This window comes from Flavobacterium psychrophilum DSM 3660 = ATCC 49418 (genome assembly GCF_002217405.1).
Classification (GTDB): Bacteria; Bacteroidota; Bacteroidia; order Flavobacteriales; family Flavobacteriaceae; genus Flavobacterium; species Flavobacterium psychrophilum.
Genome location: NZ_MUHE01000005.1, coordinates 178,229 through 222,651, shown reverse-complemented (window position 1 = coordinate 222,651; position 44,423 = coordinate 178,229). Strand labels below are relative to the sequence as shown.

37 protein-coding genes and 1 pseudogene are annotated in these 44,423 nt (G+C 32.4%); 16 read left to right on the top strand and 22 right to left on the bottom strand.

Translation table 11 applies throughout. The features are described 5' to 3' along the window. Window positions 1-354: 354 nt before the first annotated feature. From B0A57_RS01565 to B0A57_RS01545, 5 genes are all read right to left on the bottom strand, one after another. Entirely contained in the window at window positions 355-3,075 is a 2,721-nt protein-coding gene (locus B0A57_RS01565) for a DNA gyrase/topoisomerase IV subunit A (RefSeq protein WP_011962810.1), read from the bottom strand. A 16-nt stretch (window positions 3,076-3,091) separates the two neighbouring features. Beyond that, on the bottom strand, window positions 3,092-3,331 hold the full coding sequence (locus B0A57_RS12440; RefSeq protein ID WP_162472654.1) for a nucleotidyltransferase family protein: 240 nt from the start codon (window positions 3,329-3,331) through the stop codon (window positions 3,092-3,094). A 147-nt stretch (window positions 3,332-3,478) separates the two neighbouring features. After that, entirely contained in the window at window positions 3,479-4,135 is a 657-nt protein-coding gene (locus B0A57_RS01555) for a hypothetical protein (protein WP_038466352.1), read from the bottom strand. An 86-nt stretch (window positions 4,136-4,221) separates the two neighbouring features. Beyond that, window positions 4,222-4,632: a nucleotidyltransferase substrate binding protein gene (locus B0A57_RS01550; RefSeq protein ID WP_011962808.1), complete on the bottom strand. Its 411-nt coding sequence runs from the start codon at window positions 4,630-4,632 to the stop codon at window positions 4,222-4,224. A gap of 12 nt (window positions 4,633-4,644) precedes the next feature. Beyond that, complete coding sequence (locus B0A57_RS01545) at window positions 4,645-6,501, bottom strand: DNA topoisomerase IV subunit B (RefSeq protein WP_011962807.1); 1,857 nt, start codon at window positions 6,499-6,501, stop codon at window positions 4,645-4,647. Between the two features lie 216 nt (window positions 6,502-6,717). On the opposite strand from B0A57_RS01545, the gene B0A57_RS01540 reads away from it, so the two are divergent. Next, a complete protein-coding gene (locus B0A57_RS01540; RefSeq protein ID WP_038466349.1) occupies window positions 6,718-9,246 on the top strand; it encodes a TonB-dependent receptor in 2,529 nt (842 codons plus the stop codon). Between the two features lie 317 nt (window positions 9,247-9,563). Here the strand turns inward: B0A57_RS01540 and ychF are convergent, their stop codons facing one another. From ychF to B0A57_RS01525, 3 genes are all read right to left on the bottom strand, one after another. Beyond that, window positions 9,564-10,658 carry a redox-regulated ATPase YchF gene (gene ychF / locus B0A57_RS01535; RefSeq protein WP_011962805.1) on the bottom strand — a complete coding sequence of 365 codons (1,095 nt, stop codon included), beginning with the start codon at window positions 10,656-10,658 and terminating at the stop codon, window positions 9,564-9,566. A gap of 225 nt (window positions 10,659-10,883) precedes the next feature. Beyond that, window positions 10,884-12,044 carry a hypothetical protein gene (locus B0A57_RS01530; protein WP_034097906.1) on the bottom strand — a complete coding sequence of 387 codons (1,161 nt, stop codon included), beginning with the start codon at window positions 12,042-12,044 and terminating at the stop codon, window positions 10,884-10,886. 104 nt (window positions 12,045-12,148) lie between these two features. After that, window positions 12,149-12,499: a 4Fe-4S dicluster domain-containing protein gene (locus B0A57_RS01525; RefSeq protein WP_011962803.1), complete on the bottom strand. Its 351-nt coding sequence runs from the start codon at window positions 12,497-12,499 to the stop codon at window positions 12,149-12,151. A gap of 101 nt (window positions 12,500-12,600) precedes the next feature. Here B0A57_RS01525 and B0A57_RS01520 point away from each other — a divergent pair, with 101 nt between their 5' ends. The 6 genes from B0A57_RS01520 (at window position 12,601) to B0A57_RS01495 (ending at window position 17,668) form a co-directional block, all read left to right on the top strand. After that, complete coding sequence (locus tag B0A57_RS01520; protein WP_038466345.1) at window positions 12,601-13,659, top strand: acyl-CoA reductase; 1,059 nt, start codon at window positions 12,601-12,603, stop codon at window positions 13,657-13,659. Between the two features lie 142 nt (window positions 13,660-13,801). Further along, window positions 13,802-14,872 (top strand): 3-phosphoserine/phosphohydroxythreonine transaminase, encoded by a 1,071-nt coding sequence (gene serC / locus B0A57_RS01515; RefSeq protein WP_038467144.1) that lies wholly within the window; start codon window positions 13,802-13,804, stop codon window positions 14,870-14,872. Window positions 14,873-14,924: 52 nt separating this feature from the next. Continuing rightward, entirely contained in the window at window positions 14,925-15,884 is a 960-nt protein-coding gene (locus tag B0A57_RS01510) for a D-2-hydroxyacid dehydrogenase (RefSeq protein WP_011962800.1), read from the top strand. Window positions 15,885-15,932: 48 nt separating this feature from the next. Continuing rightward, window positions 15,933-16,583, top strand: a complete 651-nt coding sequence (locus B0A57_RS01505) for a DUF937 domain-containing protein (RefSeq protein ID WP_038466342.1) — start codon at window positions 15,933-15,935, stop codon at window positions 16,581-16,583. Between the two features lie 323 nt (window positions 16,584-16,906). After that, the gene (locus B0A57_RS01500; protein WP_011962798.1) at window positions 16,907-17,332 is read left to right on the top strand and encodes a DUF6146 family protein; all 426 of its coding nucleotides are present in this window, start codon (window positions 16,907-16,909) and stop codon (window positions 17,330-17,332) included. Between the two features lie 30 nt (window positions 17,333-17,362). Continuing rightward, window positions 17,363-17,668, top strand: a complete 306-nt coding sequence (locus B0A57_RS01495; protein ID WP_011962797.1) for a DUF6787 family protein — start codon at window positions 17,363-17,365, stop codon at window positions 17,666-17,668. Between the two features lie 29 nt (window positions 17,669-17,697). On the opposite strand, the gene B0A57_RS01490 is transcribed toward B0A57_RS01495, so the two are convergent. From B0A57_RS01490 to msrA, 3 genes are read right to left on the bottom strand one after another with little or no spacing between them, the layout of a single operon-like run. Next, window positions 17,698-18,009: a hypothetical protein gene (locus B0A57_RS01490; protein WP_011962796.1), complete on the bottom strand. Its 312-nt coding sequence runs from the start codon at window positions 18,007-18,009 to the stop codon at window positions 17,698-17,700. 47 nt (window positions 18,010-18,056) lie between these two features. Continuing rightward, window positions 18,057-18,728, bottom strand: a complete 672-nt coding sequence (gene folE / locus B0A57_RS01485) for a GTP cyclohydrolase I FolE (protein WP_074460295.1) — start codon at window positions 18,726-18,728, stop codon at window positions 18,057-18,059. A gap of 2 nt (window positions 18,729-18,730) precedes the next feature. Next, window positions 18,731-19,369: a peptide-methionine (S)-S-oxide reductase MsrA gene (gene msrA / locus B0A57_RS01480; protein ID WP_011962794.1), complete on the bottom strand. Its 639-nt coding sequence runs from the start codon at window positions 19,367-19,369 to the stop codon at window positions 18,731-18,733. A 110-nt stretch (window positions 19,370-19,479) separates the two neighbouring features. On the opposite strand from msrA, the gene B0A57_RS01475 reads away from it, so the two are divergent. From B0A57_RS01475 to mnmE, 3 genes are all read left to right on the top strand, one after another. Beyond that, entirely contained in the window at window positions 19,480-20,142 is a 663-nt protein-coding gene (locus tag B0A57_RS01475; RefSeq protein WP_011962793.1) for an ABC transporter ATP-binding protein, read from the top strand. Between the two features lie 139 nt (window positions 20,143-20,281). Beyond that, on the top strand, window positions 20,282-21,046 hold the full coding sequence (locus tag B0A57_RS01470; RefSeq protein ID WP_034097936.1) for a TIGR02757 family protein: 765 nt from the start codon (window positions 20,282-20,284) through the stop codon (window positions 21,044-21,046). Between the two features lie 330 nt (window positions 21,047-21,376). Then, window positions 21,377-22,765 carry a tRNA uridine-5-carboxymethylaminomethyl(34) synthesis GTPase MnmE gene (gene mnmE, locus B0A57_RS01465; RefSeq protein ID WP_038466339.1) on the top strand — a complete coding sequence of 463 codons (1,389 nt, stop codon included), beginning with the start codon at window positions 21,377-21,379 and terminating at the stop codon, window positions 22,763-22,765. A 255-nt stretch (window positions 22,766-23,020) separates the two neighbouring features. On the opposite strand, the gene B0A57_RS01460 is transcribed toward mnmE, so the two are convergent. Next, a complete protein-coding gene (locus B0A57_RS01460; protein WP_011962785.1) occupies window positions 23,021-23,671 on the bottom strand; it encodes an HAD family hydrolase in 651 nt (216 codons plus the stop codon). 294 nt (window positions 23,672-23,965) lie between these two features. Here B0A57_RS01460 and B0A57_RS01455 point away from each other — a divergent pair, with 294 nt between their 5' ends. Genes B0A57_RS01455 through B0A57_RS01445 form a run of 3 tightly spaced genes read left to right on the top strand, consistent with a single transcriptional unit; the run spans window position 23,966 to window position 25,388 of the window. Then, window positions 23,966-24,508, top strand: coding sequence for an RNA polymerase sigma factor (locus B0A57_RS01455; protein ID WP_011962784.1), 543 nt, complete (start codon window positions 23,966-23,968; stop codon window positions 24,506-24,508). 30 nt (window positions 24,509-24,538) lie between these two features. Further along, on the top strand, window positions 24,539-24,919 hold the full coding sequence (locus B0A57_RS01450) for a hypothetical protein (RefSeq protein WP_011962783.1): 381 nt from the start codon (window positions 24,539-24,541) through the stop codon (window positions 24,917-24,919). Between the two features lie 10 nt (window positions 24,920-24,929). After that, window positions 24,930-25,388, top strand: coding sequence for a hypothetical protein (locus B0A57_RS01445; RefSeq protein WP_011962782.1), 459 nt, complete (start codon window positions 24,930-24,932; stop codon window positions 25,386-25,388). A 152-nt stretch (window positions 25,389-25,540) separates the two neighbouring features. Here B0A57_RS01445 and B0A57_RS01440 read toward each other — a convergent pair whose 3' ends face one another. Then, window positions 25,541-26,593 carry a WD40/YVTN/BNR-like repeat-containing protein gene (locus B0A57_RS01440; RefSeq protein WP_038467141.1) on the bottom strand — a complete coding sequence of 351 codons (1,053 nt, stop codon included), beginning with the start codon at window positions 26,591-26,593 and terminating at the stop codon, window positions 25,541-25,543. 122 nt (window positions 26,594-26,715) lie between these two features. Here B0A57_RS01440 and B0A57_RS01435 point away from each other — a divergent pair, with 122 nt between their 5' ends. Together B0A57_RS01435 and B0A57_RS01430 are read left to right on the top strand one after the other, a co-directional pair. Further along, window positions 26,716-28,680, top strand: coding sequence for a KUP/HAK/KT family potassium transporter (locus B0A57_RS01435; protein ID WP_034097887.1), 1,965 nt, complete (start codon window positions 26,716-26,718; stop codon window positions 28,678-28,680). A 10-nt stretch (window positions 28,681-28,690) separates the two neighbouring features. Further along, a complete protein-coding gene (locus B0A57_RS01430) occupies window positions 28,691-29,554 on the top strand; it encodes a bestrophin family protein (protein WP_011962779.1) in 864 nt (287 codons plus the stop codon). Window positions 29,555-30,013: 459 nt separating this feature from the next. Here the strand turns inward: B0A57_RS01430 and B0A57_RS12010 are convergent. Together B0A57_RS12010 and B0A57_RS01425 are read right to left on the bottom strand one after the other, a co-directional pair. After that, window positions 30,014-30,121 (bottom strand): annotated as a pseudogene (locus B0A57_RS12010) (IS1595 family transposase); the annotation flags it as partial. Window positions 30,122-30,491: 370 nt separating this feature from the next. Further along, window positions 30,492-32,684, bottom strand: coding sequence for an autotransporter outer membrane beta-barrel domain-containing protein (locus B0A57_RS01425; RefSeq protein ID WP_080731693.1), 2,193 nt, complete (start codon window positions 32,682-32,684; stop codon window positions 30,492-30,494). A 292-nt stretch (window positions 32,685-32,976) separates the two neighbouring features. Here B0A57_RS01425 and B0A57_RS01420 point away from each other — a divergent pair, with 292 nt between their 5' ends. Continuing rightward, complete coding sequence (locus B0A57_RS01420) at window positions 32,977-34,863, top strand: T9SS sorting signal type C domain-containing protein (RefSeq protein WP_034097883.1); 1,887 nt, start codon at window positions 32,977-32,979, stop codon at window positions 34,861-34,863. 603 nt (window positions 34,864-35,466) lie between these two features. Here B0A57_RS01420 and trxB read toward each other — a convergent pair. The 7 genes from trxB to B0A57_RS01385 form a co-directional block, all read right to left on the bottom strand. After that, window positions 35,467-36,414 carry a thioredoxin-disulfide reductase gene (trxB, locus tag B0A57_RS01415; RefSeq protein WP_034097881.1) on the bottom strand — a complete coding sequence of 316 codons (948 nt, stop codon included), beginning with the start codon at window positions 36,412-36,414 and terminating at the stop codon, window positions 35,467-35,469. A 102-nt stretch (window positions 36,415-36,516) separates the two neighbouring features. Continuing rightward, complete coding sequence (dnaB, locus tag B0A57_RS01410) at window positions 36,517-38,064, bottom strand: replicative DNA helicase (RefSeq protein ID WP_011962775.1); 1,548 nt, start codon at window positions 38,062-38,064, stop codon at window positions 36,517-36,519. A 153-nt stretch (window positions 38,065-38,217) separates the two neighbouring features. Beyond that, window positions 38,218-39,171 carry an acetyl-CoA carboxylase carboxyltransferase subunit alpha gene (locus B0A57_RS01405; protein ID WP_011962774.1) on the bottom strand — a complete coding sequence of 318 codons (954 nt, stop codon included), beginning with the start codon at window positions 39,169-39,171 and terminating at the stop codon, window positions 38,218-38,220. A gap of 195 nt (window positions 39,172-39,366) precedes the next feature. Then, window positions 39,367-40,245 carry a DMT family transporter gene (locus B0A57_RS01400; RefSeq protein ID WP_011962773.1) on the bottom strand — a complete coding sequence of 293 codons (879 nt, stop codon included), beginning with the start codon at window positions 40,243-40,245 and terminating at the stop codon, window positions 39,367-39,369. Next, window positions 40,232-41,317 (bottom strand): LptF/LptG family permease, encoded by a 1,086-nt coding sequence (locus tag B0A57_RS01395; RefSeq protein WP_034097879.1) that lies wholly within the window; start codon window positions 41,315-41,317, stop codon window positions 40,232-40,234. The genes B0A57_RS01400 and B0A57_RS01395 overlap by 14 nt, the downstream gene beginning before the upstream one ends. Window positions 41,318-41,390: 73 nt before the next feature. Further along, the gene (tgt, locus tag B0A57_RS01390; RefSeq protein ID WP_011962771.1) at window positions 41,391-42,521 is read right to left on the bottom strand and encodes a tRNA guanosine(34) transglycosylase Tgt; all 1,131 of its coding nucleotides are present in this window, start codon (window positions 42,519-42,521) and stop codon (window positions 41,391-41,393) included. 233 nt (window positions 42,522-42,754) lie between these two features. Beyond that, the gene (locus tag B0A57_RS01385) at window positions 42,755-44,113 is read right to left on the bottom strand and encodes a S41 family peptidase (RefSeq protein ID WP_034097877.1); all 1,359 of its coding nucleotides are present in this window, start codon (window positions 44,111-44,113) and stop codon (window positions 42,755-42,757) included. Window positions 44,114-44,423 lie beyond the last annotated feature (310 nt).

The window sequence follows — 44,423 nt, the reverse complement described above, 5'->3', positions numbered from 1 at the left end:
CAACATCCTCAATAAATATTTCAGTATTTTTAAAGCTAAATTGGTATAAATTTACAGCAAAGCCCATTTCAAACTAGGGTATTAAACCTTATAAAACTTGAGCATCCTTTAGTAAAATTTAGTAGGGATATTGTCAAAAAAAAAGTTTTGAGTTTAAAGCGAAAAACTTAGGCATACTTGCAAACTTCGTTCCTGCTATTCGTTACAATCTAACAAAAAAAACAACTATTATCATAGTTGTTTTTTTTTGTTAGGATTTCCACTACTATCAGGGCTAAAAAGTAAATTTAATTTTGTGTTTGCAACAAAAAAACATAAAAAAAGCATCCCTTCCTTTTTCTACTTTAAGATTCATTACTCTAAACTCAACGTTATTTGTCCGTCGTCATCTAATTCAGTATGTATAATTTCATCAACAAGCACCTCTAATTCTTCAGCCACAGGCACAACAGGCTCATCATAAGGCAAAGATTCTAAAAGATTTACCTGCTTTAACTTATCGGTTGTTAGTTGATTACCTATTGCTTTTATCCCTTTTACAGCAATAAATTGCTCTAAATCTATCGTTTGATTTTCTTTCTGAACCCCTTTTACTTTTGCAAATATAATTTCGGCAACAGGACGCCAATCTGTAGATACTATTTCTAATTGAGAGTTAGCGTGTTCGGTAATAAAAATTTCTTCTTTATTTTCGTTTTCAACCAAGAAACGTTTTACATAATAGCGTTCTTTTTCGCCATCATAATAAATTGCTGAAACAGGTTTTTTAGGATGCCACTTTTCGAGCACCACCATATCTTGTTCAAAATGAGTAGTCAATTCAGGAATAATTGTTTTCAGTTTCCCTGATTGATTAATGATAAGCAAACGGTCATTTGGTCTAAACTCTCCTAGCAACTCTCCTCTTCCATCTACATTCAAACGTTGTACTGTATCATCAAACCAAACTTTTCTAGGACGCAAAGTTGAAATTCCTTTTTCCTTTAATTCAATTTTCTTAATTGGATATTTAGATACCGTATTTCCTTTACTTACACGACCTTTTATGGCAATATCGGCAAAATCTACATCCCATTTTAGCTTCTTAATACTACCTACTTGTCGCAACAAAATTGTAATAACCTCAGCTTCACCATTAGGATTATGGGAAAAATATAATACCTGAGAACCGGCCGTTCCGTTTGTTAAATTGTAAGCTTTATCACGGGTTACGCCAGAAACGTTGAAACGTTTTATAAAAGAAGAACCGTTTTTACCATCACGATAAATCATGTTATAAATGGTGCGTTTGTCATTCTTATCGAAAACTGCAATATGAATAATATCTTTACCCACGAACTTTTTATCATCTACTTTAGAAATCATTAATCTTCCGTCACGAAGAAAAACAATAACATCATCTATATCAGAACAATCGGCTACATATTCGTCTTTCTTTAATCCAGTTCCGAAGAAACCTTCTTCTTTATTTACGTATAATTTAGTGTTTCTTAAGACTACTTTTGTGGCTTCAATGGTATCAAAACTTCTTAATTCGGTTTGGCGTTCACGACCTTTTCCGTATTTCTCTTTTAGTCGAGTAAAATATGCAATGGCAAAATCGATTAAATTTTCTAAATCGTGTTTAACTTGCTCAATATCTCCTTCTAAACTTTCTATTTTGTCTTGGGCTTTGTTGCTATCAAATTTAGAAATACGCATAATTCGTATGTCTAACAATCGCAGAATATCCTCTTCAGTAACTGCACGTTTCAAATGCTTGATATGAGGTTTCAATCCATCATCTACCGCTTTTATTACATTTTCTCGGGTGGTTTTATCTTCGATGTCACGATAAATTTTATTTTCGATAAAAATTCGTTCTAACGAAAGGAAATGCCATTGCTCTTCGAGTTCGCTTAACTGAATTTCGAGTTCACTTTTTAATAATTGAACAGTTCTGTGGGTCGAAATCTTTAACATGGCAGACACGCCAATAAAAAGAGGTTTATTATCTTCAATAACACAACCCAAAGGGGCAACAGAAGTTTCGCAGGCCGTGAAGGCATATAAAGCATCTATCGATTTGTCTGGAGAAACACCAGGGAAAAGATGAATTAATATTTCAACTTCTGCTGCCGTGTTGTCTTCTATTTTTTTAATTTTTATTTTTCCTTTTTCATTGGCTTTCAAAATACTATCTATTAATGTTGATGTATTTGTAGAAAACGGAATTTGTGTAATAACTAATGTTTGCTTGTCTAATTGCGAAATTTTAGCACGCACTCGTACACGTCCGCCACGCAAACCATCGTTATAATTAGAAACATCGGCAATACCAGCTGTTTGAAAATCTGGGTATATAGTAAATGGTTTTCCTTTTAGGATTTTTATCGAAGCATCGATAAGCTCATTAAAATTGTGAGGCAATACTTTTGTAGATAAACCAACGGCAATACCTTCGGCTCCTGAAGCCAATAATAATGGGAATTTTACGGGTAAATTGTTTGGTTCTGCACGACGACCATCGTAGGACATTCCCCAATCGGTAATTTTAGGAGAATACAAAACCTCTAAAGCAAATTTGCTTAAACGTGCTTCAATATAACGAGAAGCCGCAGCACTATCTCCAGTTAAAATATTTCCCCAGTTTCCTTGACAATCTATAAGTAATTCTCGTTGCCCAATTTGCACCATGGCATCGCCAATACTGGCATCTCCGTGAGGGTGATACTGCATCGTATGCCCGACTACATTGGCTACTTTATTGTAACGACCATCGTCTAACTCTTTTAGTGAGTGCATGATACGACGTTGTACAGGTTTAAAACCATCTTCAATGGCAGGAACGGCACGTTCGAGAATTACATACGAAGCATAGTCTAAAAACCAATCTTTGTACATTCCTGTCACTTTGGTAATGGTATCTTCTGGATTTTCTTCGTTTTCGTAAAAATGCTGCCCTTCAAATGATTTCGAATCCACTTCAATAATTTCATCAGCATCAATTTCTTCTTGATTTTCATCAATAGAATAATCCTCAGATTGATTATCGTCTTCTAAATTTGGGTTTATGTTATCTTCTTCGTCTTTCATTTATGCTGAATTTATTTCAGTATTTTCTTTTATAAAGAGTTTTACCAACTCGTTTTATATGTTCAATTAAGCTTTCTGATTTTAAATTATTATAAATTGATATATCAAATTTATAAGGTATGTAACTGTCATCTAAATTATGCCAAAGCTTACTAAAATCTTCTTTTGATATCTCGCCTAATAGTGTAATATCAATATCTGAACCTTCTTTATAATTTCCTTTTGCTCTAGAACCATAAATAATAACTTCATTTATAGATTGACAGCTATCGTTCTCGCGCTACAGCGGGTTTGGGACTAAATTAAGCCCTATTTTCGGATTTGCCAAATCATCCCAAATACAAAACCAACTTTCCATTAAGCCAATTGCCCAAATCCGTTGTAGCGTGTGTTACCAGAAGGCTTATATCCATGGTAATATGAACTCCTTTATTTTTATAAATTTGTCATAATTTTTCTTTGCGTTTTTCCAAAAATCAGAATGCTCAATTTCTTGTTTTATTAAATTAAACAACTCTTTTGAATTCTCTTTATTTTCTTCTTTAACTTCACTCAAACTATTAACAGCTTTTTGAATAATATCTCTAATTTCTAAAAAACCATCTTCGATCTTATTTTCCGTAAGTTTTGTTACAAAGAAATCTTTTACTACAAAGTCTTCAACTTGAAAAAATAGAATTGCAGGAGTTGATAAAATCTCATCTTCTATTAATATTTTTGCCAAATCTTTCGGCATAATAGAAGGAGGTGCATTTATAGGTTCAACTCCAAATTCAAATAACATTTTATTCGACTGCGTAGTCTCATTAATAGATTTATCAACATAATTGTCCATCATGAAAAATACGGTTATAGTTTTTCCAGATATCTCATGAAGTGAATTTATATAATCATAATCTCTTAAAATCTTATTAACATGAGGATTATGTAAATCTGCAATAATAAAAGCAAAAGCTAATGCTCTTTTTTCTGTTTTATGTTTAGAACAAACTTCTAAAATATAATCTCGAAGTTTTTCTGAATTTCCATTATGATTATCAGGATATATTATTGGATGCATAGTTGTTTTTTCTACGTTTTTTTACTGCTTTCTGGTAACAATTATATTTAAAATTTCCTTGTAACTTTTGGGATAAATACCAAACATTATAAATAAGTTTTCATTTTTTCTTCAAACCCAATAAAAACAGGAAAATAATCATTTAAAATTATTTCTAAAATGGCTAAAACTTCTGTTTGGTCATAAATATGGGAAGTAATATTCCTACTTTTTATCATTTCTAGCCATATTTCTCCGTTTAGAATAAGACCAACATTAAATGCTTCTTTTACAGCATTTTTGCTTCCAAACAAATCTGTTTTACCTTGTTCTTCTAGAAAATCTTTCATTACTTTCCAAGAAAGCTCCTGAGAAACCTCAAAGGCTTGTATAACGCCTTGAAGTTCTAATTCTGTAAATGCTCTTTCGCTTTTTAACTGTTTTGCATTTTTTAACTGCTTAAAAGCATTTACAAAATGTTGAAACCTTTGTTTCCAGCGTATGTCTTGGTTTTCCATCAACTTAAATATTTAATTTGCTTCGACCACATCTAGTTCGACCTTCAAATTATTGATAATAAATGTTTGTCTATCGGGTGTGTTTTTACCCATATAGAACTCCAATAATTTTTCTATTGATGTCGATTTGTCTAACATAACGGGATCTAAACGAATGGTTTCGCCAATAAAATTCTTAAATTCGTCGGGCGAAATTTCTCCTAATCCTTTAAATCGAGTAATCTCTGGTTTTGGTTTTAGTTTTTCGATGGCATCTCTTTTCTCTTGCTCGGAATAACAATAAATGGTTTCTTTCTTGTTGCGTACCCGAAATAATGGTGTTTGCAGGATATATAAATGTCCTTCTTTTATCATTTCTGGGAAAAATTGCAAGAAAAAAGTAATTAATAACAAACGAATGTGCATACCATCGACATCGGCATCGGTTGCAATTACAATGTTGTTGTAACGCAAATCTTCCATACTTTCTTCGATATTTAAAGCCGCTTGTAATAAATTAAATTCTTCGTTTTCGTACACGATTTTCTTCGACATTCCGTAGGAATTTAGAGGCTTACCACGCAAGCTAAACACGGCTTGGGTATTTACATCACGAGATTTTGTGATAGAACCCGAAGCCGAATCTCCCTCGGTAATAAAAAGTGTACTTTCTAAACTTCTAGCGTTTTTAGCATCTGTTAGATGAACTCTGCAATCTCGCAATTTTTTATTGTGTAGGTTAGATTTTTTGGCCCTGTCTTTGGCTAATTTTCTAATGCCTGAAAGTTCTTTACGTTCTCTTTCGGCTTGCAAAATTTTACGCAAAAGTAAATCGGCTGTTTCAGGATTTTTGTGTAAAAAGTTATCTAACTTGGTTTTAATAAAATCATTTACGAATGTTCTCACCGAAGGCAAATCAGGTCCCATATCTGTAGATCCCAATTTGGTCTTGGTTTGACTTTCGAAAACGGGTTCTTCGACACGAACTACAATGGCAGAAACTATCGATTTTCGAATATCTGAGGCTTCGAATGGTTTGTTATAAAACTCTTTGATTGTTTTTACAATAGACTCTCTAAAAGCGCCTAAATGTGTACCTCCTTGTGTGGTGTTTTGCCCGTTTACAAAGGAGTAATACTCTTCTGAATATTGTGTTTTACTATGGGTTATGGCTATCTCTATATCATCACCTAGAAGATGAATGATGGGATAAACCATATCTTCTTCGGCAATATTTTCTTCTAATAAATCTTTTAGTCCATTATTCGAAAAAAACTTTTCACCATTGTAAATTATTGTTAATCCAGTGTTTAGGTAACAATAGTTTTTGAGCATTTTGATAATATACTCGTTACGGTATTTGTAGTTTTTAAAAATGGCTTCATCGGCAATAAAGGAAACTTTTGTGCCTTTACGTTTTGTGCTTTCAATAATATCTTCTTCGAGTGTAAGATTTCCTGCAGAAAATTCGGCCGCTTTTTGTTGGTTATCACGAACAGATTCTACACGAAAATAATGAGAAAGTGCATTTACTGCTTTGGTACCAACCCCATTTAGTCCTACTGATTTTTTAAAGGCTTTCGAGTCGTACTTTCCTCCCGTATTCATTTTAGAAACTACATCGATAACTTTTCCCAATGGGATACCACGCCCGTAATCACGAACGGTAACCATTTTATCTTTCATAGTAACTTCGATGGTTTTTCCGGCTCCCATTACAAACTCATCGATACAGTTATCGAGAACTTCCTTGAGAAGAATATATATACCATCATCAGGAGAAGAACCATCGCCTAGTTTACCAATGTACATTCCGGGACGCAAACGAATGTGTTCTTTCCAGTCGAGTGAACGTATATTGTCCTCATTATATTGATCTTGCTCTTGCATAAAGAAATCTTGGAATTTTTGCTAATATAAGATTTCTATCTAAAAAAAGAAATAGCTTACTAATAAAGTTATCAAAAGAATCGATATTATTTATATTGAAATAAAATTATCATAATAAATAAATTATTAATAATAATTATCTGATAATATAATTGCATTATACTTTTTTTAACATAATAATTTTATAAATTAGCAAAAACCTTAACAAATAAAATCATGAAAAAACATTTTTTACTTAGCTTGCTTTTCATAGGATTCTCCTTTTTAGGATATTCGCAGAAAACTATTTCGGGTCTAATTATCGATTCGAACGGACAGCCCTTAACAGGTGTAAATATTCTTGAAAAAGGAACCAATAACGGAGCTTTGACTGATTATAGTGGGAAATTTTCAATTACTATAAAAAGTAATGAATCTAAACTGATTTTGAGCTATTTGGGATTTAAAAAATCTGAAATTAAAGCTTCCGAAAACGCAACAATAACACTCGAAGAAGAAGGCGTTGGCTTACAGGAAGTAAATATTCAAGCTGTGGGCTCTAGAAATACTAAGAGAACTGTTATAGATTCTCCTGTTGCTATAGACATTATTAACATGGCAGATGTAATTACAAAAACGGGACAAATTGAAATAAATGCACTACTGCAATACCTTGCGCCTTCCTTTAATGCAAGTAAACAATCTGGATCTGACGGAGCAGATCATATAGACCCTGCTACTTTGAGAGGATTAGGACCTGACCAAACTTTAGTGCTAATTAACGGGAAAAGACGACACCAATCTTCGCTTCTGAATCTTTTTGGATCTAGAGGCCGTGGAAACACAGGTACTGATATGAATGCAATTCCTGCAGCAGCTATTAAAAGAATTGAAATTTTACGTGATGGCGCTTCTGCTCAATATGGCTCTGATGCTATTGCTGGAGTAATAAATATTGTATTAAAAGACAATGTCGAAGAATTTACAGGAAATATTTCCTATGGAGCTTATACCGCTAAAACACCTTATGCAGACAAAATTACCTCTAGCGGAATAGACGGAAATACAGTGCAGGTTAGTGGAAATTATGGTTTCAAATTAGGTGAAAAAGGTTTTCTTAATGCAACATTAGATTTTGCAAATAAGAAAAATACAAACAGACCCGCAAATGAAAATACTTACGCTATTTATAGAAGACAATTTGGCGATGGAGAAGCAAAAAATGGTAGTATTTTTCTGAACGGATCATATAGTATTACAAACAAAACTAGTATTTATTTATTTGGAGGATCTAGCTACAGAGATTCCGATGCTTATGCTTTTACACGAACTTTTGACAGTTCAAGAAATATTCCTGCTATTTATCCTAATGGTTTCGATCCAATTATTGGAACAAAAATCATAGATCATTCAGTATCTGGAGGTCTAAAAACAAAATTAGGCAATTGGGATTTAGATTTTAATAATACTTTCGGTACAAACAATTTCAAATACGACATTCACAATACCTTAAACGCATCATTAGGCGTTGCTTCTCCAACTGCCTTTGATGCTGGTGGTCATAGCCTTTCGCAAAATACAACTGGAATACATTTTTCTAGAAATTTTGATAAAATAAGAAATGGTTTCAATGTGGCACTTGGTACAGAATATAGAATCGAAAACTTTAAGATTACCGCTGGTGAAGAAGCGTCTTATAAAACATATAACCTTTCAAGCCCTGGAGCATCACAAGGTTTTCCTGGCTACAGTCCTGAAAATACAGTTAACAAATCGAGAAATAATTTTGCTGCCTATATAGATACTGAATTAGATTATACCGAAAATATTAATCTTGCCATTGCCATTCGCTACGAGAAATACAATGATTTTGGAAGCACATTTAATGCAAAAATTGCTCAAAGATTTAAAATATCTCCATCATCAGCCTTTCGCTACTCTATGAGTACAGGTTTTAGAGCGCCATCATTGGCTCAAAAATATTATAATTTAAAATTTACGGATTATGTAAGTGGTGTAGGTTCAGAAACATTATTATCTTCAAACGATAGCCCGATAACAAAAGCTTTCGGAATTAAGCAATTAAAAGAAGAAAAAGCCTTTAACGCAAGTTTGGGTTATACTTTCAAAAAAGGTAAAATCACTGCTACGGTAGATGGTTATTTTGTAAATATTGAAGATCGTGTTGTTTTAACTGGAAAATTTAACGGAAGCGGATTGGGTTTAAACATAGATAAAGTTCAATTTTTTGCAAATGCTTTAAGCACACAAACAACAGGTGTAGATTTTGTGCTTTCGTATGATGAAAAAATTAATAATCATAGCATTAGCACCTCTTTTGTAGGTAATATTAATAAAATGACAATAGGTAATGTAGCAAGTGGTAGCTTAGATTCTGAAACATTTTTCGGAAAAAGAGAAAAATATTTCTTACTAGCTTCTGCACCAGAAAGCAAATTAGGAATAAATCTGAATTATAATTACAATAAAAAATTCTTTACAAATTTAAGGTTCACAAGATTTGGACAAGTTGAATTAATAGACTGGCTAGATACGGTAGATCATTATGGTGCAAAAATTGTTTCAGATGCTTCGATAAATTATCAGTTTACCAAAAACTTCAATATAACCGTTGGTGCAAACAACTTTCTAAATGTTTACCCAGATATTCAAGATACAGAAACAGAAACTGGAGGTAATTTCGATTCGGTTCAAATGGGTTCTAATGGTGCTTTTGGATTTCTAAGATTGGGGGTTAAGTTTTAACACTACTCAAAACAGTATATTTAAGTCCCGATTTCTCGGGACTTTTTTTTGTGTTGCCTTTCTTGCTTGGTTTTGTTTGTAATAACAAAATCTGGCTTAATGCTATTTACAGCATTTTGGGCTAGGCATTGAAGTAGCAATATTTTCTGAGGCTTTTACTGCCTCAAAAAGATTACTCCACTATGTTTTTATTTTTATAGGAGTATATTAAACTTCGTTTGCAACGGAAAGCCCGAACCCTTGTAGTAAAACCAAATAATGAGATTTAAAAAAGCTGTTTATTCTAGAATTAAGCGAAAAATCTCTATTTCCCGCAACTATACGTTAAAACGGAAATGCATCACATCGCCATCTTTTACGATATATTCTTTTCCTTCTACTTTAAACTTTCCTGCTTCTTTGGCCTTGGCTTCGGTTCCGTAATGAACATAATCTTCGTAAGAGATTACTTCGGCACGAATAAATCCTTTTTCAAAATCAGTATGAATAACTCCGGCAGCTTGTGGCGCAGTAGCTCCTACGTTAATTGTCCAAGCACGTACTTCTTTTACACCTGCGGTAAAATAAGTTTGTTGGTTTAATAATTTGTAAGCAGCACGAATAAGCACTGATGCTCCTGGTTCTGACAATCCCATGTCTTCTAAGAAAACTTGGCGTTCTTCGTAAGTTTCTAATTCAGTAATATCAGCTTCTGTTCCTACGGCTAATACGATAACTTCGGCGTTTTCGTCTTTCACTAATTCACGAACTTGGTCTACATACTTGTTGCCTGTTACTGCGGCACCTTCGTCAACATTACAAACATACAACACTGGCTTTGAAGTAATTAACTGAAAACCTTCAAATAACTCTTCTTCTTCGTAACCTTTTGGTTCGACTGTTCTTGCTGATTTTGCTTGTAGTAATGTTTCTCTAATTCGGTTTAACAAAGACTCTTCTGTTTGCGCTTCTTTATTTCCTGTTTTTGCGGCACGTTTTACTTTTTCTAAACGTTTTTCTACAGTTTCTAAGTCTTTTAATTGCAGTTCGATATCGATAGTTTCTTTGTCTCGAATTGGGTTTACATTCCCATCTACGTGAATAATATTATCGTTATCGAAACAACGTAAAACATGAATAATAGCGTTACATTCTCTTATGTTTCCTAGGAATTGATTTCCCAAACCTTCGCCTTTACTTGCTCCCTTTACTAGCCCTGCGATATCAACAATATCAACAGTTGCCATTTGTACTCGTTCTGGTTTTACCAATTCTTCGAGTTTTTCGATTCTTGGATCAGGAACGTTTACTACACCAATATTTGGTTCGATAGTACAAAACGGAAAGTTAGCACTTTGTGCTTTTGCGTTTGATAAACAATTAAATAAAGTCGATTTTCCTACGTTTGGTAATCCTACAATTCCTGCTTTCATTATGCTTTTGTTTTATAAAGTGTGCAAATATAGGTTAAAAGTTACAAAGGGTCAAAGTTTCAAAGTTCAAAAAAATTACAGCTTTGTTTAAATTTTGTTTTTTTTTTAATCTACTGATTATAAATATTAATACATATTTTTTAACCTAACTAAAAGGAAACCCTTTAAATTTGTAGCAAAAGGAATTGAAAAGCAATATACTAGTTGGTTAATGGTCTAAATTTATTACAAATGTGATAATCTTTCAATAATATCTTTTTCTTCTTTTGTAGGTAAAAATCCCGATTCGAAATCCCAATAATCAGTAAAAAAGGAAGTTTTTTTATTAATTAGAGATTGCTCTTTAAAAACATTTTCGTCGTTGTATTTAAACATTTTTTTATCGAAATTAGTAATTATCATATGATTGTTTACTTCTATTCTTCGATTTTCGTCTTTATATTTTTTTTCAAAACCAATTACTTCTTTAGAATTTGCTAAATAATACAAGTCGTTATCTAGTCTAAAAGTGTTCTTAAATTCTAATTTATATATTTTACTGCTTTTTAGAAAAGATTGTCTTAAATCCTCTAATCTGGAATCTGGAACCATCGAACTGACTTCTATTATGATCATTTTACTATTGTGGTAAACAATTGTAAATTCTGATAAAACGCCGCTAATTTCCTCTAGGGGAGTTACTTTTATTAATAAATAATTTTCGTTGTTTGGATAGGATTTTATTTGAAAATCATATTTTCTTTTTGCACTTGGCTCTAATAATTCTTCTAAATATTGAAATTGATAATAATTCTCGATGATATCATTTAGATTATAACCCAAAAGATCTTCATTTAAATCTGTGTCTAACAAGCCAACTGCTCGATTTTGTTCTACTAATATATCAGTTTTCATGTTTTTTAAACTTCCTGCTATCTGAAAATTTATCAAACCATCATTAAAAAAAACAACTTGGTCATTTTTCTTGTAAAACTCTCTTAAATAAACTTTCAGATTAACTGGAATTGTTATTTTATTTTGCGAGTTTCTTACTAATTTTTTTAAAATTTCTTGAGGATGATCAGATGTTAATATAACTTCTTCTAATCGTTTTGCATTACTTTCTAAATAAACTTCATTAATTTTTTTATCTAAATCAAGGGGTTTTGCGGTATATGTTTTGTATGCAGAGTTTTCGAATTGCAAATCTGACTCTTTGCTTAGGCTTATATTTGCCTCACCATTTTTATTGGTTAAAAAACCTTGTTTTGTTTTTAGCGCTGTTATTGTGACTTCGCTAATAGGCAAACCAGTCTGTATATCTTTTACAATAACTGCAAATTCGATATTTTGAGAAAAAACAAAACTAGTACTAAATAATAATATAAAAGATAAAATTTGTTTCATTTTACTTTCTTTTATTCAAAAATACAAAAAAAATTAACCTATTAAATAAAAAAAAGAGAATTCTCTTTCAAAAATTCTCTCTTTTATATCCGTTTATATTTGTTTTACTCATTATGCAAAAAAGCTTGTCTATTTAGAAGCGTTTCGTCGCTTTCTACATAATTATCGTCTGATATACAACAATCTACTGGACAAACTGCTGCGCATTGTGGCTCATCATGAAAGCCTTTACACTCGGTACATTTTCCTGGAACTATATAATAAATATCGTCTGAAATTGGTGTTTGTGCCGCATCAGAATCTACCTCAGTACCATCTGGAAGTATAATTTTTCCTGATAATTTAGTGCCGTCTTTGTATCTCCAGTCGTCTGCTCCTTCATATATTGCAGTATTTGGACATTCTGGCTCACATGCGCCACAATTGATACATTCGTCTGTTATAATTATTGCCATTTTATTTTAGAATTTAGATTTCAGATTTCAGATTTATAAAAAATGAAATTCTTATTTTTGTACAAAATTACAATCAAAACCATTCATAAACAAATAAACAAATGTTACAAAACGATAAAAAAAAATCTTTTATTGAGTTAGGAAAATTTTTAAGCCAATTTTCATCAAATAATTCTGTAAAAAATGAGACTATTTCGCATAACGATTTGTTTTTTAATGATTTTACTTCGCTTATAAATCTTTCGCAATCACACAATGGTTGGTACACAACAGAAAATGTGTGTTTCGCTATTAATTCTTGGGCCGAAGCTTTAACCGAAGAAAATTTAGAAAAATGGTTGTCTAATTATTCCTTTTCTAATACTAAATCGAAAACTGTCGCATTAATTCTTGCAGGAAATATTCCGCTAGTGGGTTTTCATGATTTCTTATCGGTATTAATTTCTGGTCACAAAGTATTGGTTAAAACCTCATCAAATGACCAACATTTATTACCTTTTTTAGCAAAATATTTAATTGCTGTTAATCCAGAATTTAAAAATTATATCACTTTCGTGGAAGGTAAATTAGAAAATTTTGATGCTGTTATTGCCACCGGAAGCGATAATACTGCAAGATATTTCGAATATTATTTTAAAAACAAACCGTCAATTATTCGCAAAAACAGAAATTCTGTTGCTGTTTTAGATGGCTCCGAATCGGCAGCACAAATGATTGCTTTGGGTGAAGATATTTTTAGATATTTTGGACTAGGTTGTCGCAATGTTTCTAAATTATTTATACCTAAAAATTACAATTTCGATTTATTTTTTAATGGCGTATTTCCTTATCAGGACGTTATCAAATATGAGAAATATGCCAACAATTACGATTACAACAAAGCAGTTTTCTTAATGAGTAATTTTAATTTATTGGATAATGAATTTCTAATTATTAAAGAAGATTCGAGCTACGCCTCTCCTATTTCTTCGGTTTTTTATGAATTTTACGATGATATAAATGACATTAAAAATCGTTTAGAAACTGATAAAGACAAAATTCAATGTATTGTTTCTAATAATTTAGTAGAAAACAGTATTGCTTTTGGAGTAACTCAAAAACCAAATCTTTGGGATTATGCCGATAATGTAGATACTATTCATTTTTTAATTAATTTATAATTTTAAAATCATGAGTACATCAAAAATTAGCCAAATTATTGGTGCCGAAAAAGAAAAATCAGAACACATACATAAACCAAATTTTAATTTAGAAGCCCTAATTAATTCTGGAAAAAATACATCGATAACACAGCAGCATACGATGAAAAAACACAATTACAGTGCAGGACCTTGCATACTTCCTCAAGAAGTTTTCGAGAAATCGGCACAAGCCATTTTAGATTTTAACCATTCTGGACTTTCGCTTTTAGAAATTTCCCACAGAAGCAAAGATTTCGTGGCCGTTATAGAAGAAGCTAGAGCCTTAGTTTTAGAACTTTTAGGACTAAAAGGCAAAGGTTATCAAGCTTTATTTTTAGCTGGTGGTGCAAGTTTAGAATTCCTAATGGTTCCATACAACTTAATGAAAGAAAACGGAAAAGCAGCCTATTTAGATACAGGAACGTGGGCAAGTGGCGCAATAAAAGAAGCCAAACATTTTGGAGAAACTGTTGTTATAGCTTCATCTAAGGAAGAAAATTACAACCACATTCCTAAAAATTATAGTATTCCTAGCGATGCCAATTATTTTCACTGCACGAGCAATAATACCATTTTTGGAACACAAATGAAATCCTTTCCAGAGGTAAATATTCCAGTAGTTTGCGATATGAGTTCCGATATATTTTCGAGAGTTTTAGATTTTTCTAAATTTGATTTAATTTATGCTGGCGCACAAAAAAATATGGGACCAGCTGGAACTACTTTGGTTATTGTAAAAGAAGAGATTTTAGGAAAAACAGGACGTTATATTCCATCGATGTTAGATTATGAAAAACACATTAAGGCAGAAAGTATGTACAATACGCCACCAGTTTTTCCTATATATGCTTCACTTTTAACCTTACAATGGTTGAAAAATTTGGGAGGAATTTCGGCGATAGAAAAAATAAACAACGCAAAAGCAAATTTATTATATTCGGAAATTGACAGAAATCCTTTGTTTAAAGGTACGGCAAACGTTGAAGACAGAAGCAATATGAATGCTACATTCTTATTAAATAACAAAAATCATACCGAATTATTCGACAAAATGTGGGCAGCAGCCGGAATCTCAGGATTGTCAGGTCATCGTTCTGTAGGAGGTTATCGTGCTTCGATGTACAATGCTTTACCATTAGAAAGTGTACAGGTATTGGTAAACGTAATGAAAGAATTAGAAAATAAAATATAGTTTATTAGATTAACCAAATAATCGATTAACTGAATAAACAAACACATAAAAAATGAAAATATTAGCTAACGACGGGATTTCTAAAAGTGGAATTATAGCATTAGAAAAATATGGTTTTGAAGTTATTACTACAAAAGTTGCACAAGAACAAGTTATCAATTTTGTAAATACAAACCAGATCGCAGTTATATTAGTTAGAAGCGCAACCAAAGTTAGAAAAGATATTATCGACGCTTGTCCGTCGCTAAAAATTATAGGTCGTGGCGGCGTAGGAATGGATAATATAGATGCAGACTACGCCATTTCGAAAGGAATTCAGGTTATAAATACACCTGCTTCATCATCAAACTCGGTAGCAGAATTGGTTTTTGCTCATTTGCTATCAGGTGTACGATTTTTGTATGATTCGAACAGGAATATGCCTTTAGAAGGAGATACCCGTTTTAATGATTTGAAAAAAGCGTATGCAGATGGCATCGAACTTCGTGGCAAAACCATTGGTATTATTGGTTTTGGAAGAATAGGACAATCGGTAGCGAAAATGGCTTTGGGATTGGGTATGAAAGTCATTGCATCCGATAATTATGTAGGAAAAGCAGAAATTAAAGTCGACTTTTATAATGGTCAATTTATAAATGTAAAAATCGAAACCGAACCTATAGATGATTTACTAAAACATTCAGATTTTATAACCCTTCATGTTCCTGCTCAAAAAGATTATATCATAGCAAAAAGAGAATTCGATTTGATGAAAGACGGCGTGGGAATCATAAATTGCTCTCGTGGTGGTATTATAAATGAAGTAGAACTAGTTGCCGCTTTAGATAGTAAAAAAGTGTTGTTTGCAGGTTTAGATGTTTTTGAAAATGAACCAACACCAGCAGTACAATTACTCATGCACCCTAACATAACCATGACTCCACATATTGGAGCAGCTACAATCGAAGCACAAGACAGAATTGGTACAGAACTTGCAGAACAGATAATTGCGTTATTAAAGACTGAAATATAAATATATTTTATACATTTACTATCAAATCAATTAAAAACTAAACAAATTATGGCAGGATTAATAGATTTACTAAATAGTGATTTAGGAAAACAAATCATCTCTGGAGTTTCAGCAAAAGTAGGCACAAGCGAAGATGAAACTTCTTCTGTTTTAGCATCAGCACTACCATCGTTAGTTGGTGGTATGATTAATAATGCAGCTACTCCAGAAGGACAAAGCGGTTTACTAAGTGCGCTTTTAGGCGGTAAACACGATGGTAGTATTCTTGATAATTTGTCAGGATTTATTACTGGAGGAGATCATTCTGATGGCGCAAGTATTTTAGGGCATGTTTTAGGTAATAATCAAGAAAATGTTCAAAATCAAGTGAGCCAAAATACAGGTGTTAGCCATGATAAAATTGCCATGATTATGAAAATGGCAGCACCAATCCTAATGGGTTACCTTGCCAAACAAGCACAAGGAAACGGTTTAAATAATAATGGCACTACTAAAAATGGTGGTGGTATTACGGATATTCTTGGCGGATTGCTAAGTAGTGATCAGTTACAACAACAAGCTCCAGCTATGGGAGGTTCTATTTTAACATCAATATTAGATCAAGACGGAGACGGACAACTTGGTTTGGGAGATGCTGTTGCAGCTGCGACCAAAAAAGGTGGTCTTGGCGGATTACTGGGTAATCTTTTCGGAAAATAATAATACTAAATTCCGCTTCGGTGTGTGTTTTTCGCTTTATTTATAATTATAGCCTTTATTTAAACCTCATTATTTTGAGCGTTACTACAAGGATCTGGCTTTTAGGCACAAACGAAATTCACAGAACTTCAATAAAAATAAAATTATAGTAAAAATCTTTTTGAGGTGCAAAAGCCTCAAAAAGGATTTTCACCCCAATCGCTAAAGCAAAATGCTCTAATTAATAGAATTAAGCCGATTTTTTTTATACAAGTATTATCACTGCTCTTAATATAAACTAATACTAATTTTTTACGCAAAGCAAACAATTATAAAATTAAATCATGAAACATTTTTTATTTTTTGTATTAATTTTAGCTTGTCTTCTTAGCTGCAAGACAAAAAACACAACTGTAACCAATACTTCAAGTCCTATAAAAGGAGATACCATAAAAATTGCCAATTACGCTTTAGAATATGAAGTTACAATCGTAGATCCTGGGTTCTCTTCTTGGCTTAACACTCGTGCTTTCCCTAGAAATTATTATTCTGAAAGTTATTTAGAAAGCAAAAACAAAATGTATATTTCCCAATGGAACAATCGTAATTCTCAGCCCATGAGATACGATTCGAGTTTATACGAAATGCAAATTAATTACGATTATACCGTACATTATGGCTACGAAGTAAATTATTTAATATACAATTATATGATTTATTTTCAGAATACTTACAAACAACAACTTTTTGGTTTTGTTCCTCCTAGATAATATTTTATATTTGTTATAAATTATAAAACTATGAACAAATTAAAAGAACGTTGGGGTATTACTTCAAATTTTCAATTGGTTGTTATATTTATAATTTTTGCGATAAACGGTTCCCTTTCTGCAAAAATATCGTGTTTTCTAATGTATTACATTGGGTTAAGTAAAGAAAACCTAAATACGCTTGTTTACCATTTTATACTTATTATTCTAGTAATGCCGTTATATCCGTTTTTATTAATGGCAATTGGTTTTCTTTTCGGACAGTTTCCATTTTTCTTTTCTTTTAGCAAAAAAATGCTAAAATCTATGGGATTGGGGTTTATTTTTAAATCATAAAAAAAGCCCGAAATATCGAGCTTTACTATTTATTTATTTTTTTTATCCTGAAAATATTCGTAAAACCAAGTAATTGTAAAAGTTGGAATAATATCAGTAAAAGGGATTAGCTCTTCTAGTGTTCCTATAAATCCAGCTACCTTACCTACTGTGCCTTTATACATAATAACCAATAAAACTCCTGAAACGGGCGCCCAAATTAAATCGATATTTTCAGCAACTCCTGGAATTATGTAGGATAACATACCTATAAAATCTAAAATTAATCCTAAAATTAATTTTGCAACAGTAGCCTGTGGCTTTACTCTAAATTTTACTTCTGCTTGTGTTTTTTGTGTCATTTTTTATAAATTAAATTATCTACAATCATACAAAAAAATGCCAATTCTTATTTTTCAGAATTTATCATATTAAAAAAATCATTTCTATTTTCTTTTTCATTAAAAATCCCGCCATACTGTATGGTCGATGTAAAACTAGATTCATGCTTAATTCCACGACTGGAAACACATAAATGTTTGGCTTCCATAACTACAATTACGTTTTCGGTATTTAAAGCTATTTTTAAATCATTAAAAATTTGCATAATTAATCGTTCCTGAACTTGCGGACGACGAGAAAAATAATCTACAATCCTATTTAATTTTGATAATCCGATAACTTTTCCGCTAGAAATATAACCTATATGAGCTTTACCAAATATGGGCAAAAAATGATGTTCGCAAGTAGAATTGAAGCTAATATTGGCTTCAACTAACATTTTATCATAATGATATTCATTATCGAAAGTAGAAATGGCAGGCTTGTTTTTTGGATCTAATCCACTAAAAATTTCTTGTATAAACATTTTTGCAACACGATGTGGTGTTCCTTGCAAGCTATCATCAGTCATATCGAGTCCTAATTCTTGCATAATATCATAAAAATGCTTTTCGATATTTTGCATTTTCTGATCATCTGTTTTTACAAAAGCATCTGAACGTATTGGAGAGTTGGCAGAAGTCATCTGGTGGTTATCGCCTAAAATCTCAGTTATTTCTTTATCAGTCAATATACTCATATTTATTTTTTCAATTTGTCTTTAAATTCTTTTCTAACTTTATCAACTTTTGGTGTTATCACATAATTACAATAAGATTTTTTTTTGTTCTGATTGTAATAATTCTGGTGATAATCTTCGGCAACATAAAAAGTGGTGGCATCCGAAACTTTTGTAACTACTTTTTTACCATAAGTATTTTCCTTATTTAGTTGTGCTATATAAGCCAATGCAATTTGCTTTTGCTTAGGATTGGCACAAAAAATTTCGCTACGATATTGCGTGCCCACATCAGCCCCCTGCTGGTTTATTGTTGTAGGATCATGGGTTGCAAAAAACACTTCTAACAATTCCTCATAAGAAATTTTACTAGGATCAAAAAGTATTTTTATACCCTCAGCATGACCTGTTGTTCCTGAGCAAACCTCTTCATAAGTTGGGTTTACAATTTTTCCGCCAGTATAACCTGGCTTAATACTTTCTACGCCATTTAGTTCTAAAAAAACTGCTTCGGTACACCAAAAGCAACCTCCAGCAAAAATGGCAATTTCTTTTCCTTTTTCGATATTCATAGTATTGGGTTCAATTTTTTCGACATTTGTAACTTTCGATTGGCAGCTCATTGCCAATAGTGATAAAAAAGAGATTAGTATTTTTTTCATGTTAATTTACTTTATTCAAATTTAACCAAATGGTTTCTCATATATTTTTTCTTAACAAAACTTTATTTGATGTTCAAGCAATTTCTTTGTTCCTTTGTGAAAACGATTATATGATTAAGGCAACAAACATTCAAAAAAACTACGACACATTACAAGTATTAAAAGGTGTTAATTTGCATATAGAAAAAGGCGAAATCATATCAATAGTTGGTGCTTCTGGAGCCGGAAAAACCACCTTACTTCAAATTTTAGGAACACTAGACAAACCTTCGGAAAATAAGGATTCGCTTTTAGAAATAAATGGGCAAAATGTGCTAAAAATGAACGACAAAGATTTATCTAAATTTAGAAATTTAAATTTAGGTTTTATATTTCAGTTTCACCAACTTTTACCTGAATTTACAGCACTAGAAAATGTATGTATTCCTGCCTTTATAGCCCATAAATCAAAAGCTGAAACCGAAATTGAAGCCAAAAAAATCTTAACCTATCTAGGATTAGAACACAGAATAAAGCACAAACCAAGCGAACTTTCGGGCGGAGAACAACAACGAGTAGCCGTGGCTCGTGCCTTAATAAACAAACCTGCAATTATTTTTGCCGACGAACCTTCTGGTAATTTAGATACAGCATCGGCCGAGAATTTACATCAATTATTCTTTAAACTTCGGGACGAATTAGGACAAACCTTTGTCATTGTAACCCACAACGAAGAATTAGCCAATATGGCCGATAGAAAACTAATTATGGTCGACGGAAATATTAAAAATTAGCAGCTATTTCATACTTCCGAACCTGAAAGTACGAACTGACAAAGCAATTCGTTATAATCTTTTTTTTGGTAAAGAGAAAAAAAGATGGCCTTTAAAAATCTGTAATAACCAGTAAAAATCTGTATCATTTGTGGCTAATATAAATCTATCTGAACTCCAGTCTTTTCTTGATGAAAAAGTAATTCTGTACAATAATTTAAACTTTATAGAAAGCGATCCTATTCAAATTCCTCATTTATTTTCATTAAAAGAAGACATAGAAATTGCTGGATTTCTAAGTGCCACTATTGCATGGGGAAATAGGAAAATGATAATTAACAATTCGCATAAAATGATGCAACTCATGGGAAACTCTCCTTATGATTTTGTTTTATCACACAACGAAAACCAACTCGAATCGTTAAACAAATTTGTGCACAGAACCTTCAACGGGCAAGATTTTGTACAATTTATAAAAAGTTTACAACATATTTACACCAATCATAATGGTTTAGAAGCTGTTTTTGCAAAAAATGCTACAAAAGATTCGATGCAAAAAAGCATTTCCGAATTCAAAAAAATATTTTTCGAAAACAATCATTTACCAAGAACTCAAAAACATATTTCTGACCCAATAAGTGGTTCGGCAGCAAAAAGAATTAACATGTTTTTACGCTGGATGGTTAGACAAGATACGCATGGTGTCGATTTTGGCCTCTGGAAAACAATCTCCTCCTCTGCACTCTCCTGTCCGCTAGACGTGCATTCTGGAAATGTAGCACGCAAGCTTCAATTATTGTTAAGAAAACAAAACGACGCCAAGGCTGTATATGAATTAGATACAAATCTCAGATTACTAGATCCTAACGATCCCGTAAAGTATGATTTTGCTTTGTTTGGGTTAGGCGTTTTCGAAAAATTTTAAGGCTAAAACTATTTTACCACATAGAAACATCGAATTTGAAGCTTAAAAAAACGTGTGTCTATATTATAGAAAACAATCATAATAATTTTATTTACAGCGTTTTGCGTTAATAATTGACCTTAAAATTATTTTTAAGGCTTTCGTACGTCAAAATGCTGTTTATTGCAGAATTAAGCGTAGAAAACATAACCATGTCTTGAAAATTTATTTTCTAAAAACTCGAATTTTCTATGATCGCATGTCGCTATTTTTCTCGTTTTCCTATATATAGTAAAGTTAAAAAAGATACTCTTTTATTTTTATTACCTTTGCAGTTCCAAACCTCATCAAATGATTTACCACGATACTATAGTTGCCCTTGCCACACCTTCTGGTGCTGGTGCCATTGCTGTAATACGAATTTCTGGAAATAATGCAATAACCATTGCTTCGGAAGTATTTCAATCGGTTTCAGGCAAAGATATTACCAAACAAAAAAGCCATACCCTACATTTGGGTCATATTACAGATGGGACCAAAGTTTTAGATCAGGTATTATTATCTATATTTAAAGGAACAAATTCTTACACGGGCGAAAATACTATCGAGATTTCTTGCCATGGTTCTACTTATATCCAACAACAAATTATACAATTACTACTACGCAAAGGCTGTCGTATGGCACAAGCTGGAGAGTTTACGTTGCGCTCTTTTTTGAACGGAAAAATGGATTTATCGCAAGCCGAAGCCGTTGCCGATTTAATCTCCTCCGATAATGAAGCGGCGCACCAAATTGCAATGCAACAAATGCGGGGTGGTTTTTCGAACGAAATTGCCAAACTGCGTGAAGAACTGCTAAATTTTGCCTCCCTCATAGAATTAGAATTAGATTTTGCCGAAGAAGACGTAGAATTTGCCGATAGAACCCAATTTGATGATTTATTAAATCGAATCGAATTTGTATTAAAACGCTTAATAGATTCGTTTGCCGTTGGAAATGTTATTAAAAACGGAATTCCTGTAGCAATTGTCGGCGAGCCTAACGTAGGCAAATCGACATTATTAAACGCATTATTAAACGAAGAACGCGCCATAGTATCTGAAATTGCAGGCACTACCCGTGACACTATTGAAGACGAATTAGTCATTGGTGGCATAGGTTTTAGATTTATCGATACCGCTGGTATTCGAGAAACCAAAGATGTGGTAGAGAGTATTGGCATAAAAAAAACCTTCGAAAAAATAGAGCAATCTCAAGTGGTAGTTTTTCTTTTTGACAGTTCTGAGTTTAAGATTTCAGGACTAAAACTTAAAGTAGCATTAGAAAAAATAAAAAATCAGTTTCCATTGAAACCATTAATAATTATTGGTAATAAATCTGATAAACTTTCCGAAACTGAAATTCAAAATATAAAAACCGAGATTCCAGAAATCCTATTAATCTCAGCCAAAGAAAAATTAGGCGTTGAGGATCTAAAAAACCAATTACTTTCTTTTGTAAACACTGGTGCTTTGCGCAATAATGAAACTATTGTAACAAATACCCGTCATTACGATTCACTGCTAAAAGCGCTGGACGAAATTCAGAAAGTAAAATTTGGATTACAAACCAATTTACCATCCGATTTAATGGCTATAGATATTAAACAAGCCTTGTATTATTTTGGCGAAATAACAGGACAAGTTACTAATGATGAGTTGTTGGGTAATATTTTTGCTAATTTCTGTATCGGCAAATAAACTAAATTACGTTTGTTTAAAAAACAGATTTTTGTTATTTTATCATGCCAATTGAATAGAGCAGTTCCCTTTAATGAGATATAGGTTTTATTTTTATATTCATTAAAAACTATAAAAACATTTTCCTTAATATTTTCAGTTAAAGGGTATTGAATTTTATCAAATTCAGTTTCGATAAAAATAGTATTTGTTTTTTTATCTATTGCTGGAATTAATGAATATAATTTTATGTTACCTGCATATTCTAGCTATTGTCTAGCTTTTTAAGTTATTAATTTGTAAGTCTGCAAAGTGACTAATTACTTTATCTGCTAGCGAATAATCTTGTAATTTAGAATTTACGCTATCGTAACCTATACAATAAATTCCTGCTGCTTTTGCTGCTTTTATTCCGTTTGTACTGTCTTCTATAATCACACATTTTTCTTTTGGAGCCACAGATAATGCTGCGGCGTGTATAAAAATGGCAGGGTCTGGTTTAGATTTTGGAAAATCTTCGCCCGAAACTATATGGGTGAAATACTGGTGTAAATCGAATCGGGTAAAAACCCTATTGATGGTGCTTTTTGAGGCCGATGAGGCTACTATTAATTGTATGTTGTTAGCATACAAATCTTGAATTAGTTTTTGAACACCTGTTATGAGTTCTAAATCTGGTTTGGTATCGAAGGCTTGGTTAAATAAATGGCGCTTGCGTAAAATTAAGTCTTCGACATCGTGATTTAGGTTAAATTTTTCTTTTAGTTTCTGAAAAACATTGCGGGTAGAGTTGCCTGTTAGTGTAGCATACATTTCGGTAGAAACTTCGATGTTTAGTTCTGTGAAATGTTGGCTGTAGGCATAGTGGTGAACGGGTTCGGTATCGACTATTACGCCGTCCATATCGAAAATTACGGTTTGTATCATTTTTTTTTGCTTTGTAATAACAAATATACGAAGTTACCAAGGAATCTTGGGTTGCTTTTGTAGGAAAATTACAAGAAGGCGGTTTTATTGCTTTTTAGCCCTGATGGAAGCGGAAATCCTTTTTTTTGTGCGTATGAGTGCCTCGTGTTTTTACGGGGCACTCATACGCACAAAAAAAAGATTGTAGCAACAGCAGGAATATGGTTTGCAAGTTGGCGAAAATTTTCGCTTCGAAAAAAAATAGATTAAACCTTTTTAGATATCTTTAGTCTTACTTATAAAACAAACTTACTTTTGCACGACGAAAAAGATTTTATTGCTAAATTATTGAATCCTAAAACGCAAAATGATGCGTTTGGGCTGCTCTTGCAATTATACCAAAAACCGTTGTATTATCATGTAAGGAATATGGTTTTGAACCATGATGATGCAGATGATGTTTTGCAAAATACGTTTGTGAAAGTTTTTCGTAATCTACAAAATTTTAAAGGCGATAGCAAAATTTTTTCTTGGATGTATCGTATTGCAACTAATGAGGCTATTTCTTTTATGCAACAACGGGCTAAAAAAAATGGAATTTCGAGCCAGCAAACGCAACTAAAAGCGATAAATAAGCTGGAAAGTGATGTGTATTTTGATGGCAATGAGATGCATATAAAATTGCAAAAGGCAATTGCTAGTTTGCCTCAAAAACAACAATTGGTTTTTAAAATGAAGTATTTTGAAGATCTGAAATATGAACAAATTGCTGAAATTACAGGAACTTCGGTTGGTGGTTTGAAAGCTTCTTATTTTCATGCAGTGAAGAAAATTGAGGTTTTTTTGAAATTAGATTAAACCTTTTTATACAATAATAGTCTTAAGAATATGAAATATTTTGATTTTGATAACGGCACAAAAACAGATAACGGGTTTAGGATTCCTGAACACTATTTTGAACAGTTTGAAACTAAGATGATGAATTGCGTTCTTGAAAAAGAAGTTAAAGTTATTTCGGTTTTTGTGACTAGAAAATTTTGGTTTTCGGCAGTGGCAGCGGTCGTTGTATTTGGTTTATGTACTACCTTATATTTGAATAAGCTAAACACTAAAGGTATAAGTACCGAAGATTATTTAGCCTATGCAACAACTATAAGTACTGAAGATATTATTGAGCATTTATCTGATGATGACATTACTAAAATTGAAGAATCACTTAATTTATATGACCCAGAGATAACAAATTATGCTAAAGAATGTTTATACTAAAATTCCTAAAATGAAAAAAATAATTACACTCTTTTTACTGTTAGTTTGTGCTGTTAGTTTTGCTCAAGATTTTGAGAAAAGGGCGCAACGAGTAAAGGCACTTCGTGTGGCTTATATAGCTACTAAATTAGATTTAACTAGTCAGGAAGCTGAAAAATTTTGGCCTGTTTTTAATAAATTTAGTAATAACCAGATGGAATTGCATAAGCAAAAAAGACAGCTTATGATGAAGCTAAAACCTGAAAATACCGCAGGAATGTCTGACACAGCAACTTTAAAATTACTAAATGAATCTGAAAATATAGAATCTGATTTAGAGAGTAAAAAACGGCAGTTTATAAAAGACTTGCAAGGTCTAATACCGCCTCAGAAGATATTATTGCTAAAAAAAGTAGAAGAAGAGTTTAAAAGTACGCTTTTGAAAAAGTTTAATGAGAAACGAAATGATACACCGCCTCTAAGGGATTAAAAAAAACATCTGTCTGGTGCTGTACCAGTTGTTGTTTTTAAGACTCCTAAATAGTGATTCGTGATAATCTTTTTTTTTAACGCTCGCAATTAGCTACAGATAGTGCCATTAAAAAGCATAAGAAAACTACTAAACTATTTTTAGCGGTTTTTTTATTTAAATTTTATGCTTACAATTTTATTTTTTCCTGCAGCAATTGCTGTATTATTATTTAAAAATCTAAGGGTATAAAAATCGTTATCTGAAGATAATTTTTTCCATTTTTTTCCTGCATTTCTTGAGTAGAAAATTCCTGTTGCACTGACAACAACAAGTGATTTTCCGCCACTATTAGGCACATATTGAAGACAAGAAGCGTAACCAAAGCCTTGATTTTGGGACATGAGTTGCCATGTTTTTCCGCCATCGTTTGTGGTGGCTTTATTCTGAAGGTTTTGTTCTAATTTTTCGTAATTTCCGCCAGCAATAAAACCAATTTTCTGATTGTAGAAATCGGCAGTAAAAGAACCTGTCATAGTTTGCCCTTGCACCATTGGTGTTTCGAACGTTTGCCAAGTATTTCCTTTGTTTTCCGAATAAAAAACTCGAGCTTTTTTGCCACCAGAAATCATCCAAATTTTATTTTGTTTTATGACTAAATTGGTATTACTTGCTGCAAAGAAAGCTTCGCCATCATAGAACTTTGGTAGTTTCTCGCATGATATTTTTTGCCAAGTTTCTCCGCCATTTGTAGTTTTTATTATTGACGGACAGTTTTCCGTGGGATCCCCTATTGCTATTCCTTCATTATCATTAAAAAATTGCATCGAATCATAAAACACTTTTTCGTGATTTTCCTGATATACTAAGGTTACCTTATAGTCATTTTTTGAAATACGGTATAATAATGCAGGATTTGCTACGGATAAAATAAAAATATATTTAGAAGTCTGTGCGATACTTCTAAATTCGATTTTCAAATTTTCGTTTGTAATTTGTTTGCTATAATTTGCAGACGAATCGAGTAAAATAAATCCATAATTACCATTATTTGCTGCATACCAAACTTTATTATTATCTATTGTTAAGGCCCTACAACTAATTTTTTCTGTAAAAAGTGTATCGACTATAATCTTAGAAAATCTAGGATTTGAAATAAAATTTTCGGCCACCTTACACGAGTATAAAGCGCTAATAATCAACGAAATAAAAAATATATTTTTCATAAAAATAATTAAACATCCTAAATTACTGTTTTTTATACAATATAAATACATATTTTTAATAAAAATAACATTCAAATCAGATTAAATATTTTAATTTTGTACACTTTTTCAAATACAAAAAAATGAGTGCTTCATCACATCACGATCTACACAGCAAATTATCCCTTGGAGGAATTTTAGTAACATTAGGAATTATTTATGGAGACATAGGTACTTCGCCTCTGTATGTTATGAAATCTATTATAGGGCTACATACAATAAATCCAGAAGTTGTTTTGGGAGGAATTTCGGCCATTTTCTGGACACTTACACTACAAACTACGTTAAAATATGTACTAATAACCCTTTCGGCAGACAATCATGGTGAAGGTGGGATTTTTGCATTGTACGCATTAGTAAAACGAACCAAAGTAAAATGGCTCATCATTCCAGCCATTATTGGGGGAAGCGCACTTTTAGCAGACGGTATTATAACTCCTCCTGTTTCGGTAGCATCGGCTGTAGAAGGTGTTCGAACTTATTATCCTGATATAAATACGGTACCTATTGTAATAGCTATTTTAGTTGTTCTTTTTACCATACAACAATTTGGTACTAAACTAGTTGGTAAATTTTTTGCACCAATGATGATGATCTGGTTTGCGATGCTTGCAATTCTTGGAATATTACAAATTACCCAAAACACGAGTGTATTATGTGCCGTAAATCCTTATTATGCCTACAAATTATTAAGCATTCATCCTGATGGATTTTATGTATTAGGATTTGTGTTTTTATGTACAACAGGTGCAGAAGCATTGTATTCTGACATGGGACATTGCGGACGAAAAAACATTCGTATCAGCTGGATTTTTGTTAAAATAGCATTGCTTCTAAATTATTTTGGACAAGGAGCATATCTTATCAAACACGCAGGACATACTTTAAAAAGTATAAATGCTAATAATGGAAATCCCTTTTATTTAGTAATGCCAGAATGGTTTCAGCCATTTGGAATTGTAATCTCGACAATGGCTGCTGTTATTGCTTCGCAAGCACTTATTAGTGGTTCATTTACATTGATAAATGAAGCAATGCGATTAAATTTTTGGCCAAAAGTTAAAATTAAATACCCAACCGATTTGAAGGGTCAAATATACATTCCTTCTATAAATTGGTTATTACTTGCAGGTTGTATTGGTATTGTTTTACATTTTGAAGAATCTAGCAAAATGGAAGCCGCTTATGGCCTTGCTATAGTTTTGTGCATGATTATGACAACCATACTACTTACTTATTTTATGATACTTAAACGAATATCTTGGTTTATAATAGCACCTTTAATTTTGTTATACCTAGTTATCGAGTTTAGTTTCTTAATTGCCAATCTAGATAAGTTCCCACACGGTGGTTATGTTACCTTAATTATTGCATCAGCATTAACCTTTATAATGTCAATTTGGTATACTGCCAAAAAAATTAGTAAAAATTACACCAAAATTGTAAAAATACAAACTTATAAAAAAGTACTTGCAGAATTAAGTGTAGATTTATCTATACCTAAATATGCTACGCATTTGGTTTACATGACTAACGCCAATCGTGTAGATGAAATTGAAGAAAAAGTAATGTATTCTATTTTGCAAAAACGCCCGAAAAGAGCCGATTTGTATTGGTTTATACACATTAATATTACCAATGAACCGTATAAAAAAGAGTATAAAGTTACCGAAATTATAAAAAATGATTTATTTAGAATAGATTTTAACCTTGGGTTTAGAGAACCTACTAAAATTAATCTAATGTTTAAAGAAGTTATTAAAGATATGGTTGCTAAAGGCGAAGTAGATATTACAAGTCGTTACGAATCATTAAGTAAAAACAACATTATTGGTGATTTTAAATTTGTATTGTCTGAAAAATTCTTATCGAACGATAGCTTTATGCACTGGCACGAAAAACTAGTTATGAATACTTATTTCTTTTTCAAAAAAATGAGTTTATCGGAAGAACAAGCATTCGGATTAGATAGTAGTTCTGTAAAAGTTGAGAAATTTCCAATGGTACTTCACGCTCCAGAAAAAATTGAATTATGCCGAATTAAGTAAAAGTATAAATATGATCTCATATAATCCAAAAGAATGGTTCACGTTTATATTCAGATTTCATAAAGCAGATACATTTAGGAGTTTACTTCCGCTAATTAGTGGTATATCTTTATATTGTGCAATTATTGTTTATTTTATTTGCGATTATTTTAACCTAACAGATAGCGATCATCTAAAAAACATAACCATCATGCATACTATGCTTGGTTTTGTTATATCCTTATTATTAGTATTTAGAACAAATACTGCCTATGATCGCTGGTGGGAAGGAAGAAAACAATGGGGATCATTAGTAAATAATAGCAGAAATTTAGCACTAAAATTATCTGCTATTCTAACCGAAAAAGAAGATAAAATATTCTTCAAGAAAATCATACCATATTACGCACATGCTTTAAATTTACATCTTAAGAACCGTAATATTAGTCAAGAATTGTTTGAGGAATATAATATTAATGTCGATTTAAAAAAACACAAACCAAACCAAGTTGCAAAATTACTATTCAAAAAAATAAATGAGATTTATTTATCTAAAAAAATAACTGGCGAGCAGCTTTTATATATTAACATCGAAATTACATCGTTTACAGATATTTGTGGAGCTTGCGAAAGAATTAAAAATACACCAATACCCTTTTCATACAGCGTATTCATTAAAAAATTTATCTTTTTTTATGTAATGACTTTGCCAATAGGTTATGCTTTTATTTTAGGCTATTATACAATTCCTGTGGTAATTTTTATCCTTTATGTTCTAGCAAGTTTAGAATTAATTGCAGAAGAAATAGAAGAACCTTTTGGTAATGACCAAAACGATTTACCTACTGAAATAATTGCAGAAAACATTAAGAAAAATATCGACGAAATATTATAGTATTTATAAATACCTTTTTATTATTGAATTTACTGGAATAACAAATACACGGTTTGCGATTACAAGAAATGAGAGATCCTATCAAGTGATTCCGATTGTGAGATCCTCGTTGCTTGGAGTGAACTAATTTATTTTAATTTATTTCTAGATAAAATAGACGCTATCCTAAAAAGTGTGTACGTTGAAAATATAGGGGTTTGACTTTTTAATTAAAGTTGAAACCTTTTTTCAAAAACAGGTACCGTACCATATTGATGATGGGTTTGGACTTAATTTAAAGTTGGTTTTGTACTTGTGACATTAGTATTTAACCGAAAATTTCGACTTATTTAGTAGCAACAGTCGCCAAGACACGAGACATTTTTTGCTAAAATACAGACCATATTTCACTATAACGTATTCAATTTCAACACATTACACACAACCATCATTTATCACTAATGCGGTTTTGTCTACCTATTCCTCAACCTTTTTATTAATAGTTTCAGATTTTAAATCTTCTATAACTACTCTTTTTAGATAACCAATATTTCTGTTTGGTTTACCTTTTTTGGGTACAGAGATACTATCGCAACAAAGACTCACACATCTACCACATTTTTGCATTAAAATTTTAAATTTGTTTCTGAAAGTAATGGTCTGTGTATTGTACTTATTTACATTCAAATCTTAGCCAAGCCATTTGGACTTTAAACCACTCAACACAAGGGGTTTATTCAGGTATTTCTCGAAAAATTCAGGCAAATTCATGGCTCTTATTTAAAAGGTTATCTGTCGATAAAAATATAAGCTTTTTTAGCATTGGCACAAGTAACATACAGCCATAAAATGTTATTAAACTCTATTCATGAATTGTGCCAAAGTCTTTTTTTAAATAAAACCAAAAGCTGTCCGAAAAAATTATTTTCAGACAGCTTTTAATCATTTTTTTTGTTAGTTACTTTTCAGTTTTCTTTGTAACTAATTTGTCTTCTTTTAGTTTAGTAGGACCAATTGGCAGTCTTAAATTTTCAAATTCAGAGGTAATATTTCCGCTTGCGTCTTTCGAATCTGCACGGTTACCAACAATATGCCATGAAAAAGAAATATTCGATTTACCATTATTAACTTCTTTAACTTTAAAACCATTTATAGATTTTTCTGAAACAAATACACCATTACTATCTCCTTCTAATTGTATAAAAACTTTTAATGGGTGCTTATTATCTACTTTCAAAGAATTTGCTAAAATTTCGTCTAATATAATATACACCTCTCCATCATTTAGCTTACCAATCCCGTAATCTTCAAATAGTACTTCTGGGGCTTCTGGGCAAAACATAACTCGTGGTTTAGAATTTTTATCGGGAATAATAGTTGATGCTGCTCCGTTTCCTATTATTTTATAATTTGTACCAGCTCCACCAGTGGCATCATGATTGTATTTAATTCCTGCATAAGAGTAGGACGATGTTGTTATTCCCCCTTGAAAATATCCGCCGTACAATACATTTTGAGATGATAATATTCCATCAGGGCTTACGTTGTCTTTACCAGCTAATTTTGCAACAGCTGAAAAGTTATTTGTTGCAGAATTATTGTCAGAGTCTAGCACAAAATTTGCAGCAGCATGACCATTATATGCTGCGTTGCTTGGCGCTCCATTTCCACATGAACCGTACACTCCGTAGCCGTCAACATGAGAGCCAGAAATCCCAGCACCAATATTTGGAAAAAGGCTTGGCGGAGTAGCTCCTGAACTTCCTATTATTGCTGTTCCTGTGGCATTAGTGTTTTTTGCCCATATTGCATTTCCTTTACCTATAGCATCATCATTATTTATAGCTAATATTGCATCGTTTGAAGCACCAGTATGATTTACTTGTAGTTTTTCAAAGGCAGATGGAGCAGCTCCGGTATTAATTGTTACACTTCCATTAGAGCCAACTCTCATTTTTTCTGTATTATTTGTTCTTGTTACAAAATCGACAGCATCTGTTGTGCCAATAAAATTTGTGCCAGCTGTTGTGCCAGCGTTACCAGTTAGAGTCCAATCTAAACCGCCTGGCGAGCCTGCAAAAGCAACCCATTTAGTCCCATTCCAATAATACAATCCTGGCCCAACATTATTTGGAGAAACTCCTGCCGTTGCTGTGTTATAAATGGTTGTACCTGCAAGAATTGCTCCTCCTTGTGGGTTTGTAACAGGGACTTGAGTGTTTGAAGCTGTTAGAGCAACTCTAGGTGCTACAAAACCATAATTAGAAGCGCCAGCATTTATGTCTAATGCACCATTAGGAGTAGTTGTTCCTATTCCTACCGCCCCCGTATTAGTAATTCTCATTCTTTCATTAAAAAAAGGAGATACAGCTTTTCCTGTAGAGAATATAATCGATTTGGTGTTATTTGCATTGGCAATATGCATATCCTGACCGCTCCCAACAAAACTTACATCATTTGCATTACCTATATTGTAAGGTGTAGGGAAATTAAATGTTGAATTATTTATCCCTAACCAAGCAAAACCCGTAGTGCTACTACCGTTGTCAGCAGTAGCAGAATAACCACTTTGTGCTTGTATTCCTGTACTGGTATTTTGTATATTATATTGTAAATAATCATTAATACTTCCTGAGGCATTTACCACAGTATTTACTGTAGTTGTAGCCGCTGCAACATCTAGCTTTGTAGCTGGAATAGCTGTTCCTATACCCATATTTCCAGCGCTAGTAACTCTTGTTTTTTCGGTGTTGTTTGTTCTTGTTACAAAATCTATTGCATCTGTAGTACCAACAAAATTTGTTGTAGCTACTGTTCCAGAATTACCCAAAATAGTCCAGTCGCTACTTGTAACTCCTGTTGCAACACGCACCCAAAGAGCGCCATCCCAATAATAAAAACCTGGAGTCACTTGGTTAGGACCAACTGCGGAGGTAAAGTTATTGTAAACCAATTCAGAAACAGTTGGGGTTAGTATTGTGGCAACGTTTGTTGCAGATAATGACAAACGTGGTATTAGTATTCCATCATTAGTAGAAGTGATATCTAATGCGCCAAAAGGTGCCGTTGTACCTACTCCAACTTGCGCTTGTAAACTGCTAAATGAGACTATCATCATAATGATGATACAAGTAAAGTGTAATTTTTTCATAATTCATCAATTTTAGGTTAAGAGATTTGTTTAAGTTTAAAAATTATATTAAAAAATAATATTTATATCATAAATACAACAATTTACATGTGTTTTACGTAAAAATATCATTCTTTTTTATAACCACCAAGTTTTAAATCATAAAATATTGAAATATAGTATTTTATCTATGATTATTGCATTTCGTCCCTATTTTGTTTTTATTTGAAATATTTTCATTTGACTGTATTGAAAAGTTCATATTTTTTTCTTATTTTTGTTTTCATCAACTACTTTAAAACATCATAAACCCATGAGATACAACTATTTATTATTGTTATTCTTAGTCGGAATAACTTCGCAAGCTCAGCTGTATGTAAGTAATAATACAGATGTTTATGTTAACAATCAATTTGTTTATGTAACTGGTAAAGTAGCGTTAAATGCAGGAGCAAGTAATTTGTATTTAAGAAATCAATCGCAATTACTGCAAGGAAATTTAGTTTCAGGTGCGGCAAAATTACCAGGCGGCGAGAATACTGGCTTAGGTGCTTTGTCTGTTTATCAAGAAGGAACGGTAAATAACTTTCAGTATAACTATTGGTGTTCGCCAGTAGGCGGTTCCCTTGCAGTTGCAGGGAACTCTCCTTTCTCTATTACACAATTAGGTGTTCCTACTACGGCTACAGGAACTACTCCAGCTACAATTTTAGCTTTAGGTAATCATGACGGAGTTTCTGGAACAGGCACATTATCTATAGCGCCTTATTGGGTGTGGAAATACACAACAGCTTCAACATACGCCCAATGGATACTTGTAGCTTCGGCTCCAATTCTAGCAGCAGGAGAAGGGTTTACGATGAAAGGCACAAGTGGCTCAGATGCAACAATACCACCCTCAGAAACTACTGCAAACAAAGTCTCAGGAGCAGGACAACGATATGATTTTAGAGGAAAACCAAATGACGGAACTATAAATGTACCTGTTACAAACGGAACGCTTACACTTACAGGAAATCCTTATCCGAGTGCAATAGATATGCGCATATTTTTATTTAGAAACCCAGGACCAGATTTATCTTTCGGAACTGCAGATGATGGCCCTCTAGAAAATCCGCTTTGTGACGGAACCGCTTTATATTGGGAACATGACAAAACAGTAAATTCGCATCTTTTGGCAGCATATAAAGGAGGATACGGTATCTATAATGGCGCCACAGGCGTTTATACTCCTGCACTTTTTTTTGCTTATGATGGTGCGGGTACTCAGCTAGCAGGATCTACAGGGGCTGGCACTATAAAAGAAAGAAGATTTGCACCCATAGGGCAAGGATTTATGTTAAATGGCATAGGAGCAGGTAATGTGCAATTTAAAAACACCCATCGTGTGTACAGAAAAGAAGGTTTACTAACAAATTCTGAATTTGAAAGAACCACTGCTACTGCGAGTGAATTTTATGAAGATATCCCAAATATTGCAGGGATAGATTATACTAGGATGAGCAAATTACCAACGCCACACATAAAAATTAACACATTACTAAACAATCAGGGAATTAGACAAGTAGATTTGGCCTTTATGGATTCGGCAATAGATGGAGTAGACAGGGCCGATTCACGATCTCCCGATGCAGAAGAAAGTTTGCCTTCCGACATGTATTTTGCGCTAGATAATTCAGAATATGTCTTATCTACCACTAGTTTTAATATAAATAAAAAATTCGCTGTGGGATTTAAAAATAGTACAGAGGCTACTTTTAGAGTTAAAGTACTAGAATTTGTTAATTTTGATGGTGCTCAAAATGTTTATTTACACGACAAAATAACAGATTTATATCACGATATAAAAAATTCAGAATATGAATTTTCTCTTCCAGCAGGTGTAAATAATAATAGATTTGAAGTTACATTCATAAATAATACGTTGAGTACTACTAACAATGTAGCTGCTGATTTTGATGTCTTTCAAAACAATGGAAACCAGCTTTTAACTATAAAAAACCCAAAAGTAATAAACTTAAAATCTTGTACTTTATACGATATTTCTGGAAAAACAATACTATCGAAAACAAATTTAGGGTCTAATTCTACTTACGAATATAATACAGCAGGATTAAGCGAAGGGATTTATATCGTAAAACTAATTACAGAGGCAAATCAGGAAATCTCTAAAAAAATATCTATTCTTAATAAAAAATAAAGATTAAACTAACTCATGATTATGTTTTGCAACATAAATTTCGTTAGCTCTTTTTTATTTACAAAATAAGTTTAAATCTATTCAATATTAAAATAAAAGGCTTAATTTTATTCATTACAGCATTTTGCCTTAGGAATTGAAGTACAAATCATTTTTGAGGCTTTTGTTGCCTCAAAAAGATTACTTCATTATATTTTTTATAGGAGTTTAGCGAACTTGGTTTGTAATGTAAAGCTGGATCCTTACGGTAATGCCCAAATAATGAAATTTAAAAATGCTGTTTATTGTAGAATTAAGCCAAATAAAATAACAATCCTTCAGGTAAAACGAAAAACATTTAAAAATTTGTTTTTTATTTAAATTTGAGACTTCTCTCTATATTTTTTACTTGAACAAAAAAAGCATAAGATTACAATAGCGTTTGTATATTTACAAAAAAACATTAAGATTTAATTTCTTAATGTTTTTTTTGTACAAATAGTAATACCAATTTAGTGGTCAAAAAAATTAAAATAGTTTTTTTATGATACTACTCATTTTTATGACAACAATAAACGTAAATATTTACTTTTTAGCTGTAATAGCTTAATTTAATTTGTAATATTACTCTTTTGAAGCTAAATATCTTTCTGCATCTAAGGCAGCCATACAGCCAGTTCCAGCAGCAGTAATAGCCTGACGGTAAACGTGGTCTGCAGCATCGCCTGAAACAAAAACACCCGCAACATTAGTTTTAGATGATCCAGGAGTATTTACAATATAACCTGTTTCGTCTAGAGTAATGTAGTCTTTAAAAATATCAGTATTTGGCTTGTGTCCAATTGCTACAAAGAAACCTGTTGCTTCAATATCAAAAATAGCTCCAGTCGTTTTGTTTTTTGCCTTTACAGCGGTTACTACTTGACCATCGCCTAAAACTTCAACAGTATCATGGTTCATTAAGATGGTAATATTTTCGGTTTTACGCACACGGGCTTCCATAATTTTTGAAGCTCTAAATTGTTCGCTACGAACTAACATCGTAACTTTTTTACACATTTTAGATAAATAATGTGCTTCTTCACAAGCTGAATCTCCTGCTCCAACAATAACAACTTCTTGGTTGCGATAGAAAAATCCGTCGCAAATGGCACAAGCCGAAACGCCACCACCTGTTTTTAGATAATGTTGCTCTGAATCTATTCCTAGATATTTTGCAGTTGCCCCTGTTGAAATAATTACTGTCTCGCAGTGTAATTCTTTTTCATCATTTATCCATACTTTATGAATATCTCCTGAAAAATCTACTTTTGTAGCCCAACCAACACGAATATCAGTTCCGAATCTTTTTGCTTGTGCTTCTAGACCAATCATCATTTCCGGACCAGTAATCCCTTCTGGATTTCCAGGAAAATTCTCTACTTCATTAGTTGTAGTAAGCTGACCTCCAGGCTGTATTCCTTGGTACAAAACTGGATTCATATTTGCCCTAGCAGCATATATTGCAGCTGTGTAACCCGCAGGTCCTGATCCTATAATTAGGCATTTTATTTTTTCGATTGTATCTGACATAATATTTGTTTTAATGAAGGTACAAATGTAAACTTTATTACAAAAATTCCGCTTTTAATAAATTGAAAAAACTTATTTGTTTATAGAGAAATGCTTTTATTATTAAAATGGAACTTCGCTATCGTCATCAAAATTATTAGAACTACTTCCAAAAGCTTCATTAGCAGAGGGTAAGTTTTTAGTTTGAAAAGGGTTATCGTCTTGACCTAAATTCATACCCGATGGTAAGTAATCATCTCCGCCTGAATAATCTTCAAGATTGTCAAACTTACCTAAATTACCAATAAATTTGAGTCTTACGTTTTCTAAGCTACCATTACGGTGTTTGGCTATAATAAATTCGGCCTGACCTTGTGTTGGCGAGTGTTCATCGTCGTCCCATTCGTCTATTTTATAATATTCTGGACGGTAAATAAAGGATACAATATCTGCGTCTTGCTCGATTGCTCCAGATTCACGAAGGTCAGAAAGTAAGGGTCGTTTGCTAGATCCACGTGTTTCTACCGCACGAGATAATTGCGAAAGTGCAATTACGGGAACTTCTAATTCTTTTGCTAATGCTTTAAGATTTCGAGAAATTGTCGAAATTTCTTGTTCACGATTTCCAGGTCCTTTTCCGCCACCAGCGGTCATTAATTGAAGATAATCGACGATAATGATTTTTATATCGTATTGCGATTTCAAACGTCTGGCTTTGGCACGCAAATCGAAGATAGAAAGCGATGGCGAATCATCTATATACAAGGGTGCTTTTTCTAGATCTTTTACCTTAACGCTCAATTGTTCCCATTCGTGTTTTTCGAGTTTTCCTGTTCTTAATTTTTCTGATGACAAGCCTGTTTCCGAAGATATAAGACGTGTTATTAGCTGTACAGAAGACATCTCTAGAGAGAACAATGCTACGGCATGACCAAAATCTATGGCTACATTTCTTGCCATAGATAATACAAATGCCGTCTTACCCATACCTGGACGTGCTGCAATAATAATTAAATCTGACGGTTGCCAACCTGAGGTTACTTTGTCTAGTTTTTCGAAACCTGTTGCAATACCTGAAAGTCCTTCTTTTCCTGCAATTTCTTCAATTCTCTTTTTGGCTTGAATTACTAAACTTTGGGCCGTTTCAGAACTTCTTTTTATATTTCCTTGTGTTACTTCATATAATTTCGATTCGGCTTTGTCTAGTAAATCGAAAACATCTGTCGATTCGTCGTAGGATTCTTCGATAATTTCTGAAGATATTTTTATCAGACTTCGTTGAATGTATTTTTGAAGAATAATTCTGGAGTGAAATTCGATATGTGCCGAAGATGATATTTTTTGGGTAAGTTGTATTAGATAAAAATCGCCTCCAGCCAAATCTAGTTTGCTCATTTTTCGCAATTGAGCAGAAACTGTAAGCAAATCGACGGGTTGAGAATCATTAAATAGTGTAACGATGGCTTCAAAAATATATTTGTGTCCGTCTTTATAAAAAGCGTCAGCTTGGAGAATATCAATAACCTCGTCAACCCCTTTTTTATCTATCATCATAGCACCAAGCACAGCTTCTTCTAAATCGAGAACTTGCGGTGGCAGTTTTCCTTTTTCTAGGTTTATAATCGCAGTTTTATCTACTCTTACAGGGTTTACATTCTTAAAATTTTCCATATTGCAAATTTAGGCTTTAATACTATCTAATTGAAATAAAAACAATCATTAGGTTGTGAATAACTTGTGTTAACTGCTTTTTATTTGGGCTAACAATGAAAAAAAACCGCCTTATTACTAACAAGGCGGTTTTTATATAGTATAAGTATGGTTTTACTCGTTGTATTCGCCCATTTTACTGTATTTATCCATTCTTTGAGCAACTAAATCAGTTGTTGATAAGTCTTTTAATTCATTAAAAGCTTTTAGAATATATTCCTCGACCGTTTTGAAAGCAGTTGCTTTGTCATAATGTGCTCCTCCTAGTGGCTCTGGGATAATATCATCTACTATTTTTTGTCTTTTCATATCGGCTGAAGTTAGTTTTAAGGCTTCGGCTGCTTGTTCTTTGTATTCCCAGCTTTTCCATAAAATAGAAGAACATGATTCTGGAGAAATTACAGAATACCATGTGTTTTCCATCATTAGTACTCTGTCTCCAACACCTATTCCTAATGCACCGCCTGAGGCTCCCTCGCCTATTATTACGCAAATAATTGGCACTTTGAGCCTTGCCATTTCAAGAATATTTCTTGCAATTGCTTCTCCTTGTCCTCTTTCTTCTGCTTCAATTCCTGGAAATGCTCCTGGGGTATCTATTAGTGTAACGACTGGGATGTTAAATTTTTCTGCCATTTTCATTAATCGCAGGGCTTTACGATAACCTTCTGGATTTGGCATACCAAAGTTACGAAATTGTCGCATTTTTGTATTAATTCCTTTTTGTTGTCCTACAAACATAAAAGACTGGTCTCCTATTTTCCCTAGGCCGCCAATCATGGCTTTGTCGTCTTTGAAGTTTCTATCTCCAAAAAGTTCGAGAAAGGTTCCTTTTGTTAGGTTCGTAATATGTTCTAGGGTGTAAGGACGGCTGGGATGGCGTGACAATTGTACGCGTTGCCAAGCGGTAAGATTTCCGTATATATCTTTTTTTGTGTCTTCGAGTTTTTGGCTTATTTGTTTACAGGTTTCTGTAACATCTACGTTGGATTCTGTTCCTATTATTTGACATTTGTCTAATTGTTCTAGGAGTTCTTTTATTGGTAATTCAAAATCTAAATATTCCATAAGATTTTTGTATTTTGTTTAGGTTTGAAAAGCAAAGATAGTTTTAAATTTAAAGATTGAAAAATTTAAATTTTGAAAAATTTTGTTTCTTTTAGTTTAGATGCCCTAGCCCAGATGGAAGGGAAAATCCTTTTCTTTTTTTTCTTTAAAAAAAGAAAAGATTGGAATGACAGCTGGAAATAGCTCCTAAAAAAATTACTTTTTTCTGTTCTTGAAAACGCCATTGAGAATTACCGTTGATAAGATGATTAAGGCGCCTATGTAAAATTGTGTGCTCATTTTTTCTTTGTCATTGAAGATAATTAGGGCTAAAATTATGCCGTAAATAGGTTCGAGATTGATGGTGAGCATTACGGTATAGGGGCTTAGGTATTTCATAACACCTATCGAGGCTATAAATGCGTATGCGGTGCAAAATGAGCTTAAAACGAGTAACCAAAGTAAATCATTTGTTGAAAGCTGGAAGAAACTAGTTGTAAAATTTTGGTTGAACAACATAAATATTGATAATGATAGTAAACCGCCTAATATTTCGTAAAATGAGATTATAGTGGCATCGTATTTGATTGCATATTTCCCGTTTATTACTGAAAATGAGGCTGATAGAAATGCTGATGATAATGCCAAAATTATTCCGTAAACATAATTTCCTTCTACTTGAAAAATAATATACAATCCTATAATTACGATTAGTCCGAAGAGAACTTCGTAAAAAATGACTTTTCGCTTGTAAAATATAGGTTCTAATATTGAGGCAAAAAAAGCGCCTGTTGCTAAACATGCTAGTGTGACCGAGATATTAGATTCCTTGATTGCCTTAAAGAAAGTGAGCCAGTGTAAGGCGATGATTAAGCCTGCAAAGAGAAGTCCTACTATTGTTTTTTTGGGGAGTTTTAGTGGCTTTTTTTTGAATGCTATAAATAGTATGATAAATGCCAAGGCAAAAGCCATCCGGTACCAAACTAATGGTAAGGCTTCTAGTGAGATTAATTTGCCTAATATTGCTGTAAATCCCCAAATAAATACGATTAAATGAAGTTTGAGGTAACTTTGAATGTTTTTATCTTTTTGCATTTCGGAGTAAGTAAAAAGCTAAGATTCCAAAAATGAAATTAGGAATCCAGATTGCTATTATTGGTTCTATTGAGGATTTTTCTGCTAGTGTTGCAAATATTTTATCTAAAAAAATATAGCTAAAAGCGATGGCAATGCCTATGGCTAGGTTTATTCCCATACCGCCACGGCGTTTCATAGAAGAAACAGCTACTGCGATAATGGTTAAGATGAATGCTGAAATTGGTATGCTATATTTCCTGTATTTTACGACTAAATAGGTGTTTATATTTGCCGATCCTCGTTTTTTTTCTTTTTCTATAAATTTGTTTAAATCGGTAAAGCTTAAAGTTTCTGCGATATAAACTACTGGCGTTAAATCTTCTAAATCGAAATTAAACTTCATTGGTTTAGAGTTTTCTGTTTCTATTTTATCGTTTAATGCACCTACGGTTCTTTTGCTATAATTTAATAACGTGTAGGTTTTTTCTTTTGAATTCCATTGTATTGATGAGGCAGAAATTTTGTACACTAAATTTTCTGCATTAAATTTTTCGAAAACAAAATTGTATGCTGTTTTTGCTTCTATATCGAAATTGCTTACATAAATAAATTCTGTTTCGCTAATTTGCCTGTAAACATCGTTAGTTTCGCGCATTTCGTCTTTCCCGTTTCCTATTAGGTATAAGTATCTGAAATTTTTAAATCCTTCACTGGCTTTGGGTGCAAGAAAAAAACCCATAAGTAATGCAAAAAATGATACTATTGTTGCGCCAATAATATAAGGTCGTAAAAATCTGCTAAAGGAGATTCCGGAACTTAAAATGGCAATAATCTCGGTATTATTAGCTAATTTAGCAGTAAACCAAATGATAGACAAAAAAAGAAAAATGGGAAATAAAAAGTTTGTAAAATAAATTATAAAATCTACATAATAGGACAAAACCTTATCTATAGGAACCTTGTTTTCGAGTATTTTGTTTATCTTTTCGGCAATATCGACCGTAATTCCTATAGGAATAAACAAAAGCAACATCACTAAAAAAGTGGCTAAATATCGTTTAAGAATGTATTTATCTAGTATTGTTAGCATTCAGGTTTTTGGTTTTGGTTTTTGGGTTTTGGCAAAGTCCTAAAACCTAATACCGCTAAACCCAACACCTAATTTACAATCTTTGGCTCATATTCTTAACCATCATATCTTTCCACTCACGAAAATCTCCGGCTATAATATGTTTTCTAGCCTCACGAACCAACCACATATAAAAACCAAGATTGTGTATTGTAGCAATTTGCTTACCAAGGTATTCGTTTGCGGCAAAGAGATGACGCAAGTAAGCTTTAGTATATTCGGTATCTACAAAGGTAATTCCCATTTCATCTACTGGAGAAAAATCGGCTTCCCATTTTTTATTTTTTATATTTATCGTTCCATTAGCCGTAAATAACATTCCGTTACGAGCATTTCTGGTAGGCATCACACAATCGAACATATCAATACCTAAGGCAATATTCTCTAAAATATTTATTGGTGTTCCCACGCCCATCAAATATCTAGGTTTATCTTCTGGCAAAATAGCCGTTACAATTTCGGTCATGGCATACATTTCCTCTGCTGGTTCTCCAACTGATAATCCTCCAATGGCATTTCCTTGGGCACCAGCATTAGCAATATATTCTGCAGATTGTTCTCGCAAATCCTTATAACAACTTCCTTGTACAATTGGAAAAAAAGTTTGCTCATACCCATATTTAAAGGGCAATTTATCTAAATGATTAATACATCTATCTAACCATCTATGGGTCATTTTCATCGAGCGCTGGGCATAGCGATAATCGCAAGGATAGGGCGTACACTCATCAAAAGCCATTATAATATCTGCCCCAATGGTACGCTGAATTTCCATTACATTTTCGGGTGTAAAAAAATGATAAGAACCATCTATATGCGATTTAAACTTAACCCCCTCTTCCTTAATTTTTCTATTAGCCGAAAGAGAATATACTTGATACCCACCAGAATCAGTCAAAATATTTCTGTCCCAATTCATAAATTTATGCAAACCACCTGCTTTTTCAAGAATATCGGTTTTCGGACGCAAATACAAATGATACGTATTTCCTAAAATAATATCAGGATTTATTTCTTCTTTAAGCTCTCTCTGGTGCACCCCTTTTACAGATGCAACCGTACCAACAGGCATAAAAATAGGAGTTTCAATCACGCCATGATCAGTTGTTATACTACCTGCTCTGGCTTTTGTTTGCGGATCTTTTTTAAGTAAATCAAATTTCATAACCGCAAATATAAAATAATTATGAATTATGAATTGTGAATTATGAATTTAATTAACAATTTTAATTTTAGGGCGTGCCCCGAAAAGGGTCGGGCTTTCCGCTTGTAGTCCTCGCACTTCCTTCGTCAGGCTGTGGGCTACCGCTGCAATCCCTCACGCAAAAAACAAAAAAGCAACACAATATTGCCTCAAAAACCAAACTTTACAACCCTTTACACAACTGGCAGATGATTTTATTTTAACAATTCTATTATATCTTCTTTTGACATATTATACAAATCAATAGCTATATTTGGAATTAGTTTGTTGTGCTCTGTTTTCCCCGATGGCCTAATCCATTCTTTTACTCCAAATCTAAAATATAGGTCGGTATTCGGTGTAGTAAATCCAATTAACTCGCCAAAATGATTTGGATGTCCTTTACTTGGCGTTTTACCTATTACCGTTGCTAATTTATTATCTAACACCATCACCGCAAACATCATAGCACTAGAAAAAGTATTTTCACCAACTAAAACGTAAGTTTTACCATTAAACCTATTCTTATTTTTTAATGGTTTATTTTCGTCCGAAACAAATGGTAATATTTCTCCATTTTGCAATTTCTCATAAGGCGCATATTCAGAATTATTATTTTTCATTAAGTCCGAATACTCTTTGCTTTTTTTCCACTTACCGCCATAATCTTTGTACTTTTTATCTGAAAAATAATCGATTAGTAAATTTCCAATTTCAGAATTTCCTCCACTATTATTACTAACATCAATAATTAATTTTTGAACTTTATCTTTTTTAATTTTCGAAAAAACAGAATCAATTTTTAACTCCCATTTATCATATTTTAGCTCTTTATCATTAAATGTATTTATCGTCAAATAACCAAAATTTTTAATTTTTTCATATTTCAAAATCGAAATATCAGTATCTGTTTTCTTTGTTTTCTGAATATTCTTGCTTAATACTTCCCAGTTTTGTCCTTTAATTAATGTTGCTTTTCCACTTTTAAATTTTAAATTAAAATCATCTGTTATAAAAAAACAAAATTTCGACAAATAAAACCATAACTTTTCTATTGCAATAGTTTTTCGTTCTTCTGAAACTCCAAAAACTTGATTTGAACAACCATCGATAATAGATTGAATAGAAAACTCATTTATTGACAATAATTCATCTCCATTGGCTATACTTTTACCACTATAATTTTCAGTTAAAATCACTTTTTGATTTTCATACTTAAATCTCAAAGGAAAAAATGTAAGACTATTTTTTATGCTGTCAGTTATACAAAAATCATTTAAAGCGCTATGCTCATCATTTAATTTTACAAAAATTGGTTTTGCTAAAAAATAAAAGTCTTTTTGTGTCATCCCTTCTTCTAAAGAATTTTCAACTTGAATTATACTTTTTTCGAACTCTTCTTTTGAAATTTCTGTAAATGGATTTATATGTGCATTTAATATTTTTTCTTTTATAAATTCAATATCAGCGACTAATTCACATTTAGTGAATTTTTTATTATAAAATTCATTACAAACTTTTTGCCCAAATGCTAGATTAGTAATAAATACTACAATAATTATTTTTAATTTCATTTCTTTCTTTTATTTCTATCCCTGCCTTTCTCCTACCAACTTTCTGATATTCTTCATAACAATAAAATTTTCCTATCTAACCATATTATTGCTATTCGTATATTTAATTTAAATACTTGTTTGTAGCTATTCCAATTTCATCAATATTTATCATTCAAACAATAAAAATGCGTTTTCTAAACTTTTCGTATCAACCTCCTCTATTTAACTAAAAAAGGTTAAATTTTCGTAAATAACTTAAAAATAAACTACTTTTTTTATGTAATTTTTATTTTCATACCAATTTAGCTTTAAAAATACTGTAATATTT

Bases quoted from the DNA above. Each gene is read 5' to 3' on its own strand.
- B0A57_RS01565 (WP_011962810.1), bottom strand. From the start codon at position 3,075: ATGAAAGACGAAGAAGATAACATAAACCCAAATTTAGAAGACGATAAT.
- B0A57_RS01555 (WP_038466352.1), bottom strand. From the start codon at position 4,135: ATGCATCCAATAATATATCCTGATAATCATAATGGAAATTCAGAAAAA.
- B0A57_RS01550 (WP_011962808.1), bottom strand. From the start codon at position 4,632: ATGGAAAACCAAGACATACGCTGGAAACAAAGGTTTCAACATTTTGTA.
- B0A57_RS01545 (WP_011962807.1), bottom strand. From the start codon at position 6,501: ATGCAAGAGCAAGATCAATATAATGAGGACAATATACGTTCACTCGAC.
- B0A57_RS01540 (WP_038466349.1), top strand. From the start codon at position 6,718: ATGAAAAAACATTTTTTACTTAGCTTGCTTTTCATAGGATTCTCCTTT.
- ychF (WP_011962805.1), bottom strand. From the start codon at position 10,658: ATGAAAGCAGGAATTGTAGGATTACCAAACGTAGGAAAATCGACTTTA.
- B0A57_RS01530 (WP_034097906.1), bottom strand. From the start codon at position 12,044: ATGAAACAAATTTTATCTTTTATATTATTATTTAGTACTAGTTTTGTT.
- B0A57_RS01525 (WP_011962803.1), bottom strand. From the start codon at position 12,499: ATGGCAATAATTATAACAGACGAATGTATCAATTGTGGCGCATGTGAG.
- B0A57_RS01520 (WP_038466345.1), top strand. From the start codon at position 12,601: ATGTTACAAAACGATAAAAAAAAATCTTTTATTGAGTTAGGAAAATTT.
- serC (WP_038467144.1), top strand. From the start codon at position 13,802: ATGAAAAAACACAATTACAGTGCAGGACCTTGCATACTTCCTCAAGAA.
- B0A57_RS01510 (WP_011962800.1), top strand. From the start codon at position 14,925: ATGAAAATATTAGCTAACGACGGGATTTCTAAAAGTGGAATTATAGCA.
- B0A57_RS01505 (WP_038466342.1), top strand. From the start codon at position 15,933: ATGGCAGGATTAATAGATTTACTAAATAGTGATTTAGGAAAACAAATC.
- B0A57_RS01500 (WP_011962798.1), top strand. From the start codon at position 16,907: ATGAAACATTTTTTATTTTTTGTATTAATTTTAGCTTGTCTTCTTAGC.
- B0A57_RS01495 (WP_011962797.1), top strand. From the start codon at position 17,363: ATGAACAAATTAAAAGAACGTTGGGGTATTACTTCAAATTTTCAATTG.
- B0A57_RS01490 (WP_011962796.1), bottom strand. From the start codon at position 18,009: ATGACACAAAAAACACAAGCAGAAGTAAAATTTAGAGTAAAGCCACAG.
- folE (WP_074460295.1), bottom strand. From the start codon at position 18,728: ATGAGTATATTGACTGATAAAGAAATAACTGAGATTTTAGGCGATAAC.
- msrA (WP_011962794.1), bottom strand. From the start codon at position 19,369: ATGAAAAAAATACTAATCTCTTTTTTATCACTATTGGCAATGAGCTGC.
- B0A57_RS01475 (WP_011962793.1), top strand. From the start codon at position 19,480: ATGATTAAGGCAACAAACATTCAAAAAAACTACGACACATTACAAGTA.
- mnmE (WP_038466339.1), top strand. From the start codon at position 21,377: ATGATTTACCACGATACTATAGTTGCCCTTGCCACACCTTCTGGTGCT.
- B0A57_RS01460 (WP_011962785.1), bottom strand. From the start codon at position 23,671: ATGATACAAACCGTAATTTTCGATATGGACGGCGTAATAGTCGATACC.
- B0A57_RS01450 (WP_011962783.1), top strand. From the start codon at position 24,539: ATGAAATATTTTGATTTTGATAACGGCACAAAAACAGATAACGGGTTT.
- B0A57_RS01445 (WP_011962782.1), top strand. From the start codon at position 24,930: ATGAAAAAAATAATTACACTCTTTTTACTGTTAGTTTGTGCTGTTAGT.
- B0A57_RS01440 (WP_038467141.1), bottom strand. From the start codon at position 26,593: ATGAAAAATATATTTTTTATTTCGTTGATTATTAGCGCTTTATACTCG.
- B0A57_RS01435 (WP_034097887.1), top strand. From the start codon at position 26,716: ATGAGTGCTTCATCACATCACGATCTACACAGCAAATTATCCCTTGGA.
- B0A57_RS01430 (WP_011962779.1), top strand. From the start codon at position 28,691: ATGATCTCATATAATCCAAAAGAATGGTTCACGTTTATATTCAGATTT.
- B0A57_RS01425 (WP_080731693.1), bottom strand. From the start codon at position 32,684: ATGAAAAAATTACACTTTACTTGTATCATCATTATGATGATAGTCTCA.
- B0A57_RS01420 (WP_034097883.1), top strand. From the start codon at position 32,977: ATGAGATACAACTATTTATTATTGTTATTCTTAGTCGGAATAACTTCG.
- trxB (WP_034097881.1), bottom strand. From the start codon at position 36,414: ATGTCAGATACAATCGAAAAAATAAAATGCCTAATTATAGGATCAGGA.
- dnaB (WP_011962775.1), bottom strand. From the start codon at position 38,064: ATGGAAAATTTTAAGAATGTAAACCCTGTAAGAGTAGATAAAACTGCG.
- B0A57_RS01405 (WP_011962774.1), bottom strand. From the start codon at position 39,171: ATGGAATATTTAGATTTTGAATTACCAATAAAAGAACTCCTAGAACAA.
- B0A57_RS01400 (WP_011962773.1), bottom strand. From the start codon at position 40,245: ATGCAAAAAGATAAAAACATTCAAAGTTACCTCAAACTTCATTTAATC.
- B0A57_RS01395 (WP_034097879.1), bottom strand. From the start codon at position 41,317: ATGCTAACAATACTAGATAAATACATTCTTAAACGATATTTAGCCACT.
- tgt (WP_011962771.1), bottom strand. From the start codon at position 42,521: ATGAAATTTGATTTACTTAAAAAAGATCCGCAAACAAAAGCCAGAGCA.
- B0A57_RS01385 (WP_034097877.1), bottom strand. From the start codon at position 44,113: ATGAAATTAAAAATAATTATTGTAGTATTTATTACTAATCTAGCATTT.